This window comes from Rhodoferax sp. (assembly GCF_028688795.1).
Taxonomy (GTDB): domain Bacteria; phylum Pseudomonadota; class Gammaproteobacteria; order Burkholderiales; family Burkholderiaceae_C; genus Rhodoferax.
Window position 1 is genome coordinate 1 of the sequence record NZ_JAQTXM010000017.1, and the last position, 57,671, is coordinate 57,671.

At 54.9% G+C, this 57,671-nt stretch carries 42 protein-coding genes and 5 tRNA genes; 21 read left to right on the forward strand and 26 right to left on the reverse strand.

Annotated elements, in window-relative coordinates:
- Positions 1–301 precede the first annotated feature (301 nt).
- The 4 genes from PHQ58_RS13440 (at position 302) to PHQ58_RS13455 (ending at position 5,125) form a co-directional block, all read left to right on the forward strand.
- Positions 302–1,512, forward strand: a protein-coding gene (locus tag PHQ58_RS13440; RefSeq protein WP_300111751.1) for an IS3 family transposase whose coding sequence is annotated in 2 segments (ribosomal slippage) — positions 302–566 and positions 566–1,512 — 1,212 coding nt in all. Because the reading frame shifts where the segments join, the coding sequence is not laid out codon by codon here.
- Between the two features lie 303 nt (positions 1,513–1,815).
- Positions 1,816–4,284 carry an EAL domain-containing protein gene (locus PHQ58_RS13445; protein ID WP_300111752.1) on the forward strand — a complete coding sequence of 823 codons (2,469 nt, stop codon included), beginning with the start codon at positions 1,816–1,818 and terminating at the stop codon, positions 4,282–4,284.
- 79 nt (positions 4,285–4,363) lie between these two features.
- Positions 4,364–4,621, forward strand: a complete 258-nt coding sequence (locus PHQ58_RS13450; RefSeq protein WP_300111878.1) for an XRE family transcriptional regulator — start codon at positions 4,364–4,366, stop codon at positions 4,619–4,621.
- A 147-nt stretch (positions 4,622–4,768) separates the two neighbouring features.
- Positions 4,769–5,125, forward strand: coding sequence for a hypothetical protein (locus PHQ58_RS13455; RefSeq protein WP_300111755.1), 357 nt, complete (start codon positions 4,769–4,771; stop codon positions 5,123–5,125).
- A gap of 25 nt (positions 5,126–5,150) precedes the next feature.
- Here the strand turns inward: PHQ58_RS13455 and PHQ58_RS13460 are convergent, their stop codons facing one another.
- Together PHQ58_RS13460 and PHQ58_RS13465 are read right to left on the reverse strand one after the other, a co-directional pair.
- On the reverse strand, positions 5,151–5,399 hold the full coding sequence (locus tag PHQ58_RS13460; protein WP_300111756.1) for a DUF2442 domain-containing protein: 249 nt from the start codon (positions 5,397–5,399) through the stop codon (positions 5,151–5,153).
- Complete coding sequence (locus PHQ58_RS13465) at positions 5,392–5,661, reverse strand: DUF4160 domain-containing protein (RefSeq protein WP_300111758.1); 270 nt, start codon at positions 5,659–5,661, stop codon at positions 5,392–5,394. The genes PHQ58_RS13460 and PHQ58_RS13465 overlap by 8 nt, the downstream gene beginning before the upstream one ends.
- Before the next feature lie 174 nt (positions 5,662–5,835).
- Between PHQ58_RS13465 and PHQ58_RS13470 the strand changes: the two genes are divergently transcribed.
- The gene (locus PHQ58_RS13470) at positions 5,836–5,994 is read left to right on the forward strand and encodes a hypothetical protein (protein ID WP_300111760.1); all 159 of its coding nucleotides are present in this window, start codon (positions 5,836–5,838) and stop codon (positions 5,992–5,994) included.
- Between the two features lie 414 nt (positions 5,995–6,408).
- On the opposite strand, the gene PHQ58_RS13475 is transcribed toward PHQ58_RS13470, so the two are convergent.
- From PHQ58_RS13475 to PHQ58_RS13485, 3 genes are all read right to left on the reverse strand, one after another.
- On the reverse strand, positions 6,409–6,729 hold the full coding sequence (locus PHQ58_RS13475; protein WP_300111762.1) for a transcriptional regulator: 321 nt from the start codon (positions 6,727–6,729) through the stop codon (positions 6,409–6,411).
- A gap of 19 nt (positions 6,730–6,748) precedes the next feature.
- Entirely contained in the window at positions 6,749–6,937 is a 189-nt protein-coding gene (locus tag PHQ58_RS13480) for a hypothetical protein (protein WP_300111764.1), read from the reverse strand.
- Between the two features lie 232 nt (positions 6,938–7,169).
- A complete protein-coding gene (locus PHQ58_RS13485) occupies positions 7,170–8,453 on the reverse strand; it encodes an AAA family ATPase (RefSeq protein WP_300111766.1) in 1,284 nt (427 codons plus the stop codon).
- A 702-nt stretch (positions 8,454–9,155) separates the two neighbouring features.
- On the opposite strand from PHQ58_RS13485, the gene PHQ58_RS13490 reads away from it, so the two are divergent.
- Both PHQ58_RS13490 and PHQ58_RS13495 read left to right on the forward strand, forming a co-directional pair.
- The gene (locus PHQ58_RS13490) at positions 9,156–11,270 is read left to right on the forward strand and encodes a hypothetical protein (RefSeq protein WP_300111767.1); all 2,115 of its coding nucleotides are present in this window, start codon (positions 9,156–9,158) and stop codon (positions 11,268–11,270) included.
- A 480-nt stretch (positions 11,271–11,750) separates the two neighbouring features.
- Positions 11,751–12,671, forward strand: coding sequence for a Fic family protein (locus PHQ58_RS13495; RefSeq protein ID WP_300111769.1), 921 nt, complete (start codon positions 11,751–11,753; stop codon positions 12,669–12,671).
- A 255-nt stretch (positions 12,672–12,926) separates the two neighbouring features.
- Here PHQ58_RS13495 and PHQ58_RS13500 read toward each other — a convergent pair whose 3' ends face one another.
- Complete coding sequence (locus tag PHQ58_RS13500; RefSeq protein ID WP_300111771.1) at positions 12,927–13,895, reverse strand: hypothetical protein; 969 nt, start codon at positions 13,893–13,895, stop codon at positions 12,927–12,929.
- A 412-nt stretch (positions 13,896–14,307) separates the two neighbouring features.
- Here PHQ58_RS13500 and PHQ58_RS23645 point away from each other — a divergent pair, with 412 nt between their 5' ends.
- A complete protein-coding gene (locus tag PHQ58_RS23645) occupies positions 14,308–14,547 on the forward strand; it encodes a helix-turn-helix domain-containing protein (RefSeq protein ID WP_367187322.1) in 240 nt (79 codons plus the stop codon).
- Positions 14,548–15,264: 717 nt separating this feature from the next.
- Here PHQ58_RS23645 and PHQ58_RS13505 read toward each other — a convergent pair.
- Positions 15,265–17,505 (reverse strand): DNA-primase RepB domain-containing protein, encoded by a 2,241-nt coding sequence (locus PHQ58_RS13505; RefSeq protein ID WP_300111772.1) that lies wholly within the window; start codon positions 17,503–17,505, stop codon positions 15,265–15,267.
- Entirely contained in the window at positions 17,502–18,164 is a 663-nt protein-coding gene (locus PHQ58_RS13510) for a hypothetical protein (RefSeq protein WP_300111774.1), read from the reverse strand. Before PHQ58_RS13510 ends, PHQ58_RS13505 begins: the two co-directional genes overlap by 4 nt.
- 891 nt (positions 18,165–19,055) lie before the next feature.
- Between PHQ58_RS13510 and PHQ58_RS13515 the strand changes: the two genes are divergently transcribed.
- Positions 19,056–19,469 carry a transposase gene (locus tag PHQ58_RS13515; RefSeq protein WP_300111775.1) on the forward strand — a complete coding sequence of 138 codons (414 nt, stop codon included), beginning with the start codon at positions 19,056–19,058 and terminating at the stop codon, positions 19,467–19,469.
- A 1,358-nt stretch (positions 19,470–20,827) separates the two neighbouring features.
- Here the strand turns inward: PHQ58_RS13515 and PHQ58_RS13520 are convergent.
- From PHQ58_RS13520 to PHQ58_RS13585, 14 genes are all read right to left on the reverse strand, one after another.
- Complete coding sequence (locus PHQ58_RS13520; protein WP_300111776.1) at positions 20,828–21,250, reverse strand: transposase; 423 nt, start codon at positions 21,248–21,250, stop codon at positions 20,828–20,830.
- 112 nt (positions 21,251–21,362) lie between these two features.
- On the reverse strand, positions 21,363–22,604 hold the full coding sequence (locus tag PHQ58_RS13525; RefSeq protein ID WP_300111777.1) for an HD-GYP domain-containing protein: 1,242 nt from the start codon (positions 22,602–22,604) through the stop codon (positions 21,363–21,365).
- A gap of 324 nt (positions 22,605–22,928) precedes the next feature.
- Positions 22,929–23,567 (reverse strand): DUF6806 family protein, encoded by a 639-nt coding sequence (locus PHQ58_RS13530; RefSeq protein WP_300111779.1) that lies wholly within the window; start codon positions 23,565–23,567, stop codon positions 22,929–22,931.
- An 18-nt stretch (positions 23,568–23,585) separates the two neighbouring features.
- Positions 23,586–23,678, reverse strand: a tRNA-Leu gene (locus PHQ58_RS13535).
- A gap of 75 nt (positions 23,679–23,753) precedes the next feature.
- Positions 23,754–23,827, reverse strand: a tRNA-Cys gene (locus PHQ58_RS13540).
- A gap of 47 nt (positions 23,828–23,874) precedes the next feature.
- Positions 23,875–23,950, reverse strand: a tRNA-Gly gene (locus PHQ58_RS13545).
- Between the two features lie 35 nt (positions 23,951–23,985).
- A tRNA-Gly gene (locus PHQ58_RS13550) sits at positions 23,986–24,061 on the reverse strand.
- Between the two features lie 63 nt (positions 24,062–24,124).
- Positions 24,125–26,566, reverse strand: coding sequence for an endopeptidase La (gene lon / locus PHQ58_RS13555; protein WP_300111781.1), 2,442 nt, complete (start codon positions 26,564–26,566; stop codon positions 24,125–24,127).
- Positions 26,567–26,686: 120 nt separating this feature from the next.
- Positions 26,687–27,949, reverse strand: a complete 1,263-nt coding sequence (gene clpX / locus PHQ58_RS13560; RefSeq protein ID WP_300111783.1) for an ATP-dependent Clp protease ATP-binding subunit ClpX — start codon at positions 27,947–27,949, stop codon at positions 26,687–26,689.
- A 5-nt stretch (positions 27,950–27,954) separates the two neighbouring features.
- The gene (gene clpP, locus PHQ58_RS13565) at positions 27,955–28,563 is read right to left on the reverse strand and encodes an ATP-dependent Clp endopeptidase proteolytic subunit ClpP (protein ID WP_300111880.1); all 609 of its coding nucleotides are present in this window, start codon (positions 28,561–28,563) and stop codon (positions 27,955–27,957) included.
- Positions 28,564–28,697: 134 nt separating this feature from the next.
- Positions 28,698–30,008, reverse strand: coding sequence for a trigger factor (gene tig / locus PHQ58_RS13570; protein ID WP_300111784.1), 1,311 nt, complete (start codon positions 30,006–30,008; stop codon positions 28,698–28,700).
- Positions 30,009–30,143: 135 nt separating this feature from the next.
- Positions 30,144–30,230, reverse strand: a tRNA-Leu gene (locus PHQ58_RS13575).
- A 90-nt stretch (positions 30,231–30,320) separates the two neighbouring features.
- On the reverse strand, positions 30,321–33,479 hold the full coding sequence (locus PHQ58_RS13580; protein WP_300111785.1) for an efflux RND transporter permease subunit: 3,159 nt from the start codon (positions 33,477–33,479) through the stop codon (positions 30,321–30,323).
- Between the two features lie 7 nt (positions 33,480–33,486).
- Positions 33,487–34,671 (reverse strand): efflux RND transporter periplasmic adaptor subunit, encoded by a 1,185-nt coding sequence (locus PHQ58_RS13585; RefSeq protein WP_300111787.1) that lies wholly within the window; start codon positions 34,669–34,671, stop codon positions 33,487–33,489.
- A gap of 63 nt (positions 34,672–34,734) precedes the next feature.
- Here PHQ58_RS13585 and hpnC point away from each other — a divergent pair, with 63 nt between their 5' ends.
- The gene (gene hpnC / locus PHQ58_RS13590; protein ID WP_300111789.1) at positions 34,735–35,595 is read left to right on the forward strand and encodes a squalene synthase HpnC; all 861 of its coding nucleotides are present in this window, start codon (positions 34,735–34,737) and stop codon (positions 35,593–35,595) included.
- Between the two features lie 44 nt (positions 35,596–35,639).
- Here the strand turns inward: hpnC and PHQ58_RS13595 are convergent, their stop codons facing one another.
- Positions 35,640–36,635 carry a quinone oxidoreductase gene (locus PHQ58_RS13595; RefSeq protein ID WP_300111790.1) on the reverse strand — a complete coding sequence of 332 codons (996 nt, stop codon included), beginning with the start codon at positions 36,633–36,635 and terminating at the stop codon, positions 35,640–35,642.
- Between the two features lie 227 nt (positions 36,636–36,862).
- On the opposite strand from PHQ58_RS13595, the gene PHQ58_RS13600 reads away from it, so the two are divergent.
- From PHQ58_RS13600 to PHQ58_RS13610, 3 genes are read left to right on the forward strand one after another with little or no spacing between them, the layout of a single operon-like run.
- Complete coding sequence (locus PHQ58_RS13600) at positions 36,863–37,891, forward strand: TRAP transporter substrate-binding protein (RefSeq protein WP_300111881.1); 1,029 nt, start codon at positions 36,863–36,865, stop codon at positions 37,889–37,891.
- The gene (locus PHQ58_RS13605) at positions 37,888–40,173 is read left to right on the forward strand and encodes an EAL domain-containing protein (RefSeq protein WP_300111791.1); all 2,286 of its coding nucleotides are present in this window, start codon (positions 37,888–37,890) and stop codon (positions 40,171–40,173) included. The genes PHQ58_RS13600 and PHQ58_RS13605 overlap by 4 nt, the downstream gene beginning before the upstream one ends.
- Positions 40,158–41,078 carry a DMT family transporter gene (locus PHQ58_RS13610; RefSeq protein WP_300111792.1) on the forward strand — a complete coding sequence of 307 codons (921 nt, stop codon included), beginning with the start codon at positions 40,158–40,160 and terminating at the stop codon, positions 41,076–41,078. The genes PHQ58_RS13605 and PHQ58_RS13610 overlap by 16 nt, the downstream gene beginning before the upstream one ends.
- On the opposite strand, the gene PHQ58_RS13615 is transcribed toward PHQ58_RS13610, so the two are convergent.
- Together PHQ58_RS13615 and PHQ58_RS13620 are read right to left on the reverse strand one after the other, a co-directional pair.
- On the reverse strand, positions 41,032–41,958 hold the full coding sequence (locus PHQ58_RS13615; protein ID WP_300111794.1) for a hydrolase 2, exosortase A system-associated: 927 nt from the start codon (positions 41,956–41,958) through the stop codon (positions 41,032–41,034). The two genes, PHQ58_RS13610 and PHQ58_RS13615, sit on opposite strands and share 47 nt — an antisense overlap.
- Positions 41,948–42,199, reverse strand: a complete 252-nt coding sequence (locus PHQ58_RS13620) for an acyl carrier protein (protein WP_300111795.1) — start codon at positions 42,197–42,199, stop codon at positions 41,948–41,950. The genes PHQ58_RS13615 and PHQ58_RS13620 overlap by 11 nt, the downstream gene beginning before the upstream one ends.
- 84 nt (positions 42,200–42,283) lie before the next feature.
- On the opposite strand from PHQ58_RS13620, the gene PHQ58_RS13625 reads away from it, so the two are divergent.
- From PHQ58_RS13625 to PHQ58_RS13660, 8 genes are all read left to right on the forward strand, one after another.
- The gene (locus tag PHQ58_RS13625) at positions 42,284–43,900 is read left to right on the forward strand and encodes an acyl-CoA ligase (AMP-forming), exosortase A system-associated (protein WP_300111796.1); all 1,617 of its coding nucleotides are present in this window, start codon (positions 42,284–42,286) and stop codon (positions 43,898–43,900) included.
- A 90-nt stretch (positions 43,901–43,990) separates the two neighbouring features.
- A complete protein-coding gene (locus PHQ58_RS13630; protein WP_300111797.1) occupies positions 43,991–45,196 on the forward strand; it encodes a pyridoxal-dependent decarboxylase, exosortase A system-associated in 1,206 nt (401 codons plus the stop codon).
- Between the two features lie 10 nt (positions 45,197–45,206).
- Positions 45,207–47,126: an O-antigen ligase family protein gene (locus PHQ58_RS13635; protein ID WP_300111799.1), complete on the forward strand. Its 1,920-nt coding sequence runs from the start codon at positions 45,207–45,209 to the stop codon at positions 47,124–47,126.
- Between the two features lie 122 nt (positions 47,127–47,248).
- Positions 47,249–48,631 (forward strand): TIGR03013 family XrtA/PEP-CTERM system glycosyltransferase, encoded by a 1,383-nt coding sequence (locus PHQ58_RS13640; RefSeq protein WP_300111801.1) that lies wholly within the window; start codon positions 47,249–47,251, stop codon positions 48,629–48,631.
- A 1-nt stretch (position 48,632) separates the two neighbouring features.
- A complete protein-coding gene (gene prsK / locus PHQ58_RS13645; RefSeq protein WP_300111803.1) occupies positions 48,633–50,729 on the forward strand; it encodes an XrtA/PEP-CTERM system histidine kinase PrsK in 2,097 nt (698 codons plus the stop codon).
- On the forward strand, positions 50,726–52,087 hold the full coding sequence (gene prsR / locus PHQ58_RS13650; protein ID WP_300111805.1) for a PEP-CTERM-box response regulator transcription factor: 1,362 nt from the start codon (positions 50,726–50,728) through the stop codon (positions 52,085–52,087). Before prsK ends, prsR begins: the two co-directional genes overlap by 4 nt.
- Positions 52,088–52,131: 44 nt before the next feature.
- Complete coding sequence (gene prsT / locus PHQ58_RS13655; RefSeq protein WP_300111806.1) at positions 52,132–54,903, forward strand: XrtA/PEP-CTERM system TPR-repeat protein PrsT; 2,772 nt, start codon at positions 52,132–52,134, stop codon at positions 54,901–54,903.
- Positions 54,904–55,409: 506 nt separating this feature from the next.
- On the forward strand, positions 55,410–56,198 hold the full coding sequence (locus PHQ58_RS13660) for a serine protease (RefSeq protein ID WP_300111808.1): 789 nt from the start codon (positions 55,410–55,412) through the stop codon (positions 56,196–56,198).
- Between the two features lie 11 nt (positions 56,199–56,209).
- Here the strand turns inward: PHQ58_RS13660 and PHQ58_RS13665 are convergent, their stop codons facing one another.
- Entirely contained in the window at positions 56,210–57,505 is a 1,296-nt protein-coding gene (locus PHQ58_RS13665) for a GNAT family N-acetyltransferase (RefSeq protein WP_300111809.1), read from the reverse strand.
- Positions 57,506–57,671 lie beyond the last annotated feature (166 nt).

A 57,671-nucleotide genomic window follows, 5' to 3' on the forward strand; every position in this document is an offset into this window, starting at 1 on the left:
GATACGTGAATTGCCAGCCGCAAAGACGGCCGAAGAAGTTGAAGCGCTTCTTCCATGGAACCTGCGCTTACCAGAAATATCGCCGATTCCCTTACCTTGACTACCTGAGGTTAATGGCGCGCTTACACCGATGTGACCATGCCATATGTGCCTGCCCTGCTTCGTCGAGCTGTCTAACGAATTCCTGCACATCCTCGCTAAATGTGGCATTTGACATTTTGAGTCAATCTGAATGTTGAACTTGCCCCCGAAAAACGGACTCCATAGCTGATGGTCAAATTCAGACATTGGAGATTACGAAATGGGAAAAAGGAAAGACGGACAAGCGCGTGGGCAATACACGCTGGAATACAAGCTCGAAGCTGTCAGACTGGTCAAAGGTGGTCAGGCAGTACCTGTGACAGCCAAGATACTGGGCGTGCCAACACAGACGTTGGGCAACTGGGTTCGACTCAGTGATAAAGGACAGCTCGCGGGGGCGGGCGACAAGCCTGTCAGTCAAGAGCAAATGGAACTGGCCCGGCTGCGCGCGGAGTTATCCAGGGTGAAGATGGAGCGCGACATCTTAAAAAAAGCGACGGCGTACTTCGCGCGGGAATTGCTGTGAGGTACGCCTGGATTGCCAAACACAAGGCCCATTGGCCGCTCACATTGATGTGCGAAGTGCTGGGTGTGAGCCCCAGCGGCTACTTCGAGCACTGGCGTCGCAAGGACACGGATAAGCCCAGTAAGCCAGGGGTGAGCAAACGCATCAGCGACGAAGCCCTGCTGGTACACATCAAGGCCATCCATGCCGAGGTCAAGCAGGAATACGGCTGGCCAAAAATGTGGAAGGAACTGGTGGCACGGGGCATTCGGGTCGGCAAAGAGCGCGTCAGAAAACTCATGCAGCGTCATGGTATCAAGGCCAGAGGCAAGAGGAAATTTGTCGTGACCACCGACAGCAAACACAACCTGCCCATCGCAGAAAACCTACTTGAGAGAAACTTTACGCCAGAGGCACCCAACCAGGTGTGGACCAGTGACATCACGTACATCGCCACCGACGAAGGCTGGCTGTATCTGACGGGCGTGATCGACCTGTTCAGCCGCCAAGTGGTGGGTTGGAGCATGAGAGACAACATGCAGGCCAACGCGGTGACGGATGCGCTGCGAATGGCGTGGTTCCGGCGTCGGCCAGAGCCTGGCTTGATCTTTCATTCGGACCGAGGCAGCCAGTACTGCAGCCATGAATTTCAAAGCGTACTCAGAGGTTTTGAGATGAAATCATCAATGAGCCGCAAAGGCAATTGCTGGGACAACGCCCCTACTGAAAGCCTGTGGGGCCGATTGAAGGTCGGCAGGCTGTACGGCAGAAAGTTTGCCACTCGCCGCGAGGCCATGGATGAGGTCATGGACTGGATCAACTTTTACAATCACAAGAGATTGCACTCAACGTTGGGCTACGTCAGCCCAATGACGTTTGAGCAACGCTGGACAGCGGCCCAGCAGCAAGACGAGAAGTCCGCATAATTGGTGGCTTAAGGAGTCCGGAAAACAGGGGCAAGATCATGTTTTACTTATTCCATGTGGCGCTCTGAGCGTCTACCATGATTTACTCAGATGATAGTCTTATGCATTGGGGAAAGAGACAGTTGCCTGGTGTCTGTGTCGCCCAACTCCTTGGACCACCGCTCGAAGGTAACCACCAACTTGACCGATTGTGCAACGCTGGTGCAGCGCTAACGTCGACTTACATTCATCAAAGCTCATGGTTAGTGTTTTCCCTTGTCGGGCGCAGAAGTGGCATCATTAGCCAAAGACAAATCCACTCCAATGACTCATACCGACTTCAATTCCAGCCGAGACTTGTTTCGGCAACTGCTTCAGTCGTCACCAGACCCGGTTTGGATTGTCGATGACAGCAAGTTTGTCGAATGCAATGATGTTGCCGTCAGGACGCTGGGCTACACCTGCAGGGATGAGCTACTGAATGTTCATCCGTCAATCCTCTCGCCTCCGACTCAACCTGATGGTCAGGACTCATTTGTCAAGGCGGAGCGAATGATGGCGATCGTCAGGGAAAAGGGTGCACACCGTTTTGAATGGAAACATCTCAAGGCCGATGGCACAAGTTTTGACGCTGAGGTCACAGCTTCAATTGTTGAATTGGAGAGCCACCCGGTCATCTATTGTGTTTGGCGAGACCTGACAGCCATCAAGCAGGCAGAAGCAGATCTGCAAAAACGCGAAAAGCAGTTTCTGGCGCTATCAACCATGTCTTCTGATTGGTTCTGGAGCCAAGACGAGGCCTTTCGATTCACTGAATTTTCTGGTGCGTTTGCCAATGACTTTACGCCCCCTGCCAACACCCTTGGTAAAACCCGTTGGGAACTCAATGTTGAACTAACGCCAGAGCAATGGGCAGCGCACCGCGCAATCCTCAATGCCCATTTGCCTTTCAGAAACATGGAGTATCCGATCACAGGTGATGATGGTGAGGTGCGCTGGTACAGCATAAATGGTGACCCTCGGTTTGACGAGACAGGCCGTTTCACTGGCTATCACGGAACCGGGCGCAACATTTCCCAGCGTAAGCAGTTGGAATTGACGCTGATAACGAGCGATGCCCGAATGCGTTACCTTGTACAAGCCATTCCAGACCTGGTCTGGCTGAAGGACTCCGAAGGGATCTTTCTGAGTTGCAACCCAATGTTCGGACGCCTCTACGACGCCAAGGAAGCGGACATTATTGGCAAAACCGACTACGACTTTGTGGACAAGGAATTGGCCGATGTCTTCCGCGCGCACGACCGCAGTGCGATGGCAGCAGGCGTGCCCAGCGTCAATGAGGAATGGTTGACGTTCGCCGATGATGGGCATCGGGGACTGTTCGAGACGATCAAGACACCCATGCTTGATGAGGAAGGGAGTTTGATCGGCGTACTGGGCATCGCTCGTGACATCACCACCCGCAAGGCGGCTGAAGACCAGATCCAGAGTCTGGCATTCTCTGACCCCTTGACCGGCCTGCCCAACCGCAGGCTTCTGATCGACCGACTCAAGCACGCCTTGGCTGCGACAACCCGTCATCAGCGTCAGGGCGCGCTGCTGCTCATTGATTTGGATGACTTCAAAACTCTCAATGACACCCTCGGCCATGACCAAGGCGATCTGCTGCTGCAGCAGGTCGCAAGCCGTTTGCGGGCTTGTGTGCGTCAAAGCGACACCGTGGCACGCTTAGGTGGCGATGAATTCGTCATCCTGCTCGAAGACTTGAGCCAAGTTAACCAGGAGGTTGCCACTCAGGCCAAGGCCATGGGCGAAAAGGTCATTGCCGCGCTCAATCAGCCCTACCAGCTTGACGGTTCATCACATCACAGCACGGCCAGCATCGGCGTCACCATGTTCGACGGCAACCACATGGAAAACACCGAAGAACCTTTGAAGCAGGCTGAGTTGGCCATGTACCAGGCCAAGGCTGCGGGCCGCAACACCTTGCGTTTCTTTGACCCGCAAATGCAGGCCGTTGTCAGCGCTCGTGCGGTACTTGAGAGCGGTTTGCGCGAAGCTCTGGTGCAACACCAGTTCCTTCTTTATTACCAGGCACAGGTGAACAGTGAGCACCAGATTACCGGCGTTGAAGCACTGGTACGCTGGTACGATCCGCGCCGTGGCATGGTTTCCCCTGCTGAGTTCATTCCGCTGGCTGAGGAGACTGGACTGATCCTGCCATTGGGCCAATGGGTGCTGGACACAGCCTGTACCCAGTTGGCGCGCTGGGCCAGCCAAGTCACGATGGCTCAACTTACGGTCGCAGTGAACGTCAGTGCCCGCCAGTTCAACCAGATCGATTTTGTTGACCAGGTGCTCGATACGCTCAAACGCACGGGCGCCAACCCACACCGGCTCAAGCTCGAACTGACCGAGAGCATGTTGGTAAGTGACATTGAAGAAGTCATTGCCAAGATGAGCGCGCTCAAAGGACGCGGCGTAGGTTTCTCGCTCGATGACTTTGGCACCGGCTACTCTTCGCTGGCTTATCTCAAACGACTGCCGCTGGATCAACTCAAGATCGACCAGGGCTTTGTGCGCGACATTTTGCTCGACCCCAATGACGCAGCCATTGCAAAGATGGTCATCGCCTTGGCCGAGAGCATGGGGTTGGCGGCAATTGCTGAAGGGGTGGAGACTCAGGCACAACGAGATTTCCTCGCCAGCTTGGGCTGCCATGCCTACCAAGGCTATTTGTTCAGCAAACCGTTGCCGCTGGAGGAGTTTGAGGCGCTTGCGAAACGCGCTTGACGCGGCCAACTCAATGGCAGCTTTGGAAGAGGCAGATCAATGGTGTGAAAGTCGGCAATGGACACATTGAAGCCCGCGAATAACGACTTCTGGCGGGCTCTTGCCTCTGAACGAATTGCGTCAAGCACGTGGACTTTCGCAAAAAATGTTGGCTGACATGCTGCACGTTCAACAACCGTCCATTGCCAAAATGGAAAAACGAACCGACATGTATTTATCCACTTTACGCAGTCACATTGAAGCCATGGGTGGTCAATTGGAAGTGGTTGCACGTTTCCCAGATGGGGCTGTAAGAATCAATAATTTCGCCGAACTGGCTCAGCCAACGGTGGCTTGAACCCATACCGTCCGTCTGGGTTCGTAGCATAGCGAAAATCGTTGAATTGGACGCGCAGTCAGGGATTACGACAGCGAATTTGCCTACAACCAGCTCCCAGACGGCCGCAACCACAACCTGTATGCGGGGCAAATTGCCCGGCTCACGTTGGTTAACAGCTATTTTCACCATGCGCACATTGGCCACCTGCTGAAAAGCCGGGCGGCGCTGAGCCACATCCTCAACAGCCGTCTGGTTGACGGCGCAGACGGCACGGCCAGCTACGAGCTGGAGTTTCCCAATGGCGGCGAGGCTTTTGTGGTGGGCAACACCATTGCGCAAAGCATGCGCACCGAAAACCCTCACCTGATCTCGTTTGGTGCTGAGGGCTACACCTGGCCGCGCAACACGCTTTACTTGTCCAGCAACACGCTGGTCAACCCATTGCCCAATGGCGTGTTTTTAAGGGTGGCGCCGGGCGCGGATGAGGTGCAAGACTTTGGCAACGTGCGGTTCGGGCTGTAGGTGACATCCAATTAGGTTGTGGGTTTCAACCAGCAACCAATGAGATGCAAGTCTCATACAAACGCTGTGGCGAAAGCTCTAGGCCATTTGGCCAACAGAGCGCCCCGGCATCAATGAACACTCGCTTGAAGTAAGACTCTTCGCGCAACGGCACCAGTAATGGCCCGGTTCGTTGCAATAGATCGTGGCCATGGAAAACACCTTCTCGGCCATCAGAAAAAGTCAGTGCCACACGAAAGTCACCCAAGTAATGGGCGTTGATTAATTTAATCATCTTGGTCAGCTCCTGCAATACGTTCCATTGGTTCAAAGCGCTCTGCGTGAGTCCAGTTAGCCAGCAATTCCTGCTGGTGCGTCAGACACCACTCTTTCACGATAGCTGCAGCCTTTCTGGGCAAGCGCCCTTCCGAGACCTCGCCGGTTCGGATCACCACAAGCGCTTCAAACCCCTGGTACTCGACGTGAATGTGCGGCGGCGGGTGGTCATCGTGCCACATCCGGACAATGATGCCAAAGAATACAGAAAGTATGGGCATACCTCGCTACCTTTGTGATTGGAATCTGCACTATATCGCTGTAGGGTGGGACGGCAAGCGTGGCTCTCCTTGCCTGCCTGATAATTGTGCCGCCAGCGCACCCACCGAACTCTTTCATCGCCACGCCATTACCCCAAACACCCCCCACCCCCCACCCCCGGCACCATTGCACCATTGCACCATTGCACCATTGCACCAGGCAGCCTGAGCGTAAACCACTTTGCCATTCATTCCCTGTGCTACCGCGTGGTAGATGGCCAGCTGCGCTTTGCGCCCCGGGCCGACGACTTGGCCGACGCCAACACCCAGATCGACCCGCAGGCGATTTTTTGATTACCTGTACTTTCACGTTATTCCCTCACCACGCACCATTTACAAAGGCATTTACTGGCTGCCGCCACCCTGCACAACGGCCAAGTCAAGGTGGAGCGCAATTGGGTAACGTTCCCGTTGCTTACACCAACACAAAGTAAGACCAGGCTCAAGGAAAGCCGTCAGAACTTTGATGATGTGGTGCTTGACCCATGGGCAAAATTTTCGAGGCTGCATCTGGGTGGGCGTTCAAAATTAGTGACTTGACTTATGGGTTCGCTGCTGTGCTCATGCTGCTTTCTGCCAGCTGATTGATCGACTCGTAAATCGCATGTCTGCCAAGCAATTTAAAAAATAGCCGCAGGGTGTTGGCAGCCTCAATGTTTCTCATCCGTAACACCGTAGGATTCATCGCCGTTCACGGCGCGGAGGCTGTCAAGCTGCGACCGAGTGCGCAGACAGGCTGACCTGTAGCCGTTCGCGCACTGCTCGAAATATGGCTGCCAGGTTGTCCATACTGGGGTTACCGGTAGGCGACAGCATCCTGTGCAAACTTTTACTTGGCTTGGCGGTCAGCGTTGCGAGTTGCTCGAAACCGATGGTGGCGTTCACTAGGTCACGCAAAATCAGGCGAGCTGTTTCTGGCTCACCATTGAGAAACAGTGTTGCAGCCTCATCAAGCAGCGCCTGCGCAAAAGACGCGTCGCTTTGAACGCGTTGAAGGACGGTATCTTTGAAATTTCTGGTCAATGCCATTTGTTACCCCTTGTGTTTGCTACCGGATCTGGCGGTCATTGCCTTTTTGCGCGCTTTGTATGTACTCAACCAACAATGCCTTGGCTTTGTCGATGTCCCGTTGCTGGCCCCGTTTGCTGCCGCCACCGAACAGGACGATGATCGTGTCGCCATCTTTGGCGAGGTAGATCCGATAACCTGGCCCCCAGTCGATGACGTATTCACCCATGCCGTCAAACCACTTGATTCTGGACGTATTTGACAAAGCCGCTGTGACAATCAACTTTTGACGTGACCGTTGCCAGCGACCGGGACACGCTCGCTGACTCGTCTGCTCCGTGAGCCCAAGGCGCGAGCTGCAAGACACAGGCATCGAGTCACACCGGCGTATTGATGCTCACCGTCGGTAGACATTGAAGCTCCCAACTTATTGCCAAGCAAAGCCTTCGTTTGAATCTTATTCAGTGCAGCCTGGAAACAAGTCCTGAGCCATGCCCGAGCGAATGCTCAATGTCGTTCATGGTGACACGCTCGCGTTTGTTGGCGGCCGCCCAACCAGCCGCTAAAGTCCAAATCCGACGCATCACGCGAGGTGTAAGCGTGGCCAACAACTGCAGCACCTCGCCGCTGGGTGGCTTCACGCTGACACCCATCTGGGTCGAGACCGCTTGGGTCACCGACAAGGCAATCGTTACAGCCGCCCTGGCATCAGGCTTGTTGACCAAAATCAGTTTGAAACGACTCAACAGTGGCGCAGACAGACCCTGCAGGGAGTTGGCGGTCGCAACCCACACAATGTGCCTGGCATCAACCCGGATTTCGGCACATCGATCCATGTGCTCTTTTGCCGTCAAGGGTTCCAGCAATGCCAACAACTCATTGAGTGGATTACGTTCCTGTCCGCTCACGGTGGTGGAAATGGATGCCTTGTCGATTTCATCGAGGCAGATCACGGGATTGGCAAACTCCCCATCGCTTAATGCGTTGAAAATGGCGCCAGTTGAGCTGTTTCCCCAGTTCTTGTCTGAGCCACTCAACACGCTGCCAACAGCACCAGACGCGGCATAACTGACCGTGTGGGATGGCACACCTAATATTTCAGCGATCATTAGTGCCGCGTGTGACTTGCCGACACCAGCGCCACCCACCAGAAGGATGGGTGGAATCATCGGTGGCGCCCCTGTCGACGCCGCCACCAGCAAGGGAATCCTAAGTGTCTGGACCAATTCGGGCATGTGAGGCGCGATCAAGGCGAGTTTTTTCATCGATTCTTCCACGTCGCGTGGTCGACCGATTCTGCGAGTCAAAGGACGTGAGGTCAATTTTTTGATGACGGCCTTCATCGCATTGTTGCGGTCACGGTCGCTGAATTTGGTGTTGACCTCAGTCGCTGCTTTTTGAGCCATCACATCGGCCTCACTCACACAAGCGACAAGTTCAAATCCCTGTTCAGACGGGACTGTCACATCAGCCACTGGTGTGGACAGGCTTGAATCAGCCCCATGGCTCGTCGCTGGGTCCGAGGCCACCTCTTCACGGGACGCAGTGACGATGGTGTTTAGGATGCCGTCCACTTGGTCTTTCTGCGCCATTTCATCGCGCGAGCGAATTTCTTTGAGACATTCGGCTAACTCTTTTTCCGCCCTTTGCGGCACAAAAAGCAGGCCGTTGCTGAAGCCGTGGGCGCCGATCATGACAAAGCCAGCGGGATATTCAGAGTTTGAGAAGTTTGAGCGTTTGTTCATCGAAATTGCGCGGGAAACCTCGGCATTCACGCCGGGGAGGCAGAGAGCCGAACGCGAAGCGTTCCTGGCTTTGGCGGCGTGCCTGTCGCGTCCGTTTTGCCACCTGTTGATCTGATGCCATGCTGATGTCCTTTGCTTGAATGGCTTGTGACTGCTGCATATCGAATGCATTGACTGAAGTTTACACTATAAACATCACCAAAATCAATGCTTTATGTAAATGCAATTAGCTTTTGTTGTTTGATCCATGCTTTTTGATGCCTCATCTCTGGCTGGCACCTTCTAAAATATGTGTCACAAATGTTGAATTTATACTTTTAGCATCACCACAGAAAATTCATGTCGAACCCCAAACTGGCCGAATCCGAACCGACGAGGAAAATTGTTCTTTTTCGCAACGTGTCTGCACCCGCCCTACTTCAAGTTTGTGCTGTCCTGCGCAAGAACCCAGCGATGGCCTGTGCAGACTCACTGTTAGTGCGCTTACAAGAGCTTCTTCACGGAAAAAGTCAGTTAGTTTGGAAAAACGATGCCACACACACAAGTGGCAACAATGAAGATGACCTATGGATTGGTGCCCTCTGGTCGCTTTTGGACCAATCGGTAACCGATGTCATCAATGCTTGTGAAGAGCACATTGTTCAATGCCAAGTCAACACCTTAAAAATAGTCGACAACATCGATGCCCCCCTGGGGCGAGCCATGTTGGAGCAAGACCGGTCCTTGCTGGACTACTGGAAACGCAGTCGAAACGTCACCCTGACTGAACCACAGTATCAGGAATGGCGCGCACATTTGGCAAGTTGTGTTGACCTGCACAACACCACGGCGGCGTTGCTGTTAACAACCAAAGACAGCGCCCTGACGTTCACCGGGACAACCCAAGCCAACGCAGCAACGGTGGCGGCGCAAGTGCTGGCCAGTTTGCTGTCGCGTGGCGCGCTGTCAAAACCACGGGCAACCCGGCTGGTTGGACAAATCTGTGACTATTCAGACAATCAAAAGAAGCTAGCCGTTCTGCCACCCTTCATTCAACCCCTATGGGCTGCCGTGCAAACCAGCGTTGGCAGCAACGGCACCACCTGGCCGGCAACGGAGCTTGAGTTGTTGTTTCCCAGAAAGTTGGCACCGAGCATGACCAGCTCAACGGGCTCGACAACGGTTGAGGTCGTTCGGCTGATCAACCCAGTGGAGGTGATGTCGCTTGCTGACGACTACCAGCGCCTGGCTTTTGCCTTGCAGCACCCACCGCTGGCTATTTCGGATCCCGGTCAACCAGAAGATCCGGCATTTGGCGAGATGCGCTCGGCGTACCGAGTGGCACGCGCTGTTCTTTTAACCGTTGCCACGATGCTGCGGTATGCGTATATCTGTCGAAGCGCTCAAGCCAATGAACTGACCGAAGGCTCAGTCGACGAAGGCATTGATGCCAACGAGATGCTCGACGCTCTGGAAAAGCGTGATGCTTCACAGGACATCAGTCACTCTGAAGCGCCAGATCTTGAAGGAGCTGATGACTTCGAGCCGCCGCAACAGGATGACATAAATCCAGATTTGTCTGATGAACAATGGGCCGAGCTTGAACAACAGTCGTCTGCCGGTCGCAAGCAGACAGCTGAGCCTGATGAGCGTGCCGCCGATTCAATGGAATTTCATCGGGCAATGGAAAGACTCCAGGATATCGGCATGCCTGGTGGCCTGACGCGGCTTTTCGATTACCTCAAGTACGCTTACACCGACTCTGTCAATTCAGACACACCTGCCAATGCCGAGTCTTTGGATGAACCAACTGAAGCCCGGTTGGGCAAGCTCAACTTTCAGCGCTTTTGCAATGTGTGTTATCGCAGCAGTGGTTTTCGTAAATATTGCAGAGTGCATGCGAACACTGCTGGCAAAAGCCGTGTGGAGATTACGCGGGCGCTGCGCTTTGTGCCCCAGTATGAGGCCGCTCTGCTGAAGCTGTTCAAGTTGTCAGCCACCAAACATGCGTCAGTTGGCGCGCTGCAAGGTGAAGCCATGACGTTGCCCCAACCCGAGTTAACAACGGCACACGCGCTGCAAACAAAATCATTGGCGATTTTGCCTGCCATGGTTGAGACCGCTCGCGTGGGTTTGCTTGCGGGTCAGAGGCAGACCGATGGGCTGGCCTTGCTACAAGAATATTCAACCATCATTGCGCACAGACTGGCAGGGCCAGTGACTGCAGCACCACTGACCTGGGTGCGTATCGGCTGGTATGTGATTGACCTGCACCGCCTAAGCAACACGTGTGAGTCATTGAAGAAATTGATGGCGCAGTTGCTGCATGGCGCGCCGAAACCGCCAGACCCAGCCCAAGACGTTTCCCATGAGCTGACGGTATTTTTAGCGGCCTATTGCGCTGACATTCTGGGGCGATTGGCCTTGGCTTGCAGCAACCCAGTAGCCATGGCTGCCGTGCCGACGGACTTGCATCGCGATTTCTTTACCCAGTGGCTATGCGGCTACACGCCACAGCATTCCGTGGGGCACCAAGCGGTCACAGAAGTCAGAGATGCCGACTTTGTCCGACTGCAAGACCAGCAGTCGGCTTTTGATCTTGATTGTTTGTGGCAGCACTTTGCCCGGCTCACCGCTTGGCGCTTGGCCAGTCAAGAGGCACCCCAGCGCAAGGCCCGCATGCGACGGCTACCGAGGGATGAAATCATCAAACTCAGGGATGCTGGGCAAAATGTTGAACAACTGGCCAAGCGTTTTGGTGCGAATGTGCCCAGTGTCAAGGCGGCTTTGGTGCGGTGGGATGCTGAAGCCAAGGTGGTCAAGGCATCAAAGGCATAGCGGAAAGTTCAAGGTGGATGTTAGGTCGCGGGTATGGGTCTACACGAATCAGGACAGCGGCATGGCCACGGCGAACTTTGACGGCATTCTTTGGCGCTTTTGCGGAACGCATCAACCAAAGTGCCGCCGATGGCTGGTAGGTATGGAGGAACGGTTGAAAGAGCTATCCGCAACAAGGGCTAATTTTGTGTTCCATCAGAGTTCTCTAAAAAAAGAGACCTAAGGGACTTCTGGCCATGGTGTGGTGGCGAATCTGATCCAATAAAACTTCCATTCACATCCATTTATTCCTTTGCTCGCGATCGGTGCCCGCTTTGATAAATGGGTGTTATTGGGTCTAATATTGGCTTCATGCTTCGAACTGGCTCCCTCCACATCACACCTGAGATACTGAACCTGGTCGCTCGGATTGACTAGTTCAAAGGCGCTTGGCGTGCCCTGGGAACACTTGCACCCAAACGTCTTTCAGCCTTGCGCAGGGTGGCCACCATCGAAAGCATTGGCTCGTCCACTCGTATTGAGGGCAGCAAGCTGACCGATCGGGAAGTAGAAAAGCTGCTGTCAAACTTCGCGATCCAGTCTTTTGAGACCCGCGATGAGCAAAAAGTCGCTGGCTACGCAAATTTGATGAACTTGATGTTCAGCTCTTGGCGAGACATCCCGTTCAATGAGAACCACATCAAGCAACTGCAACAGATCTTGTTGCGCCACACTGAGAAAGACCCACGACACCGGGGGCAGTACAAGACCAACTCAAACAGTGTGGCCGCGTTTGACGAAAGCTGTGTGCAGATTGGCATCGTGTTCGACACGGCCAGTCCATTTGACACGCCTCGCCTGATGGGCGAACTGGTTACCTGGGTCAATGATGAGCGTGACAAGGCGCAACTGCACCCGCTGTTGATCATTGCCATTTTCGTGGTGGTGTTCTTGGAGATTCGCCCCTTCCAGGACGGCAACGGCCGACTCAGCCGGGTTCTGACGACATTGCTGTTGATCCAGACCGGCTATGCCTATGTGCCATACAGCTCACTGGAAAGCGTGATAGAGCTCAACAAAGAATCCTACTATTTGGCTTTGCGCCAGACGCAGGGTTCCATCCGATCGGATACACCCAACTGGCAACCATGGCTGGTTTTCTTTCTGCGCTCGCTGGCCGAACAGGTTCGGCGACTGGAGAGGAAGGTCGAACGCGAAAGAATAGTGCTGGCAGCTTTGCCCGACCTGTCGTTGGAGATCGTCGAATTTGCCCGTGAGCATGGACGTATCACGATTGGTGACGCCATCAAATTGACGGGCGTCAGTCGAAATACGCTCAAGCTTCACTTCCGCAACTTGGTCGAACGTGGCCATTTGAATCAGCAAGGCAGTGGGCGAGGTGTTTGGTACGAACTCAAGTAATGGGATTTGTGGATGTTTAATTTAATCGTATCCAAACTGAATTGAAAAATACTGTTGAACTTACCGACGGATGACGTCATCCGAACAACATCAAAGAAAAGTAGTGAGTCCCAAATGGTGAAATTGTTTTGGGCGAAACTTCGGTTTGAACGTTGACCGCAATCGGCGCTGGTAGGAAGTACTATCGTCTTCACTACCAGCGCAGCAGTTCTACATATCTAAGAATAACCCCATCGGACTCAGGGCACAACTCTATTAGTGAACAGATTTTCCCCAAGAATATAAATCCTTAGTCGACTTAATACCAAGGTTCTCACAAAACCGCAACTGATATTTATCCTGCGGAATGTTAAAACTTGCTGAACAAATTTCTATAATTTCCACATCGCTAGATGTGAGTTGCTTGCAGTCATTATCATTTAGCAATCTATCATAATCTGCATCTTCTAACACCAATTTAATTACACCGATTTTATAAAGCTCAGAATAATACTTAATGTCTTCCAAATCAACAAATTGACGACTTTTGGGTTCGGCATAAGCAAAATATGCCCGATTTGCGAACCGCATATGCGCAACTGCCTCAAAAATATTCACTTGCCAATCCTTTGAGCTAGTTTTAGCTTCTATTGTTGCCAACTCAAATGTAATTCCTTTAAAGCTCTCGCAAACTCTAATTCCCGCCACATCAGGATTGCCCCATCTTCCATTCAATTTTTCTGATGAAATATCTGCTGCCTGGTACTGATTTGTGACAAGCCAGGATTGCAATACAGAATAAAGCGTGTTTTCCCTCGAAACATTTGTTTTAGCGACGGTTCCAATTTTCGCAAATAAATTTCTATTATTTTCAGCTACTAGTGATTCACCTGTTTGTGAAATTGGTAATATTTTATCCATATCAAAATAGAAACCCATTCTTTGACCAATTCTGTTTATTGGTGATTTTTGATCACGCACATGCTTATATAGATACTGAATAAATGTATCCCGTTGTTGATCTTGAAATATGGCTATTCCATGATTATCCAATAAATCCAAAAAATATTTTTTAGCACAGTCCCAAATTTCTGAGCTTGACATTTTTCTGGCTTTACCATCTATACCTTTACCTTCGTTTAGTAAAACGTGAATCGCTGCGATCTCCGTCATTTCATAAAACGTTAAACTTAAGCTGATAGCAAGCTTGCAATTTTCAAAATCCATGTAATTTTTGAAATTCATAATAAATACCCCTAATAAATAATTCTAAAATACATAATAAAATAAAATTCCACTTGCCAATTAAATTGATAGATACATAATACAAATATCTCGATATTCTTCCCATACTCAATCTTTATTTAGATGACAACAAAAGACCGCGGTGCGACTTCATGGTCCACCCTGCCTCTGTTCTCGAATCTTGTTTTCAGCAAGTCTCCTCCTAAAGTCACAAATTGATGGCGTTACGTTTGGTGCTTTCAGTTTCATTGTGCTCTCCTTCTGCTTATTGCGTTGCACATATGTAGTATATGACGCATAAACGCTACGTACGGGCATTCTTGCAACTTAATTTACATATGTAGCGTTTATGCAACATATGGGACGTGAAAATCAAGCATACTAATCTAAATTCACACTTTGGGAGATATAAATGATCCGCTTTTTGCTATCAGAACGTCTTGCTGAACGCTCTTTTAAGTTGGGGCGAAGGCTTGAATGGCGCGAAGTATCTGAGGCAACAGGAATTCATAGAACAACGTTGTCCAGAATGGTTAACACCCGTGGCTACAACGCTTCAGCGCACAACCTAGATTCACTATGCCGTTACTTTGATTGTGAACTTGGGTCGCTAGCAGTGTATGTACCTGATGACCAAGTCGAGATACATTGATCTTTTAAGCTCCAATTGAGAAGGTTATTTTTTAAGTTATTAGTAAATAATTTCGCCGAATATTAGCTATTCAGAATTTTGTTTGCAACATCAGAGTAATATCTATTGATCCGCAAGCTTACGGCCTACGACCTTATCTAGTCTGTAGATTAGATAAGGATTTTGATGCTGGTTTGGGTTTAGGTTTAGTCACTGGCGTTGCTGCTGCTCAAAGGCGCAAGTGCTTGTCACATGTCCGTGCTGCAAACATGTCATTGAGCAGGTCACCTTGGTCATATGGCTCTTGTGAAATGGCACTGCGTTTGATCGGAGACAGTCCATTGCCACCAGGCGAACCACCGTCAATCGCAGTCAGTTCTTGGACTCTTCATGAGACGACGTTCAAGGCAAAAAGGAATGACCGTTGATTCCAGTGATTGCCATATTCTTTCTGCCCATCCACGTGCAAGTGCATTGCAAGCCACCACCCGCCCGCTGGCAATTTCTTTGTACATTGGACTTGTTGGCTGCAGTCCGTCGGAAAATGTCCAGTTGTCGTGATTACTGATCGCGGAAAACAAAAAAGGCCGTTTTTCGACACAGGTGCGACTTCGCCCTCAGGTGGTCATGGCAATCAATTCCGTATCCATTCATGGCAAAGCCGGTGGCTTTTTTGATTGAGCAACCCAAAGAGGCAACCCAGCACTTTCAAAAATTCTCGTGAGCAACCAATCCAGATTAAGCCCTTGATATATCTCCGTGGCGATCTTCTTGTTTTTCCACTTCGTTAGCCCATGCTTCTTGCGCATGCTGAATTAGGTCATCCAGATACAAATCAACATCTAAATGCCGACGCTCCAGATGCGGCGAAGTCCGCAACACTGCCAAGACATCATTAACAAGATAATCCTCTTGGAGCATTGCTAGTGCCACCGCATCATCGATCGGGTCTTGGCTTTGAGACTGCAGTCCAGTGGCATAACGGAGATACATCTGCGCATCAATCTCAAACTGCTGCAACAGTTTTTCAGCAAGCAAGCTTTTTTCCAGTTCCATTTGGAGCGCCCTGCGCTCATCATCTTTAACTTGATCCAGCTCTCTGCGTTGCGCAGCAATCCGGTCGAAGGTCTTGTGGCACGGTTGCCCAATTGCATCAAGAACAACAATGACTAAGTCCTTTTTTGAGGTCTTCTGGCTAGAAAACCCAGCCATGGGCAGCAACTTTTTTTCAGCTGGCAGGTGGCCGCCACCGCCAAAGCTCAAATTGATATCCGCTTCAATAGCATTGGTCACATCCTGATCGTCCGAGCGCCCAATGCAACGAGGCACTTTGATCACAGCCTGTCGCTCATCGTCACCAGATCCCAAAATCAACGCCGGCGTGTAACCCTGCATTTGCATCGCTACCATACGTTCAGGCGCTATCTCATGAACCAACAGGTAATGTGTATTTAAATGGACTGGGGTCAGGTACACATCAAATCCACGCTGATTCGACAAGCGTAGTGCCGGGATCATCGCCTCAATCTGGGTGGCCGTGTAGGCAGGGGCAGCTTGCCCATGCTTGCATTCGCCAATGGGGTCGATGCGTTCAACTCCCAAAGGACACAAACGGTCTTTCAAAATAAGTCGATAAACCGATGCATCAAGCGCCTTCGCCTGAACGCGCCAAGCCTGGATTACCAGTGCCTCATCATGCCGACTTGCTAACCGAGAAGCTTTTTCAAAAGTCTGTCCGATTTGGACCTGCTCGAGAGGGTCTTGAGCCCTCGTATTCCCTTCAAAACTGTCTGGACTGACGCGTATAAGGCCAGTTGGACCAGCTCCCCCTCCTTCTTTTGGGGTAAAACCGACCTGATCGACGGGATTCTCTTGTTCGTATTCAGTGGCGTCAGCGCTTTCAAGGTTGACATGAGGTTGCGGATCGTCTGAGATGACGGTTGCATCGGCGCCGACAATTGCGAGGTTTGTCGTGGCGATACGTTGATCCGGCTTTTCAGGTTCAGGAGCCAAGCCTCGAGGCCTTGAATCTGGGGAGTCAAACTCAGCGTTTGCTCCAGCATCCGGCTTTTCAGACCCAGTATCTGGCCAGACAAGGCCTATCTCTGGGCTCGCATCTAAGAGAGTTGGTCCCCCGGTTCGTGTTTCTACTTGGCGTCTGGCAAGCTCTGGGTCATCTGCGTCATCTGCGTCATCGACATAAATAATGTTCTTTTGTATCGCTGCCCACTTGTAGGCCGCGCCAAGTTGTGAGCCAGAAAAGACAACGCCCTGCCAGCCGAACGAAAACCCGTCGACAGCACCGGCTTCGGCGATATGGGGAATCGAAATCACGCCAGCCTCATCCAGCCTTTGCAGAAACATCGCCATTGTTGGCACCCCCTGCATGGCAATGGCCACCCGATTTTGCAAGACCAACCGCGCAGGGGTCCTTCCAGTGCGTGACATCATTTCCCGTTCAGCTTTTTTTAAGCCGGACTTCTTAGGCATCACAATTTTTCCGTCCATGTCATAACTTGGACCTGGCGTCAGCGTGAGGCAAAAGGCTTTCTCCATTTCACCAATGACGCGGGTTGATTTGAAGTTTTCGTTCTGGCCATGAAAGACTGTCCCGTCAATAAAAACCCGGTTAACGATCAAATGAATGTGCTGATCAGGATGCTTAACCACCAAAAACTGGGTTTTTTTGAGGTCAAACCCCATGCGTATGAGATAACTTTTGGCGATGGCAATCCAACGCTCATCACTGACATCCTCCCCCAAAGGCATGCGAAGCGAGCTATGCCAGACCGGTTTGGCAATGTCCGGTCGGCGTCCGGCAATTGCCCAAAACTCAGCCACCATGCTGTTGATGCCGGTACTGGCCAAGTTGCCAACGATAAGGCGACCATGGCTCGGTCTCCTCATTTCGCCGCCAAAAGCATACCCAAGCACTTCTTTAAAGGCATTGCTACGGCTGATTTTTCTCATGCCCTTCATTTGGCAATCGCCTTTGATTTGCTAATCACAGCAGTCAGAGGTGCTTCCTGCACTTTCATGGCTTCGATGAATTCATCAGAAACGCCCAACAGTGCCGCGCGCAACCTGGACAAAATCATGACCACGTCGGAGATCTCAAGTTGAAGGTGTTCATGGACGCGAGATGCCAATACATTGAGATTGTCAACAGCGCTGGCCAAGTCACCATAAGCCCGCAAGTTGATCGCAGGAATTTCGCGGGGCAAAGTTCGCGAAAACGCCAAGATGCGCAAGGCCTGTGAGGGAACAAGAGCGCCACGGACGCGATTTAACTCCATCCACTCATCGTCGTTTAGTCCACAGTTGACTTGATTTAATCTCTTTTTACCACCAAGCTTGGGTTTAGGGCCACGTTTTCGAGATGACCTAGGTGCATGAATGGTGGTGGCTGGCACCATAGTTGCCGCTACCGCTGGCTTCCCTTTATTTGCGATTTGGATCACGCTAATGTCTGGAAAAACAATAACTTGTGGCAGAGAAACGTTAATATTTAAATTGGGCCTAGCCGATTTAGCCCTTGCTGTTGTATTAGATTCAGTGATAACCGAATCCGGGTCGATTTCATCATTGACCATGTTAACATCATCTGCAACGTGAAACATCTTAAGTTCATCAGCCATATACATTCCTTCATCATAAATTTTTTACTCCTAATGAAAATGTTGACGAAAATTGATAACACAAGTAGTCACACAAATAATATTTTCATCCTCTAGAAAAGTTGGACAGCAACACACTCTTGCTACTGATCTTATGCTGCAAACCTAAGGCGAACATTCAGTCACAATCTTTCATGGACTTGCTCTTTAGATAATAAATTTTCCAAGCAGTGGAAGCTCGATAAAAAACTTTTTGACTGAAGGCCTATAGCTGAAATTCAGAAAAATATACAATGTACATCTTACAATGTACATCTTACAATGTACATCTTACAATGTACATCTTACAATGTACATCTTACAATGTACATCTTACAATCTACGCAAAATCAGAAACCAACCAAATCTCGCTATGACCATATGAAATCATAGCTGGGTTCAATTTTTCCCCTGCAGATCATTTCCTGCTAAGACTTACATGTCTTCAAATTGCACAAAAATCCTTGATAGTCCAGGCTTGCCCTTTTTTTAAAAAAACTGGCGCATTTACCCATTGTGAAAGATGTTTAAATCAATTTTTTTTCAAATCGAGTATTGAAAAGATCAGATCGTTGATTTAAAGTCATTTAAAACGCTCACAGATGGACCAAGAACGTGTGATCGCCGATCATCTTTTGACGTCATCGATTTTGTACGCGATGAATTAAATATTTCCAATACGCAACTTAGTGATTGGACCGACCAAACACTTAACCCGTGAACACGAACATCATGGTGAACCATGTGACATGAGTTAAACCGAGATTGTTCATTAAGACTTTTGCCGACTTTGGCGTAAGCGGGTGGCGAAGTCACCTTGCGGAGATTGGTAATTCTTAAGAGCATCGTGTCCACTTCAACTCAGGTGGACACATGGACACTCCAGAAATTCAAATGCCGCAGGCTGGTCGTAGACGCGGACGCTACAGTGATCAATTCAAGCGCCAAGTCATAGCGGCTTGCTTTGAGCCGGGCATCTCGACAGCGGCGGTCGCACTGGCCAAGGGCCTCAACGCCAACTTGGCACGTCGCTGGGTTGCAGAGTCTTCACAACACAAGGACACCCTCGCGACGCTGCATCACAAGGTTCTGGCTGTCGGCGCATTCTGGGATAGCAGCATGGATAAGTCGGGGAAAAAGACGATTCAACTGGCTGTGGCACGCCAGCGAAGGCCTTGGTTTGAGGGGTTTTGGGCCAATGCCGGTGAGCCTTTGGCATTCACGGATTCAGCTAAAAATCCTAATGAACAATCTCGGTTAAAAGGCAACCAGTCAGATCATTCATGATCATGCCCTATTTTTCAGAGCTAAAAAATTCCTCTAACCTTCATACGCTCGGATTTCAATCTTTTTGATAACACCATCTGATGGTTCCAAAATTCTAAAAAAAAAGCAACTTATTGAAGCATAGTTGAGACCATAACCTACACATTGACAGTCTTGAAAATGCTATTGAATTCGTAGCATTTTCGAGAGAATTTTCATTAACTGGAATGCAGGATTTTTGTTACATTGACATTTCGTTTCATTAACTGTAATGCGCACAAGTACAGTGGTTTTTGATTTCAAGTGTTCATATTTTGATTTTTTCAAATTCTGCATAAAAAAGCAAAATGTAATGCTTCTCCGACGCTCAATGTAGCAAAAGCTGGTTGCTGATTTGACCCTCAAAATCACACATATTTTTGGACAAAAATGATGCGAATTTTTGCCAGAATCAATGTTGCTTGTGGACTCATGGTAATCCACACTTGAAGCGATGCGTCATGACAAATTACCATGAAAGATTGGCACGGCAAAATACCCAAATTTGGTGCAGCACTAATTTGGTGAGACACCAAGGCGAACACCATTCAAATTATGGCGTCGCTCCAACCTTCAAGTCCAACGGCGCCGATAAATAGATGTCGATTGATAGACAATTTGAGGGTCGCGAGATTTTGGTTGAGCAACAAGAATCTAGCGTTTGGCTGATTCGCACGGCCACTGTCATTCCTGATAACGAACGCTGGGCGCAAAATCCCAGTCCTGCCGTTTGTAGAATCGGACGCTGAGATTTTTGGCATATTACGGGCGGCAGTCACTGACCAAGGTCGCAACGCCATGACAGGCTCATTACAACTCAAGCCGTTAACTCGGGCCTTACCCTGGTTAAAAACAATTAGGATGATTTCAAAGGCTACCCAGGATTAGTCGTTGAGAACTGGGCAGTTTAAGAAATCAGTTACGAATGGATCTAGCTCGCTTGACTAGTCCCTCAAACGTATCGACATGTCTTTGACCGCTACTGACGGCACCTGACCAGCGTCGAACTGGGCAGCCGGAATTCACCCTGTCGTGAGCCACAACGTTATGTCGTATCGCTACCAAGCGGCGGTACGAATTTGAACACGATTGATCGTGCCGACCATATTGGCATATTCGGCGTAGCCACAATCGACCCAAAGAAACTTGGCTTGTGTTTGCCGACTCTCTTTGGCAACAATGCCGCGAACTTAAGCCTCACACTTTGTAAGCCATGCTCGGATGCGGTTTGAGATGCCGATTTGGTCTTTCTGATTTTCGACCTTGTCTGCGTTTGTGTGAATTTGCGCCGAGCAAACCAAAGGCTTTCTCTAGCAAGGCAGCCAGGCATTCCAGTCCGATCACCAATCTGGGCAAGATTCGCTGCAGACACGCACCCGCGTAGGCCCGATTACAGTGTCGGTTGCTGGCCGCTTACAGTGGATATGCACGGTGGTGGCGCCGTGCTGGAGTTCGATGCGAATGTCGGCTTGCCGGGTGGCGCTCGCTGATGGGACTGATTCAAGTTTGATGGGGATGAAGGCAGGGACGGTGTGAGCTGGTGCCAACGTTGTGGCCGTCTTCGATGACCGGGTGTCCTTGTGCTGTGAAGACTCTGCAACCCAGCAACGTGCCAAGTTGGCGTTGAGGCCGTTGGCCAGCGCGATCGCCGCTGTCGAGATGCCCGGCTCAAGGCAAGCCGCTATGACTTGGCGCTTGAATTTATCACTGTAGCGTCCGCGCCGACGACCAGCCTGCGGCATTTGAATTTCTGGAGTGTCCATGTATCCACCTGAGTTGAGGTGGACACGATGCTCCTAAGAATTGCCAATCCCCGCAAGGTGACTTCGCCACCCGTTTACCTTTAACTTAAAGTTCTACCGCCTGATCAATCGATTAATTCGGAAAAAGGACGCCTGACCACAATTCATTGAGGTCAGGAAAATTCCACTTATCCGGGTCTTCACGCTGGTGAATTTTTTCCAGGCTATCGGAACGCGACAGGTCCACCACATAAGGAACGATGCGCAGGCCCGATTTGGTGGAATAAAACACCTTCACCAAGGGTGTGGTCAATGACTTGCCCGACTGCTCGGTCACCACGCCAATGCGTCCGGAGGTGAGTCGCACCAGCGACCCTACCGGGTAAATCCCCATGCTTTTGACAAATGCCTGAAACACCTTAGGGTCGAAGTGGCCCTTCCATTCAGCCATTTTTCGCAACGACTCGGCCGGATCCCAACCTGTCTTATAAGGCCGATTTGAGGTGATCGCGTCATAGACATCACACACCGCACCCATCTTGGCATACAGGTTGATCTCATCACCCTTGAGGCGCTCCGGGTAACCCGAGCCATCCATTTTTTCATGGTGATGCAGCACCACGTCGAGCGCGACAGCGTCCACTTGCGGGCTACCCTTGAGCATTTTGAAGCCTTCGGTCGGGTGAGTCTTCATGATGTCAAATTCTGCATCGGTCAATTTGCCCGGCTTGTTCAGCACCTCGGTGGGCATGGCCACCTTGCCCAGGTCATGCAGCAAACCCGCCATGCCGCAGGCGCGGGTTTGCGCATCGTCCAGACCCAGTTGTTTGGCCAGTGACACCATCATGGCGCACACTGCCACCGAGTGCATGTAGGTGTAATCATCGGCCGTTTTAATACGCGCCATGCTGATGATGGCGCCCGGGTTGCGCGCGATAGAGTCTGAAATGTCTTCCACCAACTGGCGCGCGCCGCCAACATCCACCGCGTTGCCCATGCGAACTTCTTCAAACATAGACACCACGGCGGCTTTGGATTCCAGACAGATGCGCGCAGCACGTTCCATTTCTTTGGCCGCGCTTGCTGGCGCAATGTCTCGCGAGATGGGCGACGCCACGGGTGATGCGGCGGCAGGCGGCTCGGGGGCGTCCACTTCGCTTGCTTGGGCAACGACCATCACACCCACGGGCACATCCAGGCCCAAGCTGCAATCAATCCACACCTCTTTGATGGAGCTGGCCAAAATCAGGGCCAGATCATTGGCATCCTTCAGTACGAAACCAGTGCGCCAAAAGGGGTGGTCCATCCAGGCGCCACAAAACTCCTTGAGGTGCATGCCAAGTTGCAACTGATCGACGTGGATTCGTTTGAGCATGAAAACGGGAATATCTGTTCGTTAAACTGCGGTCAGTATAAAAGTCAATCGAAACATACAGCTTGATAAACTGAAGCCGCAGTTGCCTGGTAAACCATTGGCCAAAAGCACTTCGATATTCAAGCCAGCCTCAATCAAAAAAGGATCACGCTTTTTGCAAGTCCGGCATCCAGTTCAAGGGTTTGCTGTAGCCGCTCTTGAGAGATCAGGCACTATCTGAAAAAACATGCAGCCCAACTGAAGCTTTTCTTGCCGCCCGGGCACCTAAAGGGTCACCACGGTTCAAGCTGAAACAACGGGGTGACTCAAAAACAAAGCGTTTGTTTAGTGCAAGTGGCGGGGTTTTCGGCCACCGCCGTGACCCATGCCACCACCAGCGCCGCCAGAGCCACGTGGCGGCTTGCCAAGCTGAAGCGAGCTGACCAAGTCATCAAAACGCTGGCTGAACAAGGTGTCAATGGCAGCGACCACACCTCCGAGTTCGGCACCGTCAAAATGACGCTCCATCAAACTGACCACGTCCTGGACCAACAGGTCACGCTGAACCTGCATGATGGACGCTGGATCGGGACCAACAAAAAGTATGACGAAATCGTCACGTGATTCGGCGTCAGGTGTGTCGCCTTCATCTTCTTCATCAAACTCAGCATCGTAAAAGGTGACCTCAATCGCTGCGCCGGTCTGTGCCACTTCATTTAGGTTCATGCACATCTCGTCAAGTACTTGACGAAAATCGTCGTCGCCCTCAACCGTCCAGCACATTTGAAGCAGATGATCTGCGGACTCGAACTGAATGCCTGGCTCATCTTCATAAAAACTGCCCGATGCATCTTTGAGCGAGCGAGCACCAGCGTACTTCCACAGGGGCTTGAGTGCGTCCTGCAAATGATCAAAAGTGACGTCTGCTCGCAACGTCACTTGACCATGCACATGAATTTCGAGAGGAGCGTTATAGCGGGCCATGAGATGTAAGTGTAGCGGTGGTGCCCGAGACCGGAATCGAACCGGTACGCCCGTTATTCACGAAGCGGCGGATTTTAAGTCCGATGTGTCTACCTATTCCACCACTCGGGCACGGTTGTATTGTGAAACAAAAAAGCCCCGTCGCTGCAACTGACAGGGCTTTCAGAAACAAATTCAAACCAAAACTGGAGGCGCGACCCAGAGTCGAACTGGGCTAGACGGATTTGCAATCCGTTGCATAACCGCTTTGCTATCGCGCCAAAACCCTGACAAAAAAGGGAAGCTACTGCTTCCCTTTTCATAAATCTGGAGCGGGAAAAGAGACTCGAACTCTCGACCTATACCTTGGCAAGGTATCGCTCTACCAACTGAGCTATTCCCGCAAAACACAGGCTCACGCCTATGAAAAATGAAACACTGGAGCGGGAAAAGAGACTCGAACTCTCGACCTATACCTTGGCAAGGTATCGCTCTACCAACTGAGCTATTCCCGCGTTTCAAGCCTTAAATTATAGCGTAACTTTCCACCCACTTGATCTTGAGTGCATCAAAATTTATCAATGCTTGACCGAACCCAACAACTCCGGCGCAGCGATGGCCACCACCACCGGAGCAGCGGCGACCGGCTCATCATCAGGCAACGGGGTCGGCATGCGCTCAAGCGCTATTTCCAAGACCTTGTCAATCCAGCGCACTGGGACGATTTCAAGACCATTTTTCACATTTTCAGGGATGTCCTGAAGATCTTTGGCGTTTTCCTCCGGGATCAACACCGTCTTGATGCCGCCACGCAGCGCAGCCAACAATTTTTCCTTGAGCCCGCCAATAGCAGTCACTTCGCCACGCAATGTAATTTCGCCGGTCATGGCGACATCGCAGCGCACGGGAATCCCCGTCATGGCTGACACGAATGCTGTGGTCATGGCGGCACCTGCGCTTGGACCATCTTTGGGTGTCGCACCATCAGGCACGTGAATGTGGATGTCTCTTTTCTCAAAAAACTCATCCTTGATCCCAAGCATGCGAGAACGACTGCGCACCACGGTGCGGGCAGCTTCCACAGACTCTTTCATCACGTCACCCAAGGAACCGGTACGGGTGATCACGCCTTTGCCTGACATCATGGCGGCTTCAATGGTGAGCAAATCGCCGCCGACCTCGGTCCAGGCCAAGCCCACCACCTGGCCGACCTGGTTCTTCTTTTCGGCGCGACCATAGTCGTACTTGCGCACACCCAGAAAATCATTGAGGTTGTCACCTGCCACCTTGACCTGACCGGTCATCTTTTTCAGTTGCAAGCTCTTAACCACTTTGCGGCAGATCTTGGATATTTCGCGTTCAAGCGAACGGACACCCGCTTCACGCGTGTAATAACGCACGATATCGCGCACTGCTTCCTCGGTGACCAGCAACTCGCCCTCTTTGACACCATTATTTTTAAGTTGCTTGGGCAACAGGTATTTCAGTGCGATGTTGGTCTTTTCATCCTCGGTATAACCCGACAGGCGAATCACCTCCATGCGATCGAGCAAAGCCGGCGGGATGTTCATGGAATTCGATGTCGCCACAAACATAACGTCGCTCAGGTCAAAGTCCACTTCGACGTAATGGTCGCCAAACTTGTGGTTCTGCTCTGGATCCAACACTTCGAGCAAGGCGCTGGACGGGTCACCCCTGAAATCTGTGCCGAGCTTGTCAATTTCATCCAATAAGAACAAGGGGTTGCGCGTGCCAACCTTGGAAAGGCTTTGCAACACTTTGCCCGGCATGGCACCGATGTAAGTCCGGCGGTGGCCTCGAATTTCGGCCTCGTCGCGCATGCCGCCCAAGGCCATGCGAACGTACTTGCGCCCGGTCGCCTTCGCAATGGACTGACCCAGCGAAGTTTTACCCACACCCGGTGGGCCAACCAAGCACAAAATCGGCGCTTTCAGCTTGTCAACCCGTTGCTGAACTGCAAGGTATTCAAGAATGCGATCCTTGACCTTGTCAAGACCATAGTGGTCTTCGTTGAGCACCGCTTCGGCGTTTGCCAGGTCGTGCTTGATCTTGGTTTTGCCGGCCCACGGCAGGCCAGTCAGCACATCAATGTAAGTGCGCACCACGGTGGCTTCAGCCGACATGGGTGACATCAACTTGAGTTTCTTTAACTCAGCCTCTGCCTTTTTCAAAGCATCTTTGGGCATTTTGGCAGCCTTGATCTTCTTCTCGATCTCATCGATGTCAGCGCCATCCTCACCCTCACCCAGTTCTTTCTGGATCGCTTTGACTTGCTCATTCAAGTAAAAATCGCGCTGGTTTTTTTCCATTTGACGCTTCACGCGTCCGCGGATCTTCTTGTCGACATTCAAGATGTCGACCTCACGCTCAATCTGCTCAAATAGATTTTCCAGGCGATCCCGCACACCCGACAAATCAAGCACAGCCTGCTTGTTGTCCAACTTCAAGGGCAAATGCGCTGCGATGGTGTCCGCCAAGCGACCTGGGTCGTCGATGCTGGAAATCGAGGTCAGAATCTCAGGCGGGATTTTTTTGTTGAGCTTGACGTACTGATCAAACTGCTGCATCACCGCACGACGCAGCGCCTCGATTTCACTACTTTTGGCGCGCGACTTTGTTTCAGGCTCCACCACTGCCTCAACTGGCATGACAGTGGCAGTAAAGTGCAACTCACCGTCTTCGATGTGGGTGACGAGAGCGCGTTGCTGCCCTTCGACCAACACCTTGACCGTGCCATCAGGTAACTTGAGCATTTGAAGAATCGTCGACACACACCCCATGTCGAACATGTCCGACACGACGGGGTCGTCTTTGGCTGCCGCTTTTTGTGCCACCAGCATGATGCGACGGTCCGAGCCCATGGCCGCTTCAAGCGCCTTGATGCTTTTGGGACGGCCAACAAACAGCGGGATAACCATGTGTGGGAACACAACCACATCACGCAAAGGCAACAATGGCAAATCAAGCGCGGTAGCAGGCAGGGGAGTATGACCAGACATATAAAGTCCTCTTGTAACCAACTGAATGTGAAGCGGGGCTGCCGTTTTACAAGCAACAGCCCATTATCTGGCGTGTATTTAGCCTTAATTGAGGCAAAAAACCCTCAAAGGCAAACCAAATCAAGCTTTCTTGGCCACTTCGCGGTAAACCAGAAGTGGCGCCTTATTCTCTTCAATGGTGGACTCATCCACCACCACTTTTTCAACATTGGAGGTGTTGGGCAAGTCAAACATGGTGTCAATCAGCGCTTGTTCAAGAATAGAACGCAAACCGCGGGCGCCTGTTTTGCGTGCCAGCGCCTTTTTGGCAATGGCTTTCAACGCGTTCGGACGAATTTCCAGGTCAACGCCTTCCATTGACAACAGTTTGCTGTACTGCTTAACCAGCGCATTCTTCGGCTCGGTCAGAATTTGCACCAAGGTTTCTTCGCTAAGTTCGCCCAGCGTGGCCACCACGGGCATCCGGCCAACCAATTCAGGAATCAGGCCAAACTTGATCAAATCTTCAGGCTCAACTTCCTTGAACACTTCCGTCAGGTTGCGGTTTTGCTTACTTTTCACAGCAGCACCAAACCCGATACCAGAAGATTCGGTACGGCTGTCAATGACTTTTTCAAGGCCAGCGAACGCGCCACCACAGATAAACAGGATGTTGGTCGTGTCCACTTGGACAAAATCCTGGTTCGGGTGCTTGCGACCGCCTTGGGGCGGCACGCTGGCCATGGTGCCTTCAATCAGCTTGAGCAAGGCCTGCTGCACACCCTCACCCGACACATCGCGTGTGATGGACGGGTTGTCTGACTTGCGTGAAATTTTGTCAATTTCGTCAATGTAGACAATGCCGCGCTGCGCCCGTTCCACTTCGTAGTTGCAACTTTGCAGCAGCTTGAGCACGATGTTTTCAACGTCCTCCCCCACGTAACCGGCTTCGGTCAGGGTGGTGGCATCGGCCATCACAAAGGGCACGTCCAACATGCGTGCCAGTGTTTGCGCCAACAGCGTTTTGCCAGACCCGGTCGGGCCAATCAACAAAATATTGCTCTTGGAAAGCTCGACTTCGTCCTTGGTGGATTTTTCCTGGTGCCGCAAACGTTTGTAGTGGTTATAAACCGCCACTGCCAAAATACGCTTGGCCGGATCCTGCCCAATCACGTAATTGTCAAGGTTGGCTTTGATCTCAGCCGGTGTCGGCAACTCGCTTTTGCCGGCTGTTTCAGTCGTCGCTGGTAACTCGTCGCGAATGATCTCGTTGCACAACTCAATGCACTCATCACATACAAAGACTGAGGGACCGGCAATGAGCTTTTTGACTTCGTGCTGACTTTTTCCGCAAAACGAGCAATACAGTGTTTTCTCGCCAGCAGTGCCTTTTTTTTCGGCCATGAGAACTACACCCTTTTAGAAATAACCTGGTCAATCAGACCATATGCTTTGCACTCTTCAGCGGACATGTAATAGTCGCGCTCAGTGTCTCGCTCAATGCGTTCCAGGGGTTGCCCCGTGCACTCGGCCAGAATTTTGTTGAGTTGCTCGCGCGTTTTCAGGATTTCCCGTGCGGCAATTTCGATTTCGGTGGCTTGGCCCTGGCTGCCGCCTGAGGGTTGATGGATCATGATTTTTGCATTGGGCAGTGCAAAACGCTTGCCTTTTTCACCCGCTGCCAACAAGAAAGCACCCATGCTCGCGGCCATGCCAGTGCAAAGGGTTGACACTTTGGGTTTGATGAAGTTCATGGTGTCAAAAATAGCCATGCCCGCACTCACTGAGCCACCCGGCGAGTTGATGTAAAAAGAAATGTCCTTGTCAGGATTTTCACTTTCCAGGAACAACAATTGCGCCACCACAAGATTGGCTACATAGTCATTGACCGGACCGACCAAAAAAATCACCCGCTCTTTGAGCAGGCGTGAGTAAATGTCGTATGACCGTTCACCCCGGCCAGACTGCTCAATCACCATGGGCACCATGCCCAAACCCTGCGTTTCCATTGCATCCATCTGATATTTCATCTTGACTCCAAAAATCTTGCGCTACTGTAGCTAAAAAACATGGCCCCAAAACAAATGGGGCTTGACTGCGGGACTACAAGTCCTGCACAAGCCCCATTTCCACCGAAAAACGGTTAGAACGATCAGTTCTGTGCCATCAATTCATCAAAAGAAAGCGCTTTTTCGCTAACCTTGGCTTTGGACAGCACAAAGTCAGTCACATTGTTTTCCAACACAATGGCTTCAATTTCAGCCAGGCGGTTGTTGTCGCTCAGGTACCAACGCTCGACTTCAGTAGGCTTCTCATAGCTGGCAGCCAGTTCCTGAATGTGCGCCTTGATTTGATCCATAGTGGCTTGCAGGCTGTTGGCACGCACCAACTCGGCCACCACCAAACCCAAACGCACACGGCGCTCAGCCTGTGGCTTGAACACATCGTCGGGAATTGCGACCTTGTCAGCGTCCTTGATGCCGCGTTGCTTCAAATCAGCGCGCGCACCTTCAAGCAGACGGCCAATTTCGGCCTGTACGCTGGCGTTGGGCAAGTCCAGCTCAGCCTTGGACACCAATGCGTCCATGACTGCCGTCTTGTTGCGCGCCAGCAAACGGAACTTGACTTCGCGTTCCAGATTTTTCTTGATGTCAGCGTGCAAGCCTTCTACAGACGCTTCTTCAATACCGAGTGATTTAGCCAAGGCCTCGTCCACTTCAGGCAAGTGCGCTGCCTCAATTTTCTTGACGGTGACCATGAAATCGGCCGTTTTACCGGCGACGTCTTTGCCGTGGTAGTCAGCAGGAAACGCCAACGGAAAGGTCTTGCTCTCGCCAATCTTCATGCCACGCGTGGCTTCTTCAAATTCCTTGAGCATCTGGCCATCGCCCAAAATGAACTGGAAGTCGTCAGCCTTGCCACCGGCAAAAGTCTCGCCGTCGATCTTGCCTTCAAAGTCAACCGCGACACGGTCACTGTCCTGAGCAGCAGCATCGTGCGGACGTTGCGAAAACGTGCGGCGTTGCTTGCGCAAAATATCGACTGTTTTCTCAATGGCGGCGCCAGATACTTCCGTGGTCACTTTTTCGACTTCTGCGGTGCTCAGGTCGCCGATTTTGACTTCCGGGAAGACCTCAAACACGGCCTCGAATGTCAACTCGCCTTCGGGCGCGCCCTCTTTTTCATTGATTTTTGGCTGGCCGGCGACACGCAACTTGGCTTCGTTGGCGGCGTTAAAGAAGGCCTCACCAACTTTGTCATTCATGACCTCGTACTGCACGTTGTAGCCGTAGCGCTGTGACACCACGTTCATGGGTACTTTGCCTGGACGAAAACCATCCATCTTGACAGTGCGGGCAAGCTTCTTCAAACGTGCATTCACTTCCGACTGAATGGTGTCCACGGGCAAGCTCAGCGTCATTTTGCGTTCAAGCTTTTCAAGGGTTTCTACAGCAACTGCCATGGTTAATCTCCAAATTTAAATGTAAGGACAGCGCCGGTTGCCGAGCAACCCACAGCCATCCTGCAAATTCAACAAACAATAAATGCCGCGACGCCGCTGCAATGCTGCAGCGAACCGTCAGGCAAATTCTCATCATGGTGCGCGGGGCGGGACTCGAACCCGCACAGTATTGCTACCGTCAGGACCTAAACCTGGTGCGTCTACCAATTTCGCCACCCGCGCAAAAATCAACGGGGCGGTCATCACAACCACCCCCGGAATTAGGTCAACTTAGAATTTTAACCCGCCTGAGCGCCCTCACCGGCCAAGCACTCACTTGCTGGTCGATGTCACCCTGAACCAAGCGGCATACATCGCTGGCAGCGCCAACAGCGTCAAGACCGTTGCCACGATCAACCCGCCCATGATGGCCACGGCCATTGGCCCCCAGAAAACGGAGCGCGACAATGGAATCATGGCCAGCACGGCGGCAGCGGCGGTCAGCACAATCGGGCGCAGGCGGCGCACGGCAGACTCCACAATCGCCTCCCAGGCCAAGACACCTTTGGCACGGTCTTGCTCGATCTGGTCGATCAGAATCACCGAATTGCGCTGGATCATGCCCATCAAGGCAATCACCCCAAGCAGTGCGACAAAGCCAAACGGCCGGTTCAACAACAACAGCGCACCGGCCACCCCGGCAATGCCCAGCGGTCCAGTCAGAAACACCAACACGGCGCGGCTGAAGCTGTGCAATTGCAGCATCAGCAAAGTGAAGGTGATGAACAACATGACGGGAATGCCCGCCACGATGCTCGACGAGCCCTTGGCACTTTCGGCCACAGCTCCGGCCACTTCAATGCGGTAAGCACCCTGCCCGGCCTGCACCCAGGCGGCCTCCAGCTTTTTGAGCTCAGGCAACAGCTGGTTGGTGACGGTGGCGCCTTGCAGGCCTTCCACAATGTCGCTCTGCACCGTGATGGCGTAGTCACGGCCTTCGCGCCACATCACGCCCGGCTCCCAGGTGAACACCGGCTTGGCAATTTGCGTCAGCGGTATCGACTTGCCTGAGGCCGTGGGCAGGTAGGCGTTGGCGATGTCGGTGATGGCGTTGCGCTCGTCCAGCGGCTGGCGCAGCACAATGTCAATCAACTTGTCGGCCTCGCGGTACTGGCCCACGGTTGAGCCGTTCAGCATCGTCTTGGCGGCTTGCGCAATCACCTGGCTGGTGACACCGAGGGCGCGGGCTTTGGCCTGGTCAACCTCCAGGCGCATCACCTTGATGGACTCGTTCCAGTTGTCGTTCACGCCACGGGTGTTGGGACTTTGCCGCATCACCGCCTTGACCTCATCGGCGCGCTCACGCAACACCAGCGGGTCAAGCCCGATGACGCGAAACTGCACCGGGTACGGCACCGGCGGGCCATTGGCCAACAGCTTGGCACGACCGCGAACCTCTGGGAACTCTTGCGCCAACAAGCTTGGCAATCGGTGCAAAAGGGCTTGTCGGGTAGGCAAATCCTTGGGCAACACAATCAGCTGGGACACGTTGGTTTGCTGAAACACCTGCTCCAGCGGCAAATAAAAGCGCGGCACGCCCGAGCCAACCCACTGCGTGACCGAGACCACGCCAGGCTCCGCCATCAAGCGTGCCTCAACCCGTTTGGCCACCGCTTCTGTGGCGGCAAATGAGGTGCCTTCAGGCGACCACAACTCCACTGTGATCTCTGGGCGGCTCGAATCCGGAAAAAACTGCTGCTGCACTTGACCCATGCCGACAACCCCCAGCCCGAACAATGCCACGGTGACCCCAATGGTGATCCAGCGGTGCCTGATGCAGGCATTCACGGTGCGACGAAACCGGTTGTAAAACGCCGTGTCGTACATGTCGTGAGAGTTCGCCTGACCGGCCACCTGCATTTGCACATGGGGCGGCGCTTTCAGCAGACGGGTGCCCAGATAGGGCACAAAGTAAACCGACACGATCCAGCTTAAGCACAACGCAATCACCGTCACGGCAAAAATGGCAAACGTGTATTCGCCCGTGCTGCTCTTGGCAATGCCAATTGGCAAAAAGCCTGCCGCCGTGATCAGCGTGCCCGTCAGCATCGGCATGGCGGTGATCTCGTAGGCAAAGGTGGCGGCGCGCACCTTGTCATAGCCTTCTTCCATCTTGCGCACCATCATTTCCACGGCAATGATGGCGTCGTCAACCAACAGCCCGAGCGCAATGATGAGCGAGCCCAGCGAGATCTTGTGCAGCCCGATGCCCCAGTAGTTCATGGCCAGAAACGTCATTGCCAGCACCAGCGGAATGGTGATACCCACCACCAGGCCGGGGCGCATGTCGAGAGTCCAGCGCCGGTAGAAGGGGTGAACGCCGGGGCGCTTATGTAGCCCCAAGCTGATGAAACTCACTGCCAGCACAATCGCGACGGCCTCAATCAGCACCTTGACGAACTCGTTCACTGAGGTCGCCACCGACTTGGGCTGGTCCTGAATTTGCCCCAACGTGACACCGATGGGCAGGGCTTTTTCGATGTGCTGGGTGGCGGCGGTCAGGGCCTTGCCCAGGGCAATGATGTCGCCGCCTTTGGTCATGGAAACCCCCAGTGCAATCACCTCCTGGCCCTGGAAGCGTACTTTGACAGTGGGCGGATCGGCGAAGTCACGCTTGATGGTGGCAATGTCACCCAAGCGCAACTGGTTGGCCCCGGCACGAATCGGCATGGCGCGCAATTCGTCTACCGCCTTGAACTGGCCAGCCACCCGCACCTGCACCACGTCCAGCGGCGTTTGCACGGCACCGGCAGATTCCACCGCGTTTTGCTGACCCAAAGCGGTCAGCACGGCATTCATGTCAAGCCCAAGCTGCGCCAGGCGTTTTTGCGAGATCTCGACGAACAGCTTTTCATCCTGCACGCCGAACAGTTCCACCTTGGCCACGTCAGGCACGCGCAACAGATGCTGGCGCACCTCATCGGCAAAAGTTTTGGCCTCGGCATAACTGAAGCCCGGCGCTTGCAGGGCATAAATCACACCATACACATCACCAAAATCGTCGTTGAAAAAAGGCCCTTGCACCCCTTGAGGCAGCGTGCCACGCATGTCACCAATTTTCTTGCGCACCTGGTACCAGACGTTGGCCACCTCGCTGCCGCGGGATGAATCCTTGATCTGAAAAATGATTTGCGACTCGCCCGGCTTGGAATAGCTGCGGATTTTGTCGGCGTAGGGCACCTCTTGCAGCGTGCGCTCCAGCTTGTCGGTGACCTGTTCGGCCATCTGCTGGGCGGTAGCCCCAGGCCAATAAGCACGCACCACCATGGCGCGAAAAGTAAACGGCGGATCCTCGTCCTGGCCCAACTGAAAGTAACTCGCGGTGCCCAGCACCATCAGCACAATCATCAAAAAACGCGTCAACGGCGCATGCTCAATGGCCCAGCGCGACAAGTTAAATCCCTGCTCAGGGTGCAAGTGGTTTTCGCTCATGGCTGGCTCACTTGGCAGGAGCTGATGGCACCAAAGCTGGCGTCTTGAATGCTACGTTTCCCGGAGCTGTCTGCGCTTTACTGGTGAGGGCTACAGGCTTATTTTCTACATAAATAGTGATTTTTTGACCAGGTGCCAGCACATGCACCCCCGCCACCACCACCTGCATGCCCGGTTGCAGTCCGCCCACCACCACGACGTCGTTGCCATCGGCTGTGGCAATTTGCACCACTTGCGAATTAACCGTCATGCTGGCCGTGTCCACCACCCACACGGCAGTGGCCTGGCCTTGCTGGCGCAGCGCGCTGGTGGGCAACTTGATGACTGGCACACCGGTGTGTTGCAGCGCGCCTGGCAGCACCGACACCGTGCTGCCCAGAGGCAAATCATCTTTGGCCAGCAACGCCACCTTGACCGCAAAAGTGCGGGTGATGGGGTCGGCACTGGCAGCTACTTCGCGCACCTCACCCTTCAGAGTGCCGGGCACCGACCAGACACGCACCTGGGCGTCAGAGCCCAGCTTGACCCCTGCCACCTTGTCCTCGGGCACGGCAAACACCACATCGCGCGCACCATCCTGGGCGATCTGCAGCACGGGTGCGCCCGCAGCCAGCACCTGACCCGGCTCAGCCAAGACCGCCGTGACGACACCCGACACGTCGGCGCGCAAGGCTGCGTAATCGGCCTGATTGCCTTGGGCGCGCAACTGCGCCTGCGCTTGGTCGAGCTGCGCTTGCGCGGCCTGAAGCACCGCGTCGCGCCGTTCCAATTCCGCGCCGCTGATGAAGTTCTGCTCCTTCAAGGCCTGATAACGCTTGAAATCAGCCGCGGCCAGATCACGGTTGGTGCGCGCCGCCGCTGTTTGGGCGCGCGACGCATCGGCGGCCAATTTGAGATCTTGCGGATCAAGCTGCGCCAGCAATTGCCCCGCCTTCACGTGCTGCCCGGCCTCCACCGGCCGCGCCAGAAGTTTGCCGCCGACCCGAAAACCCAGGCGCGATTCAACCCGCGCCTTGACTTCACCAGCATATTCAAGCGTGCTTTGCGTGGCCTGCAAGCCCACCGTGACCACCTTGACGGCACGTATGGGCTCCTCTGGCGGCGCCGGTTTGCTGCAGGCTGTCAGCCACAGGGCTGCCGCTATAGTTGCCGCCAAGCGGTTTGACCGCAGACACAAAACAAGTGAATTCATGAGCGTGAACTTTCAGACAAACCAAATTAATGACCAATGGGTTATTAATTCTAATTATTTTTTATGACCCTGAGCACCCCACCGATTGCCCATTACGAAAATTTCCCGGTCGCTTCCTTTTTGTGCCCGCCACACCTGCGCCCAGCCATTGTGGCCATTTACCACTTTGCCCGCACCGCCGATGACTTGGCCGACGAAGGCGAGGCAGCCCCGGCCGAACGACTGGCCGACTTGGAACGCTACCGCGCCGGTCTGTGTGCAGCAGCTGCTGGCCAGACCGACAGCGGTGCCTGGCCGCAGGTGTTTGTCCCGCTGGCGGCGGTAATTCATGCCTTTGCGCTGCCCCTGCCGCTGCTGACGGACCTGCTGGACGCTTTTGAGCAGGACATTCGCTTCACCGCAGCGGGGCGCCGTTATGCCAATGACGCAGAGCTGCTGGACTATTGCAGTCGCTCTGCCAACCCGGTCGGGCGTTTGTTGTTGCACCTGTATGGCATCACCGACGAGCTGTCTCTGCACCAAAGCGATCAGGTGTGCAGCGCCTTGCAACTCATCAACTTCTGGCAAGACGTGAGTGTGGACGTGGCCCGAGGCCGCTGGTACCCCAGCCTGCAGGCCATGGCCCAATTGGGTGTCACCGATGCCGATTTGCAGCCCGCCAGCCAATCAAAAAATGCTTCAGATTTAATAGCTTTTTACGCAAGAAAGTCAAGGGCTACGATGCTAAAAGGCTCGCAACTTGTGCACAGCATGCCAGGACGAGCCGGGTGGGAGCTTCGGCTGGTGGTGCAAGGTGGTTTAAGGATTCTCGACAAAATCGAGGCGCTGGACTTTGCCACCTGGCGCACCCGCCCCAAGCTGAACACCTGGGACGTGGCAGTGATGCTTTGGCGGGCGCTGTGGATGAGAAAAAGTCCACCATGACGTCCATGTCTTGTTTTCCGACATGGACTGCGCTGCTCTGAACGTTAGAGCGTCAGCACCGTGCAACCGGTGGTCTTGCGCGCTTCCAGGTCGCGGTGTGCCTGCTGCACGTCTTCAAGCCTGTAGCGCTGGTCAATGTGAATCTTGACCTTGCCACTGGTCACTGCCTCAAACAAATCGTCCGCCATGACCTGGGTGCTTTCGCGCGTGGCAATGTGCGTGAACAGGGTTTGCCGGGTCACATAGAGTGAGCCTTTGGGGCCGAGGATGCCGGGGGCAAATGGCGCCACCGGGCCTGAGGCATTGCCAAAGCTGGCCATCAGGCCAAAGGGCGCCAGACAGTCCAGCGACTTGTCCCAGGTGTCCTTACCCACGGAGTCATAGACAGCCTTGACGCCTCGGCCACCGGTGATTTCCTTCACGCGAAGCAAAAAGTCTTCAGTAGCGTAATTAATAGCAAACTCTGCACCGTTATCAATGGCTAGTGCACATTTTTTATCCGAGCCCGCAGTACCAATCAGGCGCAAACCCAGCGCGCGTGCCCACTGGCAGGCGATCAGGCCCACACCCCCGGCAGCGGCATGAAACAACACAAAGTCGCCTGGATTCAGGCCGCCTTGTGGCAGCGTGCGTTTGAGCAAATACTGCGCCGTCAGACCCTTGAGCATCATCGCCGCGCCAGTCTCGAAACTGATAGCGTCGGGTAGTTGACACACGCATTTGGCGGGCATCACCCGCAGTTCACAGTAGCTTCCCGGCGGCTGACTGGCGTAGGCCGCACGGTCGCCCACACGCAAGTGCATCACGCCCGCACCCACGGCTTCGACCACACCTGCAGCCTCCATGCCCAGTTGCTGCGGCAAGCTCATGGGGTACAAGCCACTGCGCTGGTACACGTCTATGAAGTTCAGGCCGACGGCATGGTGACGGATGCGAATCTCGCCCGGGCCAGGTTCACCCACGGTCACATTCACCAATTTGAGTTGCTCTGGACCGCCGTGCTGGTCAATGCGAATGGCGCGCGAGGTGGGTTCAGTCATGGGTTTATCCTTATCAAGAAAATGGAATGTTGCCATGAAAATCAGACCTGCGCAGTTCGCCTAGATCACTCTGAAAGAAATCACAAGGTCCTTTTTAACGCTTGTCTGGCGATCCTTGCGTATGCTGCCAAAATGTCGATTGCACTTTTGTACCGTTGCCAACCTTGTTTTCATCCCTCTTCACATCCCCGCAGACTCATTGTTGTCGACTGGCTTGGCTACTCGGCCTGCTGCTGGCCGCTGCAGGCGTCCACGCCCAAATCCCCAACACCCCCGCCGCATTGCACTTGCGCATTGTGGGTGGCCTGGCCGGGCTTAACCAGTACACCCGCAACGAAGAACCGTTCTGGAGCCGTGAACTGGTGCGCCTGAGCGGCGGCAAATACAGCGCTGAGATCGTGCCATTTGACCGTGCCGGCGTGCCAGGCGGCGACATGCTGCGCTTGTTGCAACTCGGGGTGATGCCATTCGGCACCACACTCATCAGCGCCCTGGCGCAGCAATCTCCGCAATACGCGGGCATCGATTTGGCCGGACTCAACCCCAACATGACCGCGCTGAAGAAAAACGTGGCGGCGTTTCGCCCTTTTCTGGAAAAAGAGCTGCGCCAGCGCCACAACGTTGAAATGCTGGCGCTCTACGTGTACCCGGCCCAGGTGATTTTTTGCAATCGGCCGTTCAGCGGACTGGCAGACCTGGCTGGACGGCACGTGCGGGTGTCATCCAGCACCCAAGCTGACTTCATTGCCGCGCTCGGCGCCATTCCCGTGGCCACCGGCTTTGCCCAGATCATTGCCAACATGCGCTCAGGCAACACCGACTGCGCGATCACCGGCACCATGTCAGGCCACACGCTGGGGCTGCACCAAGTCACCAGCCATGTTCACAGCATGCCCATCACCTGGGGACTGGCGGTTTTTGGGGCCAACAAAACCGCCTGGGACGCCTTGCCTCCTGACCTGAAAGCCCTGCTCCGCCGCGAATTACCCAAATTAGAAACTGCGATATGGGTTGAAAGTGAGCGCGAATCTTCCGAAGGTCTAGCGTGCAACACCGGCAGTTCACCGTGCAAAGATGCCGTCCGGGGCGAGCTGCTTCAAGTGCCCGCTACGGCCAAGGACGAGCGCCTGCGCCAGCAGGTCTTTGACGCCGTGGTGTTGCCGCGCTGGCTGGCACGCTGCGGCACCGCGTGTACTGATATCTGGCGCCAAACCATCGGCGCCCACCTGACTACCGCCGTGCCACAAAAGCCATGAGCTATACCGGCATCAAGCGCATTCACCTGACCGTGTGGGGCGTGGCAGTGGCATTTTTGCTGGCCATTGCGACAGCCGCTGGCAGCTTGATCTGGAAGCAGCAGCAGGATGCGCTGAGCAACAGCACCTTGCAGGCTGAGCGCTTTGTCAACGGTGCCGTGGCCGCTTTGAACCGCACGCTGCTGGGCATGGACGTGTTGCTGGCCAGCCTGGAAGAATCCCTTGCGCTGAACGAGCAACACCTCGACACGCTGGACGCGCCAGCCGCCAGCCGGGTGCTGCGCACCATCGTTGGGCGAAACCTGGCGCTGCGCCGCCTGATGTTGCTTGATGAGCGATCACATGTACTGGCCTCGTCTGATCTGATTGAAATCACCGCGCTGGAAATCCCCCCTGACTTCATCGCCAGGGTGTTGGCGCCACAAGTGTCCAACCTCATCATCAGCCAACCGGTTCGCCAAAACAGCAGCGCCGAACAGGTGTTGTTTTTGGCGCGACATTTGAAACTGGCTGATGGCTCAAAGGTGGTGGCACTGGCCGAGGTGCTGGTGATGCAATTCAACACCATCATGGTTCAAGGTGCAGACATCAGCGGCCTGGAGGTCACGCTGGAGCGCAGCGACGGGCACCTGCTGGCGGGGCTTCCGGTACAGGACCAACTGCTGGGCACCCGTCTACCCGCCCCGATGCCAAAAGGTTACGTGAATGCACAGCAGCGCCCGGCGCGGCTCACGGCGCAGCCTGCCATCGTCAGCGCCCAATCCATTCTGTATGACAGCGTGCTGATTGCCGCCAGCATTCCCCTTGACGCCGCACTGACCCAGTGGCGTGCCGAACGCAACTTCATCCTGGTGGTGGCTGCCACTTTTGCTGCCATGGTGCTGGCCGCAGGGGGCCTGTCAAGCTGGTACCTGGCGCGCATGGCACAAGCGCGCAAAACCATCAAACAATCTAAAGCCGAAATTGAACAACTGGCTTTTTATGACCATTTGACCAACCTGCCCAATCGGCTGCTTTTGATGGAGCGCATCAACCATGCGCTGAGCAACAACCAGCGCAACAAAAGTTACGGCGTGCTGCTGTTTCTTGACCTGGACAACTTCAAAAGCCTCAACGACACCCGGGGCCACGATGTGGGCGACCTGCTGCTCAAGCAAGTTGCCAGGCGGCTCAAATCCAGCGTACGTGCCCACGACACGGTGGCCCGTTTGGGGGGCGACGAATTTGTCATCCTGCTTGAAGACCTGTCCACCCAGCCGCTGGAGGCCGCTGAACTGGCCAGACGCATCGTCAACAATCTACTGGCTGCGCTCGGTCAGCCCTATGTGTTTGCCGGACAAACTCACAAAAGCAGCGCCAGTGTGGGCGCCACGTTGTTTGGCGCCGATACCGGCAGCGCCTCCGACCTGCTCAAGCAGGCAGACATTGCCATGTACAAAGTCAAGGACCGTGGCCGCAACGACTTGTGCTTTTTTGACCCCAAGATGCAAGCCGACATCTCAGCCCACGCGGCGCTTGAGGCTGACTTGCAAACTGCCGTATTGAAACGCCAGTTTGTGCTGTACTACCAGCCCCAGGTGGCGCTGGCAACTGGGGTGATCGGCGCTGAGGTGCTGATCCGTTGGCAGCACCCCACGCGTGGCATGGTGCCGCCGTTTGAGTTCATTCCGGTGGCCGAAGAAAGCGACCTCATCAACCAGATTGGCCTGTGGGTCTTGCAGACTGCTTGCCAGCAACTCAAGGTCTGGCAACAGTACAAGGCCACGGCAGGCTTGCAACTGGCGGTGAACGTGAGTGCACGGCAGTTCAGGCAACACGACTTTGTCGCCCTGGTGCAACGCGTCATTGCAACTACCGGTGTGGCGCCGCAAGGCCTAAAGCTTGAGTTAACCGAGTCCCTGGTGCTCGACAACGTGGATGACACCATTGCCAAAATGACGGCGCTCAAAGCCCTGGGCGTGCGTTTCTCCATGGATGACTTCGGTACCGGACAGTCCTCGCTGAGTTACCTGACGCGCCTGCCATTGGATCAGCTCAAGATTGACCAGTCGTTTGTGCGCAACATCGGCATCAAGACCAGCGATGGCGTGATCGTCCAAACCATCATTGGCATGGCGGGCAATCTCGGGCTGGAGGTGATTGCTGAAGGCGTTGAAACCACCGAGCAACAGGCTTTTCTCGCCGAACATGGCTGCACGCTCTACCAGGGCTACCTGTTTGGCAAACCTGGCCCATTAGCCAACTTCGAGGTGCTGCTCAACAGCCCATGGCCCCCTGCGTGACACATCCAAAAATTACCCCCAAGACCGCTTTTTTGCTGACGCTGCCGCCGCTGCTCTGGGCCGGCAACGCCGTGGTGGGCCGCATGATGGCCCCCCTGGTGTCCCCCATGACGCTCAACCTGCTGCGCTGGGCCATTGCCTTTGCCCTGCTGCTTCCCCTGGCCGCGCCAGTGTTGCGCCGCGGCAGTGCCTTGTGGCCCAGTTGGCAGCGCTTTGCCGGGCTGTCCTTGCTGGCCATTGGTGGCTACAACGCACTGCTGTACCTGTCGCTCAATACCTCAACCCCTATCAACGTGACCTTGGTCGGCTCGATTACCCCGGTCTGGATGTTGCTGATTGGTCGGGTGTTTTTTGGCATGCGCGTCTCGGGCAAGCAATGGATTGGGGCGGTCATGTCGATCGCCGGGGTGATGGTGGTGCTGAGCCGAGGCGAGTTCGAACTGCTGATGCAGGTGCGTCTGGTGGCTGGCGACCTCTACATGCTGCTGGCCTCGGCCGCGTGGGCCTACTACAGTTGGATGCTGGTGCACCCGACCACCGAACCAACCGACATCCGGCGCGACTGGTCGGCATTTTTGCTGGCCCAAATCGCGTTTGGTCTGGTCTGGGCAAGCCTGTTCGCAGGCACCGAGTGGGCGCTGGGGATGGGCCGACTGCATTTGAGTTGGCCTCTGGCTGCGGCCCTGCTGTTTGTGGCCCTTGGCCCAGCGGTGCTGGCCTATCGCTCCTGGGGCGCGGGTGTGTCGCGCGCCGGGCCACAAGTGGCAGGTTTTTTCATCAACCTGACCCCGCTATTTACCGCTGTGCTGTCCAGCGCATTTTTGGGCGAGGTGCCACACATCTACCACGCGTTGGCTTTCATTCTGATTGTGGGTGGCATTGCGGTGTCGTCGTCACGGCGCTGAGGGTGGCTTGGATCAAGGCCGGGGCGTCTTCGATTTCGGTTGTTTGCCAAAACGCTGGCCCCGGCACCAACTGGGTGGCCACCTGAAAGCCCGCCTGCTGCCACGGCGTCAGAATATGGGTGGCAACCGAGCTCAGATTGGCATCTTGCCGGGGGCTGAGTTCAAACCATGCCACCTGCGGCGCCGGAAAGGTGCCCACAGTGGCAGGTGGCACCAGCAGGGCCTGCTCCAAGCCATTGGCCAGACCGGGCGCCAGCATGTAGCCCGCAATTTCAACCGATTCGCCATTTGCCAATTGTTGACGCATGGTCTGCATCACACCCTTGGCCTGCCCGCCCATCAGGTCACCGGCCACCTTCAAACGCAAAAACTGCTGCACCAGCAGCTTGCCAGCCGCAGGTGGCTGCCAGAACAGAAAGTTGCAGAGCTCGCCCAGTTGCCTGGCCGCTTCGGCTGCCAGCAAACAACCCGCGCGCAGGCCCCACAGCCACAAGGGTGGCTGGGCCTGAATGTTATTCCCTGCTGTGACGAACTCGATCTGGCCTCTGGTGCGCTCACGCAACCATTGGCAACCCAGCAGCACATCGTCCACCCAGCTCTGCCAGGTGGCGTCACCAAAATCACCCGAACTGTCGCCACAACCGTGCAGGTCGATTTGCAGCACCGCAAATCCAGCCTGCGCCAGCGCAACAGACTGCAGCGCCGCCATGCGGCGGGCTTTGTTCATTTCTTCGGCAAAAGGGTGGATATAGAGCACCAAACCACGTGGGCTGGCGTCTTGGGCAGTGTGGTAAATGCAAAACCGTTGCCCACCTGCGGCAGTTTTGGCAGGTAGAAAAAACACCTCGGGCGGAACCACCTTCACTGGGTCAGCTGGCAAGTTTGTTGCTGACAAAATCGGTCAGGGAGCCAAACGTGGCAAAGGTGGCGCCACCGATGTCATCGTCGTCCACCACCAGGCCCAGTTGATCTTCCAGCGTGGTGATCAAGGTGACCACCGCCATCGAATCCAGCTCAGGAATCGCCCCAAGCAAGGGGGTGTCATGGGTAAACGCCGCACTGCGGCCGTTCAAACTTAACACGTCGTCAAGGATTCGACGCACTTCTTTGGTGATGTCCAATGCAAACTCCATTTGGGGCAGGTTGCCCGGGTCGAGCGATTTTAGGGGGTCAAAACCTGCACCCGCTGTAAGATACTTTTCACCATGCTTGAATCGACTTTGCTCCACGAACTGATCACCCTTGCGGCGCAGCGCACACCGCAGGCGCCGGCCCTGACGCACGGCGCAGCCTCACTGACCTACACGAACTTGAGCGAGCGTGTCTGCCAGTTTGCCGCTGGCCTGATGCATCTTGGCCTGGCGCGCGGCGAGCGGGTGGCCATCTACCTAGAAAAACGTTTTGAGACCGTGATTGCCAGCTTTGGTGCACCTGCCGCTGGCGGCGTGTTTGTGCCGATCAACCCGCTGCTCAAGCCCGAGCAAGTGGCCTTTATTTTGCGCGACTGCAATGTGCGCGTGCTGGTGACATCCCCCGAGCGACTGGCCCTGATGGCGGACACCCTGGCCCAATGCCATGACCTGCGCCACCTGGTGGTGACTGACGCGGCTGCCAACGCGACTACGCTGGACGACAAAGGGTTCGGCCCAGTGCTGCTCACGCACTGGCGCGCGTTGCTCAAGCACCCCGCGCAAACTGGCCATCGCATCATTGACACCGACATGGCCGCCATTCTTTACACCTCGGGCAGCACCGGCAAGCCCAAAGGCGTGGTGCTGTCACACCGCAACATGGTGGCGGGCGCCAAAAGCGTGGCCTCCTACCTCGAAAATTCCCCGCAAGACACGCTGCTGGCCGCGCTACCGCTGTCGTTTGATGCCGGTTTCAGCCAGCTCACCACTGCCTTTCATTCAGGCGCCAGTGTCGTGCTGCTGAATTATTTGATGCCACGTGACGTGCTCAAGGCCATGGCACGCGAAGGCGTCACCGGTCTGACCGCCGTGCCACCGCTCTACATCCAGCTGGCCCAACTGGAATGGCCTGCTGCCATCAATGACAAGCTCCGCTACTTTGCCAACACCGGCGGGCGCATGCCGCGTGAGACGCTCAACCTGCTGCGCCAGCGCGTACCACTGGCCAAACCGTTCCTGATGTACGGCCTGACCGAAGCCTTTCGCTCGACCTACCTGCCCCCGGAAGAAGTGGACCGCCGCCCGGACTCAATTGGCAAAGCCATCCCGAACGCCGAAATTCTGGTGCTGCGCGAAGACGGCTCACCCTGCAGCCCGGAAGAACCCGGTGAGCTGGTGCACCGCGGTGCCCTGGTGGGCATGGGTTACTGGAACGACGCCGAGAAGACTGCCGAGCGTTACAAACTGCTGGCCGCCGATGCGCCAGGGCGCCAAGCCGGCTTGCAATTGCCTGAATACGCCGTGTTCTCAGGCGACAACGTGCGCATGGATGCAGAAGGTTTCTTGTACTTCATTGGCCGGCGCGACGAGATGATGAAAACATCAGGCTACCGCGTCAGCCCGACCGAAGTCGAAGAAATTTTGTACGCCACGCACCTGGTCGGTGAATGCATCGCTTTTGGCGTGGACCACCCCACGCTGGGGCATGCGATTCACGTGATAGCTACTCCCGCAGATGGGACCGGGGCTACATGCCTAAAAGACTTAAATTCTGCATGCCGCGCCCGGATGCCCGCCTACATGGTGCCCACCGGCATTGAGCTGGTGGCAGGACCACTGCCACGCAACCCCAACGGCAAAATCGACCGCAAGCTGCTGGCCACTGATTGGCTGGCGCGCCATGACAGCTGAGCTGAAAGACCTGCGCAGCGCGGTCATCCACCCCAAACCCTCATCCAACTTATGACCACTCCAGCCCGTTCACTGCCCGTTCACAGTCCCATGAACCAGTTTGCTTCGCACGACGGCGAGTTGCTGGTGGGCGGTGAACGCTTGTCCGTGCTGGCTGCCCGGGTTGGACAAACGCCTTTTTACGCCTATGACCGAGCCTTGCTGCGCGCACGTGTAGGCGAATTGCGTACCGCCTTGCCGCCAACCGTCAAGCTGCACTACGCCATGAAGGCCAACCCCATGCCAGCGGTGGTGGGCTTCATGGCCGGCTTGGTCGATGGCATTGATGTCGCCTCTGCGGGCGAACTTAAAGTCGCGCTGGACGCCGGGACAAACCCGGCAGAAATCAGCTTTGCTGGCCCCGGCAAACGTGATGCCGAACTGCGCCAAGCGGTAGCAGCACGGGTCTTGATCAACCTGGAATCCTTCCGTGAAGTGGTGGCGCTGGAGGCCATCAGCAGCGAGCTTGGTCTGCCGGCCCGGGTGGCGGTGCGCGTGAACCCGGACTTTGAGCTCAAGGGCTCGGGCATGAAAATGGGCGGTGGCCCCAAGCAGTTTGGTCTTGATGTGGAACAAATCCCCGATTTGTTGGCCAACATCGGTCGCGCTGGGCTGGCTTTTGAGGGTTTTCATTTGTATGCCGGCTCCCAAAACCTGCGGCCTGAGTCCATTTGCGAGGCGCAGCAAAAATCTTACGAGCTGGCGCTGCGCCTGGCGCAAGATGCGCCGTCACCCGTGAAATTTTTGAACCTGGGCGGCGGTTTCGGCATTCCGTACTTTCCCGGTGAGCAACGGCTGGACTTGACGCCGGTGGGCGACAACCTGGCACAACTGGCCCAGCGGGCACAAACCGAGTTGCCGCAGGCATCGATCGTGATCGAACTGGGGCGTTATCTGGTCGGGGAAGCCGGTGTCTATGTGGCGCGTGTGCTCGACCGCAAGGTGTCGCGTGGCCAGGTGTATCTGGTGGTGGACGGTGGCCTGCACCAGCATTTGGCGGCATCGGGCAACTTTGGCCAGGTGGTGCGTAAGAACTACCCGGTGGCCATTGGCAGCCGCATGAACGCGCGAGACGTTGAGACGGCCACCGTGGTTGGCCCCCTGTGCACACCGCTGGACCTGCTGGCCGACCGCATGACCTTGCCCGTGGCGCAGGTTGGCGACCTGGTAGTGGTGTACCAGTCGGGTGCTTATGGCGCCAGCGCCAGTCCGCATGGTTTTTTGGGGCATCCCGCTTGTGTAGAGGTCCTTGTCTAAGGCCTTGTCGTTGAATTCACGGGCCTGGTGGCTGCCCGCGCTGGGCAGTGGCCTGGCAGGGCTGGCACTGGCCTGGCACCACCCGCTGTGGCCTTTGGTGATGTGCCTGGCCTTTGGCGCATGGTGCGCAGCCGCTGCATGGAAACCCAATGCCTGGCTGCTGCTGGTGCCCGCTTGCCTGCCCTGGTTGAACTTTTCGCCCTGGACGGGCTGGCTGGTGTTTGAAGAGTTTGACTTGCTGCTGCTGGGCGCCCTGGCCGGTGGTTATGCCCGCTTGGCCTGCTCGCCCTCCCAAGATCCCGACACCCCAAGAAGCCCATGGCTGTGGTTTCCGGTGGCCTTGTTGCTGCTTCTGGGTGTCTCAGGTTTGTGGTCGATGAGCCGCGGCGTGATGGACGCGGGCGGCTGGGCATTTGACTGGTTTGCTGGCTACACCGATGCCCTCAACAGCCTGCGGGTGTTCAAAAGCCTGGGGTTTGCCTTGTTGTTTGTGCCCTTGCTCAGCTCGAATGACACCCGACCAGCGCACGCCGGCCAGCTGCTGGCCTGGGGCATGGTGCTGGGCTTGCTGCAAGTCACGCTGGCTGTGCTGTGGGAGCGTGCCGCGTTCCCTGGGGTGTTCGATTTTTCCACCCACTTTCGCACCGTCGCCCTGTTTTGGGAAATGCATGTGGGCGGGGCAGCCATCGATGCCTATCTGGCCCTGTCGGCGCCCTTTGTGCTGTGGGCACTGATCCAGTCCCGTCGCCCCCTAGCGTGGACAGCTGCGGCGGCTCTGGCCTTGCTCGCTGGTTATGCCTGCCTGACCACGTTTTCACGCGGGGTTTATGGTGCGGTGCTGGGGTCACTGGTGCTGCTGGTGGTGTTGATCTGGGTCCAAAAGCGAGGCATCTCTGTGCTGGCGTCCGGTTCGCCCGGCGCACCAGGCCATCGGTTCGCTGGCTGGCGCCCCAAGGCCAGCGTGATGCTGGCGCTGGCACTGCTCATTGAGGTGGCCGGGGTGCTGGGTGCTGGCTCTTTCATGATAAAGCGCCTGAACACGGCCGACCGGGACCTGGACAGCCGGCTGACCCATTGGCAGCATGGCCTGTCACTATTGCAACACCCCACCGACTGGCTGCTGGGCATTGGCCTGGGTCGATTTCCCGCTCACTATGCACGCGAGGTGCCGCGGGGCGAGTTCTCCGGCAGCGCCAAGCCGGGTGATGGCTTTGTCACCTTGCTTGGACCCCACAGCCGCAAATCGCTGGCTGGCGGCTACGCCCTGACGCAACGGGTGGCGGCGGTGCCCGCGGGGCAGCAATGGGTCAGCCTGCAGGTGCGCACCCAGGTACGCACCGATGTGTCCATTGACCTGTGCGAGCGGCATTTGCTGTACGACGGCAACTGCCAAAGTGTGTTTGTGCGGGTGACGCCAGGTGAGCAAGCATGGCAAACGCTGGTGCTGCCGCTGCGCGGTCCAGCCTTGAACGGTGGGCCATGGTTTGCACCGCGTTTGCAGATGTTCTCACTGGCCATCGCCAATGCCGGCGGCAGCGCCGACTTTGACAATGTCACGCTGCTCGGTCCTTCAGGATTTCTGCCGCTTGAAAACGGTGACTTTTCGCACGGTCTGGCGCACTGGTTCCCGGCAGCGCAGTCGTACTTTGTGACCTGGCACATGGACAACCTGTTTCTTGAGGTTCTGGTGGAGCGCGGCGGACTCGGGCTGTTGGTTTGGCTGGCACTGGTGCACTGCGCGCTGTGGCATGTGGTTTTTGGGCGCGCCAGGTCAACTGCGCTGTCGCCCTTTTTGGCCGCCTCGTTGTGCGGGGGCTTGCTGGTGGGCCTGGTCAGCAGTGTCATGGACGTACCCCGGGTGGCTTTTTTGATGTACTTGCTAACCTTGATGTGCTTGCCAATCAGAAAACGGTCCGTGTTACCACTTTGAATCAATGTTGCCGCGGGCGGCGCTATGCCAAATTGATACACTGCAAATCAATGTGAGCACGGCGAGGGAGTCGCCGTGGCTGAGGTAGCGCTCATGGCAGAGCGTGAATAAAAGGACTTTCAATGATAAAAATATTCGATCTTTATTTTCATAAGCGAACGCTGTCGCAGTTTTTACTCGATCTCATCTTGTTGCTGGCCTCTGTGGTGGTGGCCATCTCCTGGCAACTCAAGGAATCACCCAGTGATTCATGGTCGCTGCTGGTGCCTTCCTTCTTGCTGGCGGGCGGCATTTTGCTGACCAACGGGGCGCTGGGGTTTTACCAGCGGGTCCACACCCGCACGGTCGGGCAATCCATGGCACGGGCCGTGATGTGTTGGTCGATGACCCTGCCGCTGGCTTACCTGTTGTTTCGCTTTTCCCATTTGCAACTTCAAAATGGCAAGATTTTCATTTTGGCCCTGATGTCCGGTGTGGCACTGGTGCTGTTGCACCGGGTCTATGCCGTCCACTCCAAAACCAACAGCCTGATGCGTCAACGCGTCTTGATCTTCGGCTCTGGCACCGGCGCCAAGTTGGTCGGCAAAACACTGCAAAAGTCAGACCCTACAGTGGAACTGGTGGGCTACTACGCCGGCCCCAATGAAACCACGCAAGCCGTGTCCGCCTGGGGCTTGTTGTCGGCCGAACAATCCCTGACCGACATCGTGATGGCCGAGCAAGTCGATGAAATCGTGGTGGCCTTGTCAGAGCGGCGCGGTGGCAGCATGCCCTTGCGCGAATTGCTTGACTGCAAACTCCAAGGTGTACGGGTGACCGACATTGCCACCCATTTTGAAAAAACACTGGGCCAAATCCGGCTGGATGCGGTGTCCGCGGGCTGGCTGATTTTTGGCGACGGCTTCAAACAGGGCTGGTCGCGGGCCTTTGTCAAGCGGGTCTTTGACATTGTCTGCGCCACCATCCTGATTGTGCTGGCGTTGCCTGTGATGCTGGTAACCGCCATTTTGATCGTGCTGGAAAGCGGTGGCCCAATCTTGTACCTACAAGAACGTGTGGGCCTGAACGGACGGCTGTTCAACGTCATCAAATTTCGCAGCATGCGCACCGATGCGGAAAAAGACGGCAAACCGCGCTGGGCCTCCGCTGTGGACGACCGGGCCACAAAAGTCGGACGCGTGATTCGCAAGCTGCGCATTGACGAGCTGCCACAACTGTTCAGTGTACTGACGGGCGCCATGAGTTTGGTTGGACCCCGCCCCGAGCGCCCCTATTTTGTCGACCAATTGACGCAGCAGATCCCCTATTTTGCAGTGCGTCAGAGTGTCAAACCAGGCGTCACAGGATGGGCACAGGTGCGTTACCACTACGGTGCCACGGTCGAAGACGCCTCTGAAAAATTGCAATACGATCTGTATTACGTCAAAAACCACTCCTTGTTTCTTGACCTGGTGGTGCTGTTTGAAACCGTGGGTGTCGTGGTGATGGGCAAGGGCGCGCATTGACATGGAACTGACGGCGTGGAGCTATGGCCTGGTAGGCGTGGTCTACACGGCTTTTGCGCTGCACCTGCTGCGTTTGGGGTATTTGTCTAGCCAGCATGAATGGCTTAAAACCGTGGTGTTTGCGGCACTGGTCTGCAGCGCCTTGTGGGGTTGGTTTGGGTTGGCCTTCTTGGCCACTTCAGCCCCTTTGTTTTGGGTGCTCAGCACCCTGCTTGACTTGCTGCGCTACGGCGGCTGGTTCGCATTTTTGCTGATGCTGATCTGGCTCAACCGCTCGGACAAATCCTCCAGCGGCGCGCGCAGCATGGTTTTTACGGCCATCGCGCTGATGGCATTTGGCTTGCTGGCATTGGGCTTTGCCACACTGGGCATCAACCTTTGGGGTGACGGCGCCAGGCTCGTTCTCTTCAGCGCCATGGCCACATCGGTGTTTGCGCTGGTCTTGCTGGAACAGGTATTTCGCAACGCGACCGAAGACTCCCGCTGGAACATCAAGCCGCTGGGCCTGGGCCTGGCCGTGGCGTTTGCCTTTGATCTGTACCTTTTTTCACAAGCCGTGTTGTTCAACCGGGTTGATGACGACGCCCTCAGCATCCGCGGTGCCGTACACGTCGTGGTGGTCCCGCTTTTGATGCTGTCGATGTCACGCCGTAGTGACTGGATTTCAAAAATTCGTCTGTCACCCAAAGCGGCGTTTCACTCGGCCACCCTGTTGCTGGCCGGCATCTACCTGCTGTTCATCTCCAGCGTGGGCTACTACGTGCGCTACTTTGGCGGCGAGTGGGGTCGCGCCCTGCAGCTTGGAGTGGTCGTACTGGCACTGATTGTGTTGCTGGTGCTGGCCATGTCGGGGTCGGTGCGGGCCAGCCTGCGGGTGTTTTTAGGCAAGCATTTTTTTCGCTACCGCTACGACTACCGCGAAGAATGGCTGAAATTTACCCACACATTGGCGGCGCGCAACTCGCCCCAGGAAATGGGTCAGCAAGTGGTGCGCGGCCTGGCTGACATGCTGGAAAGCCCGGGCGGGGGGCTCTGGACCAAAAACAAGGGCGAGTCAGCATTCAGCCAGACAGCCCGCTGGAACCAGGCCGCTACGCCAGAAAAAGAAGACGCTAACTCGCCGCTGTGCCAGTTCATGGCCACCAGCGGCTGGGTCATCAACCTGGAAGAATACCGGTCCTATTCGCGCCGCTACGGCACCCTCAAGCTGCCGACCTGGTTGCAGGATCTGCCGCAGGCTTGGTTGGTGGTGCCACTGATGGTGGGCACTGAGCTGATCGGATTCGTGGTGCTGTCGAGCGCGCGCACCCGGGTCGAGGTGAATTGGGAGGTCAATGACTTGCTGAAAACAGCGGGCCAGCAAGCCGCAAGTTTCTGGGCGCAAATGCAGGCAACGGAGGCACTGCTAGAGGTGCGCAAGTTTGACTCGTTCAACCGCATGTCGGCGTTTGTCGTGCATGACCTAAAAAACATCGTGACGCAACTGTCGTTGATGATGAAAAATGCCAAGCGCCACGGCAGCAACCCCGAGTTTCAACAAGACATGCTGCTGACCGTTGAAAACTCGCTGGAGCGCATGCGACAGATGATGTTGCAACTGCGCGAGGGTGCGACGCCACCGGGAAAGGCTTTTGGGGTCAATCTGGGCACCGTCATTGGTCGCGTGGCCGAGGTTGCCAAAGCACGCGGTCGAACGCTTGAGGCCGACGTGCAGGAGTCGATTGACACACGCGGCCACGAAGAACGGCTGGAGCGCATCATTGGCCACATCGTGCAGAATGCGTTTGATGCCACTAACGTGTCTGGAAGGGTCTGGATTTGTCTGGACCGCAGTGGTGGTCAGGCCCGCATTGTGGTCGGTGACACCGGGCAAGGCATGTCACCCGAATTTATTCGCGACCGCCTGTTCAAACCGTTCCAGACCACCAAACAGGCTGGCATGGGCATTGGCGCCTATGAAAGCTTTCAATACGTTCAGGAACTGGGTGGCCGCATTGATGTCACCAGCGAATTGGATAAGGGAACCACGGTGACATTACTTTTGCCATTGTTCGACACTCAAAAACAATCAGACTTACATGCGCTGGAATCCACATGACCGCCGATAAAACGCGCCCCTTGCTGATCGTTGAAGACGACCTGGCCCTGCAAAAGCAAATTAAATGGTCGCTTGATCGGTTTGATTCCGTCACCGCCAGCGACCGTGAGAGCGCTATGCTGCAACTGCGAAAGAGCCTGCCCGCTGTCATCACCATGGACTTGGGGCTTCCGCCGGACGCCGACTCGGTATCTGAAGGTTTCAAGCTGCTGGAACAGGTGATGGCCTTTGACCCCGACATCAAGGTCATTGTGTTGACTGGTCAAAACGACCAAGCCAACGCCTTGCGTGCAGTGGCCATGGGCGCCTATGATTTTTTTGCCAAACCCTTCGAGCCAGAACTGCTCAATCTCACCGTTGAACGGGCCTTCAGGTTGTTTGAGTTGCAGGCCGAAAACCGGCGCCTGCGAGCCTTGCACCAGCCCGATGCCCTGTCCGGCCTGACCACCCGCGACCCCGAGATGATGCGCGTTTGTCGCATGATCGAAAAAGTGGCCAGCAGCAACGCCACCGTGATGCTGCTGGGAGAAAGTGGCACGGGCAAAGAGGTCTTGGCTCGCGGCCTGCACCAGTCGTCACCCCGGCGTGGCGAAAAATTTGTCGCCATCAATTGCGCGGCCATCCCGGAAAACCTGCTCGAAAGCGAATTGTTCGGCTATGAAAAAGGTGCGTTCACGGGGGCTGCCAAAACTACCCTGGGCAAAATTGAGACCGCCAATGGCGGCACCTTGATGCTGGATGAAATTGGCGACTTGCCTTTTCAATTACAGGCGAAACTGCTGCGTTTCTTGCAAGAAAGAGTGATAGAGCGCGTCGGTGGCCGCCAGGAAATTCCAGTTGACGTGCGCATCGTCTGCGCCACCCACCAGGACCTGAACGCGCTCAGCAAAGAGAGCCGGTTTCGGGAAGACCTGTATTACCGACTGGCTGAAATCGTCGTCAATATCCCGCCCTTGCGCGCACGGGTTGGCGACCCGGCCTTGCTGGCGCATGCCTTCGTGCGGCGCTTTTCTCAGGAGCAAAACCGCTCCAACATGAGTTTGAGCGAGGATGCCGTTCGGGCGATTGAATTGCACCCCTGGCCAGGCAACATTCGCGAGCTTGAAAACTGCATCAAACGTGCCACCATCATGGCTGACGGCAGCCAGATCACCAGTGCAGATGTAGGCCTCAAGAGCGGCACACCCAACGACGCGGACGCTTCACTGGACTTGCGCTTGATTCGAGATAACGCCGAAAAAAATGCCATCATTGCGGCACTGGGCCGAGTCAACGGCAATGTGCTCAAAGCCGCAGAACTGCTTGGCGTGAGCCGCCCCACGCTGTACGATCTGATGCACCGGTTGGGTTTGAAGTAGCGCCTGTTCCTCACCAATCATTCATAAAACTCAGGGTAAACGCAATGAAGTTCAAAAAAACTCGCAAACAACTGGTCTTCTCCACCTTGGTGCTGGCCATGCTGCTGGCCTGCAGCGAGAAGCCCGAAGCCATGCTCAGCTCGGCCAAAGACTACATGGCCAAAAATGACCCCAAAGCTGCGGTCATCCAGATCAAAAACGCGCTGCAAAGCAACCCGGACATGCCTGAGGCCCGCTTCATGCTGGGCACAGCCCTGCTCAACAGCGGTGATCCGGTAGGTGCCGAGACCGAGCTGCGCAAAGCCATGGACCTGAAGCATCCGCAAGACCAGGTGATTCCACCGCTGGCTCAAGCGATGCTGGCGCAGGGTCAAGCGAAAAAACTGACTGACGAGCTGGGCAAGACTGAGCTGGGCACACCTGCGGCCAAGGCCAATTTGCTGACCACCATGGCCACGGCCTATGCCATGCAAAGCAAGCCTGAGCCTGCCCAAAGTGCCCTGAGCGCCGCACTGGCTGCAGACCCCGACTACGCGCCCGCCCTGATCATGCAGGCACGCCAAAAGGCCAGCCAGAACGACATTGATGGGGCACTCGCCACGCTCGAAAAAGTCATCGCAAAAACACCCAGTAGCCATGAAGCCTGGAAGTTCAAGGGCGACTTGCTGCATTACGCCAAAACCCAGCCGGTAGAAGCCATGGCTGCCTATCGCAAGGCCATTGAGATCAAGCCTGACTTCTTAGTGGGTCAAGCAGCGGTCATCACGATGCTGCTGCAACAAAACAACCTGGCAGACGCTGCCACCCAAATGGTGCAGCTGAAAAAGTACAGCCCGAGCCACCCACAAACAAAATACCTCGAAGCCCAGTTGGCGTTCCAAAAGAAGGAATTCTTACCCGCCCGCGATTTGATTCAACAGGTGCTGAAGTCCACGCCGGGCAATGTGCAGGCGCTGCAATTGGCGGGCGCCGTAGAACTGCAACTGAATGCTTTGGTTCAGGCCGAGACATACTTCTCCAAAGCCCTGCAAGCCGCACCTAATCTGGCGCTGGCACGCCGTGCACTGGTCATGATCTACCTGCGCACAGGTCAGCCCGCCAAAGCCATGGAGACCCTGACGCCAGGCTTGAACCGTGACACCGTCGACCCTGAACTGCTGGCTGTGGCTGGCGAGGTGTACCTGCAAAACGGCGATGTCAAAAAAGCCGAAGAATTTTTTGCCAAAGCCAGCCAACAAGACCCAAAAAACGCCAAAAAACGCACCTCACTGGCGCTCACCCACATGATGGGTGGCCAGGTTGACAGCGCCTTTGACGAATTGCAAACCATTGCTGCATCTGACGGCGGCATCACCGCCGACCTGGCCTTGATCAGCGTTCATTTGCGCCGCCAGGAATTTGACAAAGCATTGACTGCCATTAACGCTCTGGAGAAGAAGCAACCAGAAAAGCCCCTGGCTGCCAACCTGCGCGGGCGAACCTTACTGGCGAAAAAAGATGTCGCTGGGGCACGCAAGAGTTTTGAGCAGGCCCTGATCCTTGACCCCACCTTCTTCCCTGCCGTGGCCAGCTTGGCCGGGCTGGACATGGCTGACAAAAAGCCTGAAGACGCGAAAAAACGTTTTCAAACCGTTTTGGCCAAAGATCCTAAAAACAACCAGGCCTTGCTGGCACTGGCCGAGGTCGCCGCCCGAACCGGCGCACCAAAAGAAGAAGTTACCAAACTGATTGGCAATGCCGTCGCCGCCAACCCCACGGAAGCCTCACCACGGTTACTGCTGATTGACTTCCACCTGCGCAACAAAGACATCAAACTGGCCACCTCTGCAGCCCAAGAAGCCACGGCCGCACTGCCTAACAGCCCGGAATTGCTTGATGCCCAGGGCCGTACCCAGCTGGCTGCCGGTGAGTTCAACCAAGCCATCACCAGCTACAACAAGCTGGCCAGCATGCAGCCCATGTCGCCGCTGCCGCATATGCGCCTGGCCGACGTTCACATGGCCAATAAAGACAAAGAGGCAGCCGCCCAAAGCCTGCGCAAAGCGCTGGAAATCAAGCCAGACCTGCAACAAGCCCAGCGTGGCAGCATCATGCTCGACGTGGACAGCAAAAACATTCAGGGCGCGCTGGCCACCGCTCGCAACATGCAAAAACAAGCCCCGAAAGACGCCATGGGTTACGTGCTGGAAGGCGACATCCAAGCCTCACAGAAGAATTGGGATGGCGCAACAGCCGCTTACCAAAACGGGCTCAAACTAGTCAAGTCGCCTGAACTGGCCATCAAAACCCACTCGGTGCTGATGGCCGCCAACAAAACGGCTGAGGCCGACAAATTTTCGGCCAGCTGGCAAAAAGACCAGCCCAAAGACCCAGCCTTCTTGCTCTACCTGGGTGATGGTGCCATTGCGCGCAAGGACTTCATCACGGCTGAAAAGTATTACACGGCCGTCACCAAGCTACAGGCCAACAGCGCTGTGGCCTACAACAACCTGGCTTGGGTCACAGCCAAGCTAAAGAAAGACGGTGCCATTGCCTTTGCGGAAAAGGCCAACACCCTCGCGCCCAACCAGCCCGCCTTTATGGACACCTTGGCTGTGTTGCTGTCAGACAAGGGGGACTACGCCAAAGCCTTGGAATTGCAAAACAAAGCGGTAGGTTTGCAGCCGCAAAATCCCTTGTTCAAGCTGAATTTAGCCAAGATCCACATCAAGGGTGGCAAGAAGGATTTGGCGAAGAAAGAGCTGGATGAACTGGCGAAGTTGGGGGACAAGTTTGTAGGACAGGCAGAGGTTACAGACTTGTTAAGGGGGCTGTAGATGTGTCGGTTTTTGCGCAGTTTTTTTACGTGCGTCGATCTCACTTGGTGACAAATAGCCATTTGAATCAGTCGCTTGACTATGCAGGCACTTGGCCAATGGCTGCAGAATAGTCACGGCAATGGAGCCACCAGCGGCGCGAAGCTTTGATGTGTACATGGTTTGTTCGTATTGACTGAAGCGTGTAGCATTTTTTTCAACTTGAAGAAGGGAAGTTTGTACTATTGATCCGGCACGGTGAAGTTTTATGCCGCGTTTGACGTGCCAACCTGATGGGAGTCAATAACTCGCTCAGGCGTTTGCTCCTGCTTTGTCATGTGCTCAGTCGCCGCCTTGCGTAACTTGGTTTTCGTTCGCAGGCCTCAAAAAAGCTAGGGATTTGACGTTTTCACAGAGGGTGAAGCCAGCAAAAGAACAAAGTTCCAATGTCCGAAAATGCCCAGCAAGAGTCAGCGCAGCATAATGTCTGCGCAATTGCGTCACGAGTTTCTTTGAAGGGAACAAAAATGAAAACCAAGCTGTTTGCATCCGTTCTTGCGCTGTCTGGTGCACTTTTCTGCGGCCCGCTCAGGGCCGACTTGCCTGGCACCATTGCCAAGGTCAAGCCATCGGTGGTGATCGTGGGCACCTTCAAGGCCACCAACAGCCCACGTTTTGGCTTGCGCGGCACAGGCTTTGTGGTGGGCGATGCCGGCAGCAACACCAGCAACCTGGTGATCACCAATGCCCATGTGCTGCCGCAGCCAGAAGAAGCTGACATGGATGCCACTGTGGTCGTGCAGGTGCGCACTGGCCCTGACGAATTGCAGATGCGCCCGGCCGTGGTGCTTGAAGTGGACAAACTGCATGACCTGAGCCTGCTGCGTTTTGAGGGGCCGGCGGTGTCAGCACTCAGCGTGGGCGACTCTGATGCGGTTCAAGAAGGGCAAGCCATTGCGTTCACGGGCTTCCCAATTGGCGGCGCGCTGGGGTTTTCACCGGTGACGCATCGCGGCACGATTTCATCGATAGCCGCAGCTGCCCTGCCCACACCTTCGGCACGCGGTCTCAATGAAAAAACCATACGCAGCCTGCGCGGGGGTAGCTTCAATGTGTTTCAGCTGGATGGTACCGCTTACCCCGGCAACAGCGGTGGCCCCTTGTTTGACCCGGACACGGGTGCCGTGTTGGGGGTCGTGAACATGGTATTCATCAAAGGTACCCGCGAATCGGCATTAAGCGCCCCGTCTGGCATCAGCTACGCGATACCCTCAAAATTCATCGCAACGCTGCTCCAAAGGCACAAAAGCCAGTAATGTGGTGTTGGTTACTGCGGCAAAAACCGCGTGGCATTTTCCAGGTCTTCATGCGTGATGCCGGCATTCAAGGCATTAAAAAACTTGCGCCAGGCCAAGTCGGGCTCTGACAGCTTGAACGTGAACGATGTGCCAAGCTGTGTGTTTCGGTTACTAATCACCATCACCTTGACATGCGATTTTTCGTTCTGACCCAGCTGGATGTTGGCCTCGCCCCACGCGTTAAGTGGCAGCGGTGTGGATGAGGTGGCCTGAAAACTGTAGGCCGATAGCTCAATGATCATCACCTTGAACGGCGCTTGCTGTTTGCCCACGGCTAACTCAAACGTGCCCGGACATTTCACCGAGTAACGCTCATGCTGCCTGTGTATGTATTCGCCCGATACGGCCTCTCTCTGTTTGGGAAGCACACTTTGATAAGTTTCCAGGTTGTAGATGTCGTGCAACAGACCTTTCTTGCGATCTTCCAGATTGGCAAATACCTGGGTGCGTTGGTTAAAAAAATAATCAAGCAGCTCGGGCGTCATGACCGGATCATTGGTGGTGTAGTAGCGTCGGTTCGGCACCACAATGTTGGGTAGGACAGTTTTGACGAAATATTGGTACAGGTTTTTCTGCGGCTTCTTGTGGCCATAGGCCAGCTTGAACACCTCGGGCGCATGGTGCAAGTCAAGCGAGGCGCCCACCGCTGGCGCCCCGTTGGCAAAGTCATAGTTGGCGACGAAATTCTCAGCCAGTCGCTGAAAGAACAACAGCGACTCATACATCTCAATGCGGTTTGGATTCACCGCTATCACCAGATGCCGGGTGTCAAAGAAGGTCGTGCAATAGTCATACATGAACTTCATCAACGGAAAAAGAATGGTGCCGCCTGTTTTTCTGAACTTGGGGTGCACCGCCAAAGCAGAAACTTCGGCGATGTTGCCTTTATGCGTTCGCACCTCGTTCAGGTCAAAAATGGCTTGTAAGGGAAAACCAAACAGGCTCTCGCGAATGAGAGAAATGGTGCCCACCACCTCGCCATCAAATTTGGCACAAAGCGTGGTGGTGGTCGGCAACGCATGGTAGATGGTGGCACGCATGCCAGAGGGGTCTGGCGTCATGAAACCGCTGGCAACGTAGGCGTCATGCAGGAGCCTGAAGCAGGCTTCCAACTCTTCCTTGGTTTCAGCTATTTTCAGCACCAGACGCGGGTCCGGGTTGGCATCGCACGCAACGAACGAACGGTAAATGGCAAAGCGGGCATTGCGTGGCAAAAAAGAAAATGCCTTGCGCGCACCCTGATGTAATGATCGCCTGACGTCCATAAACTTCCTCGTGTTGACCTGCAAATCAACTTTACTAGCCTCGTTCGCTCAATAAGGTCGCTGAAAAATGTAACTGTCTGAAATTATCACTTGATTGGGTCTGGTGGGGTGCATTTATCGTGACAAAAACCGGGCAGGCAAAGTGTCGGTTTGCTTTACAGTCTAA

Bases quoted from the DNA above. Each gene is read 5' to 3' on its own strand.
- tig (WP_300111784.1), bottom strand. From the start codon at position 30,008: ATGGCAGTTGCTGTAGAAACCCTTGAAAAGCTTGAACGCAAAATGACG.
- PHQ58_RS13580 (WP_300111785.1), bottom strand. From the start codon at position 33,479: ATGAGCGAAAACCACTTGCACCCTGAGCAGGGATTTAACTTGTCGCGC.
- PHQ58_RS13530 (WP_300111779.1), bottom strand. From the start codon at position 23,567: ATGGCCCGCTATAACGCTCCTCTCGAAATTCATGTGCATGGTCAAGTG.
- PHQ58_RS13640 (WP_300111801.1), top strand. From the start codon at position 47,249: ATGATAAAAATATTCGATCTTTATTTTCATAAGCGAACGCTGTCGCAG.
- PHQ58_RS13605 (WP_300111791.1), top strand. From the start codon at position 37,888: ATGAGCTATACCGGCATCAAGCGCATTCACCTGACCGTGTGGGGCGTG.
- PHQ58_RS13625 (WP_300111796.1), top strand. From the start codon at position 42,284: ATGCTTGAATCGACTTTGCTCCACGAACTGATCACCCTTGCGGCGCAG.
- PHQ58_RS13465 (WP_300111758.1), bottom strand. From the start codon at position 5,661: ATGCCCATACTTTCTGTATTCTTTGGCATCATTGTCCGGATGTGGCAC.
- PHQ58_RS13585 (WP_300111787.1), bottom strand. From the start codon at position 34,671: ATGAATTCACTTGTTTTGTGTCTGCGGTCAAACCGCTTGGCGGCAACT.
- PHQ58_RS13595 (WP_300111790.1), bottom strand. From the start codon at position 36,635: ATGACTGAACCCACCTCGCGCGCCATTCGCATTGACCAGCACGGCGGT.
- PHQ58_RS13525 (WP_300111777.1), bottom strand. From the start codon at position 22,604: ATGCTCAAACGAATCCACGTCGATCAGTTGCAACTTGGCATGCACCTC.
- PHQ58_RS13515 (WP_300111775.1), top strand. From the start codon at position 19,056: ATGGACACTCCAGAAATTCAAATGCCGCAGGCTGGTCGTAGACGCGGA.
- PHQ58_RS13490 (WP_300111767.1), top strand. From the start codon at position 9,156: ATGTTGGAGCAAGACCGGTCCTTGCTGGACTACTGGAAACGCAGTCGA.
- PHQ58_RS13485 (WP_300111766.1), bottom strand. From the start codon at position 8,453: ATGAACAAACGCTCAAACTTCTCAAACTCTGAATATCCCGCTGGCTTT.
- prsR (WP_300111805.1), top strand. From the start codon at position 50,726: ATGACCGCCGATAAAACGCGCCCCTTGCTGATCGTTGAAGACGACCTG.
- PHQ58_RS13500 (WP_300111771.1), bottom strand. From the start codon at position 13,895: ATGAATTTCAAAAATTACATGGATTTTGAAAATTGCAAGCTTGCTATC.
- prsK (WP_300111803.1), top strand. From the start codon at position 48,633: ATGGAACTGACGGCGTGGAGCTATGGCCTGGTAGGCGTGGTCTACACG.
- lon (WP_300111781.1), bottom strand. From the start codon at position 26,566: ATGTCTGGTCATACTCCCCTGCCTGCTACCGCGCTTGATTTGCCATTG.
- clpP (WP_300111880.1), bottom strand. From the start codon at position 28,563: ATGGATGCAATGGAAACGCAGGGTTTGGGCATGGTGCCCATGGTGATT.
- PHQ58_RS13665 (WP_300111809.1), bottom strand. From the start codon at position 57,505: ATGGACGTCAGGCGATCATTACATCAGGGTGCGCGCAAGGCATTTTCT.
- PHQ58_RS13505 (WP_300111772.1), bottom strand. From the start codon at position 17,505: ATGAAGGGCATGAGAAAAATCAGCCGTAGCAATGCCTTTAAAGAAGTG.
- PHQ58_RS13480 (WP_300111764.1), bottom strand. From the start codon at position 6,937: ATGGGTGAATACGTCATCGACTGGGGGCCAGGTTATCGGATCTACCTC.
- PHQ58_RS13610 (WP_300111792.1), top strand. From the start codon at position 40,158: ATGGCCCCCTGCGTGACACATCCAAAAATTACCCCCAAGACCGCTTTT.
- PHQ58_RS13510 (WP_300111774.1), bottom strand. From the start codon at position 18,164: ATGGCTGATGAACTTAAGATGTTTCACGTTGCAGATGATGTTAACATG.
- PHQ58_RS13630 (WP_300111797.1), top strand. From the start codon at position 43,991: ATGAACCAGTTTGCTTCGCACGACGGCGAGTTGCTGGTGGGCGGTGAA.
- PHQ58_RS13520 (WP_300111776.1), bottom strand. From the start codon at position 21,250: ATGGACACTCCAGAAATTCAAATGCCGCAGGCTGGTCGTCGGCGCGGA.
- PHQ58_RS13460 (WP_300111756.1), bottom strand. From the start codon at position 5,399: ATGATTAAATTAATCAACGCCCATTACTTGGGTGACTTTCGTGTGGCA.
- PHQ58_RS13445 (WP_300111752.1), top strand. From the start codon at position 1,816: ATGACTCATACCGACTTCAATTCCAGCCGAGACTTGTTTCGGCAACTG.
- PHQ58_RS23645 (WP_367187322.1), top strand. From the start codon at position 14,308: ATGATCCGCTTTTTGCTATCAGAACGTCTTGCTGAACGCTCTTTTAAG.
- prsT (WP_300111806.1), top strand. From the start codon at position 52,132: ATGAAGTTCAAAAAAACTCGCAAACAACTGGTCTTCTCCACCTTGGTG.
- PHQ58_RS13475 (WP_300111762.1), bottom strand. From the start codon at position 6,729: ATGGCATTGACCAGAAATTTCAAAGATACCGTCCTTCAACGCGTTCAA.
- clpX (WP_300111783.1), bottom strand. From the start codon at position 27,949: ATGGCCGAAAAAAAAGGCACTGCTGGCGAGAAAACACTGTATTGCTCG.
- PHQ58_RS13660 (WP_300111808.1), top strand. From the start codon at position 55,410: ATGAAAACCAAGCTGTTTGCATCCGTTCTTGCGCTGTCTGGTGCACTT.
- hpnC (WP_300111789.1), top strand. From the start codon at position 34,735: ATGACCCTGAGCACCCCACCGATTGCCCATTACGAAAATTTCCCGGTC.